Annotated in this window: 60 protein-coding genes and 1 pseudogene (2 of these 61 running past the window's edge); 25 read left to right on the top strand and 36 right to left on the bottom strand. The window is 63.9% G+C overall.

From position 1 onward, the window contains the following. The 3 genes from rnd to JYG36_RS20650 all read left to right on the top strand — a co-directional run. Positions 1–890: the 3' portion of a ribonuclease D gene (rnd, locus tag JYG36_RS20660; protein WP_213602139.1), read on the top strand. Its footprint begins 244 nt before the window's first position; the window shows 890 of its 1134 coding nt (coding positions 245–1134); the start codon falls outside the window, past its left edge; the stop codon is at positions 888–890. After that, a complete protein-coding gene (locus JYG36_RS20655) occupies positions 887–1180 on the top strand; it encodes a YcgL domain-containing protein (protein ID WP_045193483.1) in 294 nt (97 codons plus the stop codon). The genes rnd and JYG36_RS20655 overlap by 4 nt, the downstream gene beginning before the upstream one ends. A 64-nt stretch (positions 1181–1244) precedes the next feature. Beyond that, positions 1245–2177: a D-2-hydroxyacid dehydrogenase gene (locus JYG36_RS20650; protein WP_045193705.1), complete on the top strand. Its 933-nt coding sequence runs from the start codon at positions 1245–1247 to the stop codon at positions 2175–2177. A gap of 27 nt (positions 2178–2204) precedes the next feature. On the opposite strand, the pseudogene JYG36_RS20645 reads toward JYG36_RS20650, so the two are convergent. Continuing rightward, positions 2205–2798 (bottom strand): annotated as a pseudogene (locus JYG36_RS20645) (nitroreductase family protein). Positions 2799–2945: 147 nt separating this feature from the next. On the opposite strand from JYG36_RS20645, the gene JYG36_RS20640 reads away from it, so the two are divergent. Further along, positions 2946–3395 (top strand): YcgN family cysteine cluster protein, encoded by a 450-nt coding sequence (locus tag JYG36_RS20640; protein WP_045193480.1) that lies wholly within the window; start codon positions 2946–2948, stop codon positions 3393–3395. Positions 3396–3453: 58 nt separating this feature from the next. Then, positions 3454–4668 (top strand): hypothetical protein, encoded by a 1215-nt coding sequence (locus tag JYG36_RS20635; RefSeq protein ID WP_045193703.1) that lies wholly within the window; start codon positions 3454–3456, stop codon positions 4666–4668. Here JYG36_RS20635 and JYG36_RS20630 read toward each other — a convergent pair. The 3 genes from JYG36_RS20630 to JYG36_RS20620 all read right to left on the bottom strand — a co-directional run bounded on the left by JYG36_RS20630 (position 4665) and on the right by JYG36_RS20620 (position 6000). After that, entirely contained in the window at positions 4665–5030 is a 366-nt protein-coding gene (locus JYG36_RS20630) for a YgaP family membrane protein (protein WP_093386224.1), read from the bottom strand. The genes JYG36_RS20635 and JYG36_RS20630 overlap by 4 nt on opposite strands. Positions 5031–5096: 66 nt before the next feature. Then, complete coding sequence (locus JYG36_RS20625) at positions 5097–5567, bottom strand: RNA methyltransferase (protein WP_093386219.1); 471 nt, start codon at positions 5565–5567, stop codon at positions 5097–5099. A gap of 61 nt (positions 5568–5628) precedes the next feature. Beyond that, entirely contained in the window at positions 5629–6000 is a 372-nt protein-coding gene (locus JYG36_RS20620) for a YajD family HNH nuclease (RefSeq protein WP_038996595.1), read from the bottom strand. 126 nt (positions 6001–6126) lie between these two features. Here JYG36_RS20620 and JYG36_RS20615 point away from each other — a divergent pair, with 126 nt between their 5' ends. After that, entirely contained in the window at positions 6127–6399 is a 273-nt protein-coding gene (locus JYG36_RS20615; RefSeq protein ID WP_213602137.1) for a hypothetical protein, read from the top strand. On the opposite strand, the gene JYG36_RS20610 is transcribed toward JYG36_RS20615, so the two are convergent. Both JYG36_RS20610 and JYG36_RS20605 read right to left on the bottom strand, forming a co-directional pair. Further along, a complete protein-coding gene (locus JYG36_RS20610) occupies positions 6396–6869 on the bottom strand; it encodes a cyclic nucleotide-binding domain-containing protein (protein WP_045193477.1) in 474 nt (157 codons plus the stop codon). The genes JYG36_RS20615 and JYG36_RS20610 overlap by 4 nt on opposite strands. A gap of 95 nt (positions 6870–6964) precedes the next feature. Then, the gene (locus JYG36_RS20605) at positions 6965–9016 is read right to left on the bottom strand and encodes a S9 family peptidase (RefSeq protein WP_213602135.1); all 2052 of its coding nucleotides are present in this window, start codon (positions 9014–9016) and stop codon (positions 6965–6967) included. Positions 9017–9100: 84 nt separating this feature from the next. On the opposite strand from JYG36_RS20605, the gene JYG36_RS20600 reads away from it, so the two are divergent. Genes JYG36_RS20600 through JYG36_RS20590 form a run of 3 tightly spaced genes read left to right on the top strand, consistent with a single transcriptional unit; the run spans position 9101 to position 10924 of the window. Further along, entirely contained in the window at positions 9101–9592 is a 492-nt protein-coding gene (locus JYG36_RS20600) for an MFS transporter (protein ID WP_213602134.1), read from the top strand. 22 nt (positions 9593–9614) lie between these two features. After that, a complete protein-coding gene (locus tag JYG36_RS20595; protein WP_045193474.1) occupies positions 9615–10391 on the top strand; it encodes a class II glutamine amidotransferase in 777 nt (258 codons plus the stop codon). Between the two features lie 11 nt (positions 10392–10402). Next, positions 10403–10924 carry a DUF2937 family protein gene (locus tag JYG36_RS20590; protein ID WP_093386196.1) on the top strand — a complete coding sequence of 174 codons (522 nt, stop codon included), beginning with the start codon at positions 10403–10405 and terminating at the stop codon, positions 10922–10924. Here the strand turns inward: JYG36_RS20590 and JYG36_RS20585 are convergent. Further along, positions 10921–11832 carry a LysR family transcriptional regulator gene (locus JYG36_RS20585; protein ID WP_213602133.1) on the bottom strand — a complete coding sequence of 304 codons (912 nt, stop codon included), beginning with the start codon at positions 11830–11832 and terminating at the stop codon, positions 10921–10923. The two genes, JYG36_RS20590 and JYG36_RS20585, sit on opposite strands and share 4 nt — an antisense overlap. A 142-nt stretch (positions 11833–11974) precedes the next feature. On the opposite strand from JYG36_RS20585, the gene JYG36_RS20580 reads away from it, so the two are divergent. Genes JYG36_RS20580 through JYG36_RS20565 form a run of 4 tightly spaced genes read left to right on the top strand, consistent with a single transcriptional unit; the run spans position 11975 to position 15657 of the window. Then, positions 11975–13261: an MFS transporter gene (locus tag JYG36_RS20580; RefSeq protein WP_045193471.1), complete on the top strand. Its 1287-nt coding sequence runs from the start codon at positions 11975–11977 to the stop codon at positions 13259–13261. A gap of 52 nt (positions 13262–13313) precedes the next feature. After that, the gene (locus JYG36_RS20575) at positions 13314–14039 is read left to right on the top strand and encodes a 5-oxoprolinase subunit PxpA (RefSeq protein ID WP_249744372.1); all 726 of its coding nucleotides are present in this window, start codon (positions 13314–13316) and stop codon (positions 14037–14039) included. Further along, positions 14036–14740 (top strand): 5-oxoprolinase subunit PxpB, encoded by a 705-nt coding sequence (gene pxpB / locus JYG36_RS20570; RefSeq protein ID WP_093386187.1) that lies wholly within the window; start codon positions 14036–14038, stop codon positions 14738–14740. The genes JYG36_RS20575 and pxpB overlap by 4 nt, the downstream gene beginning before the upstream one ends. Beyond that, positions 14737–15657, top strand: a complete 921-nt coding sequence (locus JYG36_RS20565; protein WP_093386183.1) for a 5-oxoprolinase subunit C family protein — start codon at positions 14737–14739, stop codon at positions 15655–15657. The genes pxpB and JYG36_RS20565 overlap by 4 nt, the downstream gene beginning before the upstream one ends. A 65-nt stretch (positions 15658–15722) precedes the next feature. Here JYG36_RS20565 and JYG36_RS20560 read toward each other — a convergent pair whose 3' ends face one another. The 3 genes from JYG36_RS20560 to JYG36_RS20550 form a co-directional block, all read right to left on the bottom strand. Then, entirely contained in the window at positions 15723–16901 is a 1179-nt protein-coding gene (locus tag JYG36_RS20560; protein ID WP_045193466.1) for a vWA domain-containing protein, read from the bottom strand. Between the two features lie 16 nt (positions 16902–16917). Next, the gene (locus JYG36_RS20555) at positions 16918–17763 is read right to left on the bottom strand and encodes an AAA family ATPase (RefSeq protein ID WP_093386178.1); all 846 of its coding nucleotides are present in this window, start codon (positions 17761–17763) and stop codon (positions 16918–16920) included. Between the two features lie 138 nt (positions 17764–17901). Beyond that, positions 17902–18975: a DUF748 domain-containing protein gene (locus JYG36_RS20550; protein ID WP_213602132.1), complete on the bottom strand. Its 1074-nt coding sequence runs from the start codon at positions 18973–18975 to the stop codon at positions 17902–17904. Between the two features lie 131 nt (positions 18976–19106). On the opposite strand from JYG36_RS20550, the gene cysK reads away from it, so the two are divergent. From cysK to JYG36_RS20535, 3 genes are all read left to right on the top strand, one after another. Beyond that, positions 19107–20081, top strand: coding sequence for a cysteine synthase A (gene cysK, locus JYG36_RS20545; protein ID WP_045193464.1), 975 nt, complete (start codon positions 19107–19109; stop codon positions 20079–20081). A gap of 161 nt (positions 20082–20242) precedes the next feature. After that, positions 20243–21178, top strand: a complete 936-nt coding sequence (locus JYG36_RS20540) for an aspartyl/asparaginyl beta-hydroxylase domain-containing protein (protein ID WP_093386168.1) — start codon at positions 20243–20245, stop codon at positions 21176–21178. Positions 21179–21583: 405 nt separating this feature from the next. Further along, entirely contained in the window at positions 21584–22474 is an 891-nt protein-coding gene (locus tag JYG36_RS20535; protein WP_213602131.1) for a DMT family transporter, read from the top strand. Between the two features lie 39 nt (positions 22475–22513). Here the strand turns inward: JYG36_RS20535 and JYG36_RS20530 are convergent, their stop codons facing one another. From JYG36_RS20530 to JYG36_RS20435, 20 genes are all read right to left on the bottom strand, one after another. Then, positions 22514–23743 (bottom strand): putative porin, encoded by a 1230-nt coding sequence (locus JYG36_RS20530; RefSeq protein ID WP_213602130.1) that lies wholly within the window; start codon positions 23741–23743, stop codon positions 22514–22516. 445 nt (positions 23744–24188) lie between these two features. After that, positions 24189–25148, bottom strand: a complete 960-nt coding sequence (locus JYG36_RS20525; protein ID WP_213602129.1) for a PDR/VanB family oxidoreductase — start codon at positions 25146–25148, stop codon at positions 24189–24191. 3 nt (positions 25149–25151) lie between these two features. Further along, entirely contained in the window at positions 25152–25589 is a 438-nt protein-coding gene (locus tag JYG36_RS20520; RefSeq protein WP_045193459.1) for a Rid family hydrolase, read from the bottom strand. Beyond that, entirely contained in the window at positions 25589–26620 is a 1032-nt protein-coding gene (locus JYG36_RS20515) for a Rieske 2Fe-2S domain-containing protein (RefSeq protein WP_045193457.1), read from the bottom strand. Before JYG36_RS20515 ends, JYG36_RS20520 begins: the two co-directional genes overlap by 1 nt. Before the next feature lie 20 nt (positions 26621–26640). After that, a complete protein-coding gene (locus JYG36_RS20510) occupies positions 26641–26868 on the bottom strand; it encodes a recombinase-like helix-turn-helix domain-containing protein (RefSeq protein ID WP_045193456.1) in 228 nt (75 codons plus the stop codon). A gap of 1 nt (position 26869) precedes the next feature. After that, a complete protein-coding gene (locus JYG36_RS20505) occupies positions 26870–27187 on the bottom strand; it encodes a hypothetical protein (RefSeq protein ID WP_045193455.1) in 318 nt (105 codons plus the stop codon). Positions 27188–27196: 9 nt separating this feature from the next. After that, positions 27197–28339: an FAD-dependent monooxygenase gene (locus JYG36_RS20500; protein ID WP_213602128.1), complete on the bottom strand. Its 1143-nt coding sequence runs from the start codon at positions 28337–28339 to the stop codon at positions 27197–27199. Between the two features lie 13 nt (positions 28340–28352). After that, a complete protein-coding gene (locus JYG36_RS20495) occupies positions 28353–29318 on the bottom strand; it encodes a VOC family protein (protein WP_045193452.1) in 966 nt (321 codons plus the stop codon). After that, on the bottom strand, positions 29315–30805 hold the full coding sequence (locus JYG36_RS20490; RefSeq protein WP_213602126.1) for an aldehyde dehydrogenase: 1491 nt from the start codon (positions 30803–30805) through the stop codon (positions 29315–29317). Before JYG36_RS20490 ends, JYG36_RS20495 begins: the two co-directional genes overlap by 4 nt. 10 nt (positions 30806–30815) lie before the next feature. Beyond that, positions 30816–31619 (bottom strand): aspartate dehydrogenase, encoded by an 804-nt coding sequence (locus JYG36_RS20485; protein ID WP_045193450.1) that lies wholly within the window; start codon positions 31617–31619, stop codon positions 30816–30818. A gap of 10 nt (positions 31620–31629) precedes the next feature. Further along, a complete protein-coding gene (locus JYG36_RS20480; protein ID WP_213602124.1) occupies positions 31630–33312 on the bottom strand; it encodes a thiamine pyrophosphate-binding protein in 1683 nt (560 codons plus the stop codon). Continuing rightward, positions 33305–34105 (bottom strand): SDR family oxidoreductase, encoded by an 801-nt coding sequence (locus JYG36_RS20475; protein WP_213602122.1) that lies wholly within the window; start codon positions 34103–34105, stop codon positions 33305–33307. Before JYG36_RS20475 ends, JYG36_RS20480 begins: the two co-directional genes overlap by 8 nt. Before the next feature lies 1 nt (position 34106). Beyond that, positions 34107–34934 carry an IclR family transcriptional regulator gene (locus tag JYG36_RS20470; RefSeq protein ID WP_045193445.1) on the bottom strand — a complete coding sequence of 276 codons (828 nt, stop codon included), beginning with the start codon at positions 34932–34934 and terminating at the stop codon, positions 34107–34109. Next, positions 34931–35800 carry an alpha/beta fold hydrolase gene (locus JYG36_RS20465; protein WP_213602120.1) on the bottom strand — a complete coding sequence of 290 codons (870 nt, stop codon included), beginning with the start codon at positions 35798–35800 and terminating at the stop codon, positions 34931–34933. Before JYG36_RS20465 ends, JYG36_RS20470 begins: the two co-directional genes overlap by 4 nt. Positions 35801–35804: 4 nt before the next feature. Beyond that, the gene (locus JYG36_RS20460) at positions 35805–36344 is read right to left on the bottom strand and encodes a cupin domain-containing protein (protein ID WP_093386119.1); all 540 of its coding nucleotides are present in this window, start codon (positions 36342–36344) and stop codon (positions 35805–35807) included. A 14-nt stretch (positions 36345–36358) separates the two neighbouring features. Then, entirely contained in the window at positions 36359–37123 is a 765-nt protein-coding gene (locus JYG36_RS20455; protein WP_093387658.1) for an SDR family oxidoreductase, read from the bottom strand. Then, positions 37123–37899 (bottom strand): ABC transporter permease, encoded by a 777-nt coding sequence (locus JYG36_RS20450; protein WP_045193442.1) that lies wholly within the window; start codon positions 37897–37899, stop codon positions 37123–37125. The genes JYG36_RS20455 and JYG36_RS20450 overlap by 1 nt, the downstream gene beginning before the upstream one ends. 29 nt (positions 37900–37928) lie before the next feature. Then, positions 37929–38927, bottom strand: coding sequence for an ABC transporter substrate-binding protein (locus JYG36_RS20445; protein WP_213602118.1), 999 nt, complete (start codon positions 38925–38927; stop codon positions 37929–37931). Between the two features lie 39 nt (positions 38928–38966). Further along, positions 38967–39803 (bottom strand): ABC transporter ATP-binding protein, encoded by an 837-nt coding sequence (locus tag JYG36_RS20440; protein WP_045193440.1) that lies wholly within the window; start codon positions 39801–39803, stop codon positions 38967–38969. Positions 39804–40137: 334 nt separating this feature from the next. Continuing rightward, a complete protein-coding gene (locus JYG36_RS20435) occupies positions 40138–41022 on the bottom strand; it encodes a DMT family transporter (RefSeq protein WP_093386111.1) in 885 nt (294 codons plus the stop codon). A 186-nt stretch (positions 41023–41208) separates the two neighbouring features. Between JYG36_RS20435 and aceK the strand changes: the two genes are divergently transcribed. Next, positions 41209–42930: a bifunctional isocitrate dehydrogenase kinase/phosphatase gene (gene aceK, locus JYG36_RS20430; RefSeq protein WP_045193438.1), complete on the top strand. Its 1722-nt coding sequence runs from the start codon at positions 41209–41211 to the stop codon at positions 42928–42930. Positions 42931–43097: 167 nt separating this feature from the next. On the opposite strand, the gene JYG36_RS20425 is transcribed toward aceK, so the two are convergent. Further along, on the bottom strand, positions 43098–43967 hold the full coding sequence (locus JYG36_RS20425) for a DUF6279 family lipoprotein (protein ID WP_093386102.1): 870 nt from the start codon (positions 43965–43967) through the stop codon (positions 43098–43100). Between the two features lie 145 nt (positions 43968–44112). Here JYG36_RS20425 and JYG36_RS20420 point away from each other — a divergent pair, with 145 nt between their 5' ends. After that, the gene (locus JYG36_RS20420; RefSeq protein WP_045193436.1) at positions 44113–44949 is read left to right on the top strand and encodes a CvfB family protein; all 837 of its coding nucleotides are present in this window, start codon (positions 44113–44115) and stop codon (positions 44947–44949) included. Here JYG36_RS20420 and JYG36_RS20415 read toward each other — a convergent pair whose 3' ends face one another. Further along, the gene (locus tag JYG36_RS20415; RefSeq protein ID WP_038996550.1) at positions 44950–45330 is read right to left on the bottom strand and encodes a hypothetical protein; all 381 of its coding nucleotides are present in this window, start codon (positions 45328–45330) and stop codon (positions 44950–44952) included. A 206-nt stretch (positions 45331–45536) separates the two neighbouring features. On the opposite strand from JYG36_RS20415, the gene JYG36_RS20410 reads away from it, so the two are divergent. From JYG36_RS20410 to def, 3 genes are all read left to right on the top strand, one after another. Then, positions 45537–45716, top strand: coding sequence for a CsbD family protein (locus JYG36_RS20410; protein WP_045193435.1), 180 nt, complete (start codon positions 45537–45539; stop codon positions 45714–45716). Positions 45717–45882: 166 nt separating this feature from the next. After that, complete coding sequence (locus tag JYG36_RS20405; RefSeq protein WP_093386097.1) at positions 45883–46869, top strand: YihY/virulence factor BrkB family protein; 987 nt, start codon at positions 45883–45885, stop codon at positions 46867–46869. Further along, a complete protein-coding gene (gene def / locus JYG36_RS20400) occupies positions 46859–47398 on the top strand; it encodes a peptide deformylase (RefSeq protein WP_093386093.1) in 540 nt (179 codons plus the stop codon). The genes JYG36_RS20405 and def overlap by 11 nt, the downstream gene beginning before the upstream one ends. Here def and JYG36_RS20395 read toward each other — a convergent pair. Next, entirely contained in the window at positions 47350–47691 is a 342-nt protein-coding gene (locus JYG36_RS20395; RefSeq protein WP_349628985.1) for a GNAT family N-acetyltransferase, read from the bottom strand. The two genes, def and JYG36_RS20395, sit on opposite strands and share 49 nt — an antisense overlap. 396 nt (positions 47692–48087) lie before the next feature. Here JYG36_RS20395 and JYG36_RS20390 point away from each other — a divergent pair, with 396 nt between their 5' ends. Both JYG36_RS20390 and JYG36_RS20385 read left to right on the top strand, forming a co-directional pair. Beyond that, positions 48088–48345: a DUF2790 domain-containing protein gene (locus JYG36_RS20390; protein WP_045193430.1), complete on the top strand. Its 258-nt coding sequence runs from the start codon at positions 48088–48090 to the stop codon at positions 48343–48345. A 99-nt stretch (positions 48346–48444) separates the two neighbouring features. Continuing rightward, on the top strand, positions 48445–49074 hold the full coding sequence (locus tag JYG36_RS20385; protein ID WP_213602116.1) for a lytic polysaccharide monooxygenase auxiliary activity family 9 protein: 630 nt from the start codon (positions 48445–48447) through the stop codon (positions 49072–49074). Between the two features lie 6 nt (positions 49075–49080). Here the strand turns inward: JYG36_RS20385 and ada are convergent, their stop codons facing one another. The 3 genes from ada to JYG36_RS20370 all read right to left on the bottom strand — a co-directional run bounded on the left by ada (position 49081) and on the right by JYG36_RS20370 (position 52191). Beyond that, entirely contained in the window at positions 49081–50142 is a 1062-nt protein-coding gene (ada, locus tag JYG36_RS20380; protein WP_213602114.1) for a bifunctional DNA-binding transcriptional regulator/O6-methylguanine-DNA methyltransferase Ada, read from the bottom strand. A gap of 76 nt (positions 50143–50218) precedes the next feature. Next, complete coding sequence (locus JYG36_RS20375; protein WP_213602113.1) at positions 50219–50848, bottom strand: DNA-3-methyladenine glycosylase family protein; 630 nt, start codon at positions 50846–50848, stop codon at positions 50219–50221. After that, entirely contained in the window at positions 50848–52191 is a 1344-nt protein-coding gene (locus JYG36_RS20370) for an aminotransferase-like domain-containing protein (RefSeq protein WP_213602111.1), read from the bottom strand. The genes JYG36_RS20375 and JYG36_RS20370 overlap by 1 nt, the downstream gene beginning before the upstream one ends. 87 nt (positions 52192–52278) lie before the next feature. On the opposite strand from JYG36_RS20370, the gene JYG36_RS20365 reads away from it, so the two are divergent. Both JYG36_RS20365 and JYG36_RS20360 read left to right on the top strand, forming a co-directional pair. Then, the gene (locus tag JYG36_RS20365; RefSeq protein ID WP_195885913.1) at positions 52279–53235 is read left to right on the top strand and encodes a threonine dehydratase; all 957 of its coding nucleotides are present in this window, start codon (positions 52279–52281) and stop codon (positions 53233–53235) included. 57 nt (positions 53236–53292) lie between these two features. Continuing rightward, a protein-coding gene (locus JYG36_RS20360; RefSeq protein ID WP_213602109.1) for a type II toxin-antitoxin system HicA family toxin crosses the window boundary here: on the top strand, positions 53293–53403 show its 5' portion. Its footprint extends 144 nt past the window's final position; 111 of the gene's 255 nt are visible here — the first part of the coding sequence; it begins with the start codon at positions 53293–53295; its stop codon lies beyond the right edge, outside the window.

Genomic DNA, 53403 nt, shown 5'->3' with positions numbered 1-53403 from the left:
ATGCCTGCAGCGAAGACCTCGAAGTGCTGTCGCGCCTGACCGGCAGCCTGCCGGCGCCGTTGTTCGACACCCAGCTGGCCGCCGGTTACCTCAACCTGGGCTTCTCCATGGGCTATTCGCGCCTGGTCCAGGAAGTGCTGGGCATTGACCTGCCCAAGGGTGAAACCCGCTCCGACTGGCTGCAACGCCCGCTGTCGGACACCCAGGTCAGCTACGCCGCCGAAGACGCCGTGCACCTGGCCGAACTGTACGAGCGCCTGCGCCCGCAATTGTCGGATGACAAGAACGCCTGGGTGCTTGAAGACGGCGCCGAACTGGTTGCCCAGCTGCGCCGCGAAACCGATCCCCTTGAGCTATACCGCGAAGCCAAGCTGGCCTGGAAGCTGTCGCGTGCGCAACTGGCGGTACTGCGCGAGCTGTGCGCCTGGCGCGAGCGCGAGGCGCGTGCGCGCGACCTGCCGCGCAACCGCATCGTGCGTGAAAACGCCTTGTGGCCGATGGCCCGCACCCAGCCCGACTCGCTGTCGGCGCTGGCCAAGATCGAAGACATGCACCCGCGCACCATTCGTCAGGATGGCGAGTTTTTGCTCGGCCTGATCAAGCAGGCCGCCAGTCTGCCGCCAGAGCAATGGCCGCCAGCGGTGCCCGAGCCGCTGCCGATCGAAGCCTCGGCGCTGCTCAAGCAACTGCGCGCCATCGGCCAGGCCGAGGCCGAGCGCCTGAACATCGCCCCCGAGCTGATGCTGCGCAAGAAAACCCTGGAACTGCTGCTCAAGAGCGGCTACCCCAACGGACCCTATCAACTCCCCGAGTCGCTGCGCGGCTGGCGCCGTGAGCGCATGGGGCAGGCGCTGCTTGATTGCCTGGCGGGCGCCGGAGACCAACCATGAAACGTATCTGCTCGATCTACAAGAGCCCGCGCAAGAACGAAATGTACCTGTACGTGCTCAAGGCCGACGGCCTGGAGCGCGTGCCCGAAGGCCTGCTGCCGTTCTTTGGCAAGCCCGTGCATGCCTTCGACCTGGTCCTGAGCCCGGAGCGCCAGCTGGCCCGCGAAGATATTGCCAAGGTCCTGGAAAACCTCGAACAGCAGGGTTACCACCTGCAAATGCCACCGGCCGAGGACGAGTACATCGAGCACCTGCCAGAAGAGCTGCTGCGTCGCAACGACCCGGTCTGATCCCCCTCTTTGTCGCGCCGCCAGCCCCTGGCGGCTTGCGCCGTTACCCAAGGTTGCAATGAACATGCGTGTTTTGATCGCTGAACAGGATCATGCCCTCTACGCTCGGCTGTTGCGCGAGATGGCACCGGACCTGGAGGTCCTGAACAGTGGCGATTCGGCCGAGCTTGCGCGGATGGCCGCCGCCAGCCCGGTGTGGCTGGGCCAGCCGGACCTGCTGGCGACCTTGCTGCGCCAGGGTCATCAGCCGCAGTGGCTGCAGTCGACCTGGGCCGGCATCACCCCGCTGCTGGCAGACGGCCTGCAGCGCGACTACCGCCTGACCCGGGCGGTGGGCATCTTTGGCCAGGTCATGGCCGAGTATGTGCTCACCTACATGCTTGGCCACGAGCGCGAGGTACTGGCGCGCCTGGTCAGCCAGGTCGAGCGCAAGTGGGATGACCGCCCCGGACGCAGCCTGCAAGGGCGCCGGGCGCTGATCGTCGGCACCGGTGATATCGGCCAGCAGGTGGCGCAGTTTCTGGTTCCGTTTGGCGTGCAGTTGTACGGCATCGCCAGCCAGCCGCGTGAGCAGGCGCCGTTTATCGAAGTGGCCGGCCTTGACGACCTGGGCCGTCTGGTCGGCGAGGTCGATTATGTCATCAACCTGCTGCCCGATACCCCGGCAACCCATGACCTGTACGACGCCGCGTTGTTTCAGCGCTTCAACCCCGAGGCGCTGTTCATCAATGCCGGGCGCGGTGTGGCGGTGGTCGATGGCGACCTCGTCGAGGCTTTGAAGAAAGGCCATCTGGCCGGTGCGGTGATCGATGTCTGTCGGCAGGAGCCGCTGCCCCAGCGCCATCCGTTCTGGACCGCCTGGGGCTTGCTGCTGACCGGGCACAGCTCGGCACCGACATCGCCTTCGGCGATGGTGCGCTTGTTTGTCGAGAACTTGCGGGCGTATCAGGCGGGTCAAGGGCTGCGCGGGGAAGTGGACTTTCAGCGCGGCTATTAAACGTCTCGACTTGACCCGCGAAACCCATCAAAGGCTGAAATCACCCTCAGCCGCCAACTCGCTCAACGGCCGCCGCGAGCTCGGCACTTCCCGCGCCTGCAAGCCTTCGGCCAGGGTCGACTTGTCGCCCAGCTTGCCGATCGCCACTGCCGCGTGCAGGGCGTAGCCTTCGGGGATCTTCAGCTCCTTGCGGGTCAGTTCCTGGTCGAAACCGGCCATGCCATGGGTGTGCCAGCCGCTCAGGCTCGCCTGCAACGCCAGATGTCCCTAGGCCGAGCCGGTGTCGAAGGTGTGCCACAGGGCCGGGGTTTCTTCGCTGGCGCCCGGCGCGGTGAAGCTGGTTTTGGAAATGATGATCACCAGCGCCGAGGCGTGCTGGGCCCAGCTGCGGTTGAACTCGTTGAGCAGAACAAGGAAGCGTTCCCAGTTCGGCGTATCGCGGCGGGCATAGAGGAAGCGCCAGGGCTGCGAGTTGTAGGCCGAAGGTGCCCAGCGTGCGGCTTCAAGGAAGCTCAGCAGGGTGGTCTGGTCGATCGGCTCGGCGGTGAAGGCGCGCGGCGACCAGCGCTGGATGAACTGTTCGTTGATGGCATGATCGGCAACGCGAGGATTTGCACTCATCAATAGTTCCTGAAGTTGGGTAGGTGACCGCTGGTCAAACTACTGTGTCATATGAGCGCTGACAAGCGGTCTGGCAATGGCCGGTGACAGGCCCTAGACTGGCGCCGCCGCGCCGCCGCATACGAATTGAAACAGGACACCCGCGACATGACTGCCAACGCCAATCCATTCTGGATGCGTAAAACCCTCGAGCAACTCGACCCGCAAGAGTGGGAGTCGCTGTGTGACGGCTGTGGCCTGTGCTGCCTGCAAAAGCTTGAAGATGAAGACGACAACAGCGTCTATTACACGCGTATCGCCTGCAAGTTGCTGGACCTCAAGACCTGCCAGTGCAGCGATTACCCGCAGCGGATGCAGATCGTACCCGACTGCATCCAGCTCACGCCGGGCAAGGCCGACCAGTTCAAATGGCTGCCGACCACCTGCGGTTACCGCCTGGTCAGCGAGGGCAAGGATCTGCCCGACTGGCATCACCTGGTGTGTGGCGACCGCGAGCAGGTGCACAAGCAACGGATTTCACAATCCGGGCGCATGCTCAGCGAAGACAGCGTCGATGAAGACGACTGGGAAGACTATCTGATTTTCCGCGCCGGCTGAGCCTCGCAGAGGGTTGTCGGAGATCGCGTTTGGCGGAACAAGGAGTTTCTGTATGCGTGTGCGTTGCCATGGGTGGCTGGTGCTGGGCCTGCTGGCCAGTTCGCCGGCCTGGGCGAAAAAAGTCGATCTGGATTACCACGTGCGCTTGCTGCCAGAAAGCGAGCAGGCCGAAGTGCGCCTCACCCTGGCCGATGGCGCCAGCGTGCGCAGCCTGGACTTCGACCTGGGCAAGGACGGCGCCTACAGCGAGTTCAAGGCCGACGGTCAGTGGCAACTGCAGGGCGACGATCAGCGTGGCCACTGGCAACCGGCGCCGGGCAAAAGCCAGCTCACCTACAAGGTACGCCTGAGCCAGCGGCTCAAGGGCGGCGCTTATGAAACCCGCATGACCCCGGACTGGGCGCTGTTTCGCGGCGATGACCTGGTGCCGCCGGCACGCCTGGACCAGCACGACGGCACCGAACTGGTGGCACGCCTGAGCTTCGAGCTGCCCAAGGGCTGGAAAAGCGTCGAGACGCCGTGGCCGCGCATCGGCAAGCAGCGTTTTCGCATCGACAACGTTTCGCGCCTGTTCGACCGCCCGACCGGCTGGATGCTCGCCGGCACCGTCGGCACCCGCCGCGCGCGCCTGGGCGAAACCGAAGTCAGTGTCGCCGCACCCCAAGGCCAGGGCATGCGCCGGCTGGACAACCTGACCCTGCTGACCTTCGTCTGGCCACAGCTGCAGGCAGTGTTCCCGCGCAACCCGCCCAAGCTGTTGCTGGTGGGGGCCCGCGATGAACTGTGGCGCGGCGCTCGCGCCGGGCACAACTCCATCTACCTGCACAGCAGCCGTCCGTTGGTCGCTGAGAACGGCTCAAGCCCGGTGCTGCGCGAGCTGGTGCATGTGTTTGCGCAAATCAATGATCGCGAGGCCAGCGACTGGATCAGCGAAAGCCTGGCCGAGTACTACGCCAGCGAACTGCTGCGCCGCGCCGGCGGCATGACCGACGAGCGTTACCAGGCCCTGCAGGCGAGCCTTGAACGCAGTGGCAAGAAGGTCAGCAGCTTGCGCGGCGAGCAGGTCGACAGCGCGGTGATCGCCCGTGGCGTGCTGCTGTTGCGCGCACTTGACCAGGAAATCCGCCTGCACACCCACAACCAGCGCTCACTGGACGATGTCACCCGGGCGATGATGCGCCTGAACAGCGTCAGCACCGCCGAGTTCATCCAGCTCAGCGAAAGCGTGCTGGGCAAGTCGTCCGAGGTGCTGCAGAGCAAGCTGCTGCGTTAAGGCTTGGGGTCATTGAGCGCGTCGTTGCCGGTCACCGTGGTGCCACGGGTAGCGGCTTCGGCGTTGGCCTTGAGCGCTTGCAGCTCGGCGCCGCTGCGTTCGATCTTGCTGCGGATGTTGTCCAGGTCGCTGCGGCCGCGCTCGATCAGGCTTTTCACCGAGCTGTGGCCGGTGATGCCACGGGCCAGGGCAACCCCGCCGATGGCCACCTGAATCAAGCCGAACAGGCCGCCACGGCGCAGGCCCTTGCCGACCATGATCACCCCGGTGGCAACCGAACCTGCGCGCTCCCAGCCGTGGACATTCTGATCGCTGGCCATATGCGCTGAATTGGCCGGGATAAGCGTCTGTTTCTCGGTCATGGTCATTCTCCAGTAGGGACGATGGTCTACAACAGACCGCCGGGCGGGGCGGGCTGTTCAGTCGGCTTACTTGAATTTCGGCCCGGAGCGGGTGTTCAGGCCCTTGGCCAGGCGGTCGTAGAGCACCACGTTGACGGTGGCGGCAAGGTTCATGCAACCGTTGGTCGGGATGTAGATGGTCTCTTCACACCAGGCCCGCACGCTCGGGTCGAGGGAGCCGTCTTCGGGGCCGAAGATATAGATCGCGCGGTCCGGGTGGGTGTACTCGGGCAGCGCCCGGGCGCCGTCGACCAGCTCTACCGCCACCGGCGTGCAGCCCAGGGGGATGATCTTCTGCAGGTCGTCGATACCGATCAGCGGAATGTCGTAGTGCACCCGCTTGGTGTCGGTGACGAAGTCGCGGGCGCGCTCATAGCGCTTGCCGGTGTAGAACACCGAGTTGACGCCGTAGCAACCCGCGGCGCGCATCACCGAACCGACGTTCTCTGCTGACTTGGGGTTGAACAGACCAATGCAGCTGTACCGTTTGTTCGCCACGTGCCGGGGCCCTTCGCAAAAAAGACGCGATTATACGGGCTTGCCGGCGACTGTGGGCGCTTCAGTCCTTTTTCAGCATCCCGGCCAGGGCCGCAAACGGATTGTGGGTGGCCTTGGCGATGCTCGGGCTGCTGGTCGAGCCTTCGCTGAAGTACTGCTGGTCGGTATAGCGCGAGTGCTCGTTGTCGTGACAGTACAGGCACAGCAGCTCCCAGTTGGAACCGTCCTGGGGGTTGTTGTCGTGGTTGTGGTCACGGTGGTGCACGGTCAGCTCGCTCAGGCGCTTGCCGGCGAACTCGCGGGCGCAGCGGCCACACACGTGCGGGTACATGCGCAGGGCCTTGTCACGGTAGCCCATTTCCTTGTCGCGCTTGGCGTCGGCGAGGATGCGGTCTAGCCGTGCGGTGGCGGCGGCAGAGGATGACGAACTCATGGGATTACCTTTTCTCGGGCTTGTTACGGTTATGCCTTGAAGTTTAGCCCGATGGCGGGCAATTCGGACAGGCAAACCGTGCGCGGTGGGAGTAGCCTGTAGCCAGGACCCTCAAGGAGCCTGCGCATGCGTTACGCGATCATTGCCGTACTGATCTGTGCCAGCCTGCAAAGCACCGTGGCCGCCGAGCTGCAACCGCGGCTGGCCACGCCGGTGCCGGGGGCGCCGGGCACCGCCACGCCAACACCCTATCCGCAGGTGACGCCAAGTACGCCGCCGCGGGCCGGTGATGCGCGACCGGGCTCGCCATTGCTGCCGCCGATGCCGCTGCCCGCTCCACCCAAGGACCAGCCGTTGCCCGGCCTGAATCCGGACAACAGCAAGGGCAAGGGCGACTAGACCTGCTGCGCCAGACGCTGGCCGTCCTGCATGCGCAGGCGCCGCGACAAGGCCACGGCCAGGGCGCGGATGATCTTGGCGGCGATCTTCGGGGCGTCGTTGAGCATCTTTTCCAGCGAGTCCTTGCCCAGGTTGAGCAGTTGGCAGTCGCTGGCGGCAATGCAACTGGCCGAGCGCCGTTCACCGTCGAGCACGGCCATTTCGCCGAAGGCACGGCCCTTGCGCAGGGTGGCGATTTCGACCTGGCGCTGCTCGGCGTCGGTCTTGCGTACCGACACCACGCCGTGGTGGATGATGCACATGAAGGTGCCGGCATCGCCTTCGCGGAAAATTTCTTCACCTTCGCTCATGCTGCTGATGCTGAAATAGCCGGCGGCGGCCTGGAAGTCGACAGGCAGCAACTGGTCGAACAGGCCGCAGTCCATGAGCATGTCGCGGATTTCGTTGTTGAGGTGGGTGGGTTCAGGCATTTGCGTCGTTCTTTTAGTTTTGTGGTGTCTGATAATCGCGGGTCAAGCCCGCTCCTACAGGGGCGGGCGGTGACTCAGACAACAAATTTTCCGATTTACACCACGCCCAGCACGTTAAATACGAACGCATACTCCAGCGCCACATCGCGCAGCCCCTGGTAGCGTCCGCTCATGCCGCCGTGGCCGGCGCCCATTTCGGTCTTGAGCAGCAGCAGGTTGTCGTCGGTCTTGGTCACCCGCAGCCGCGCCACCCACTTGGCCGCTTCCCAGTACTGCACGCGGCTGTCGTTGTAACCGGCGATCACCAGCAGGGCAGGGTAGGCCTGGGCGCGGACGTTTTCATAGGGTGCGTAGGCCTTGATCCGCTCGTACACCTCGGGTTCTTCGGGGTTGCCCCACTCGTCGTATTCGGTGACGGTCAGCGGCAGTTCCGGGTCGAGCATGGTATTGAGCACGTCGACGAACGGCACTTCGGCAATCGCCGCCTTGAACAGCTCCGGGCGCTGGTTGAGTACTGCGCCGATCAGCAGGCCACCGGCGCTGCCGCCGCTGATCGCCAGTTGCCCGGCGCAGGTAACGCCCTGGGCGATCAGGTGTTCGGCGCAGGCAATGAAGTCGCCGAAGGTGTTGTGCTTGTGCTCCTGCTTGCCGGCGCGGTACCAGGCTTCACCCAGCTCGCCGCCACCACGCACGTGGGCGATGGCAAAGGCCACGCCGCGTTCGAGCAGGCTCAGGCGGGCGTGGGAGAACCACGGGTCGAGGCTTTCGCCATAGGCGCCATAACCGTACAGGTACAGCGGCACCGGCTTGCCGACGTCGGCGCGGCGCTGCACCAGGCTGATCGGTACCTGGGTGCCGTCGGCGGCAGTGGCCCACAGGCGCTGGCTGACGTAGGCATCCGGGTCGAACGGGCCGAGCACCGGGGTTTGCTTGAGCACTTGCTGGGCGCCGCTGGCCAGCTCCAGTTGGCGTACCTGGGCCGGGCGGTTGAGCGACTGGTAACGCAGGCGGATGCGCGGGCTGACGAACTCCAGGCTGTCCTGCACGTACAAGCTGTAGGCAGCGTCTGGCAGCTCGACGCGGTAGGCCGGCAGGCCTTGTGGGCGCACCTCGATGATCGGCAGGCCGCCTTCGCGCAGGCTCAGGGTCAGGGCGCTGGCGTTGAGGGTCAGGCCTTCGAGCATCACCGTGTCGCGGTGGGCCACCAGCAGTTGCCATTGCTCGCGGCTCGGCACGCTATCGGCTTGGGCCTGGTACAGGGCGAAGTTGATGCCGTCCTGGTTGCTGCGGATGAACCAGCGCCACTGGCCTTCGAGCTGGCCGTGGTCAGGGTAGTACTCGTGGCCCTCGACCCGCGGCGCCAGGCAGGTGAAGGCCTGCTCGGGATGTTCGGCGTCGAGCACCCAGGCTTCGCTGGTGGTCTTGCTGTTGAGCAGCAGGATCAGCTGGCGCTCGGAGCTGGCGCGGTAGCAGTGCAGAAAGAAACGACCGTCGGTTTCTTCATACACGGGTGCAACGCTGCCGCTGCCCAGGCGATGGCGCAACAGCTTGTGCGGGCGATGGGTGTCGTCCAGCTCGGCGAAGAACAGCGTCTGGTTGTCGTTGGCCCAGGTCATGCTGCCGTCGCAGTCCTCGAACGGCAGTTGCTCGATGGCGCCGCTGGCCAGTTCCTTGACGAACAGGGTGTAGATTTCGTCGCCCGTGGTGTCCAGGCTGTAGGCCAGGCGCTGGTGGTCGGGGCTGATGCTGAAGGCACCGAGGGACAGAAAGCCGCCCTGGGCCAGTTCATTGGGGTCGAGCAGCAGCTCTTCGCGGCTTTCATCGACCGTATTGGAGTCGTCGGCCGGGCGCGGGCAGCGGTAGTGGCGGGCGTATTCGTCACCGGCGGTGGTGCGCGTGTAGTACAGGTACGGGCCCCAGGGCGAGGGCAGCGACAGGTCGGTCTCGAGGATGCGCGCCTTGATCTCTTCGAACAGTTGCTCGCGCAGCGGCGCCTGAGCGGCCAGCTGCGCCTCTTGATAGGCGTTCTCGGCGTTCAGGTACGCCAGCACCTCGGGGGTGTCGCGCTGCTGCAGCCAGGCATAGGGGTCGGCACCTTCGGCCTTGCGGGCAATCGGGGCACGGGGAGCGGTGGCGTCTGCGGACATGCGGGGTTCTCTTGGCTGGGGGGCGCCTGCGCGCGGAAAAGTGTTTATCATAAGCGTCTATTTGCCTAGCTTGCCACGGACACCATGACCGAGAACGACTATCTGCTCGCCTGGGGCCTCTACGCCCTTGCCGCCTTGGGATGCCTGCTGGTGGGCTTTCGCCTGACCTCATGGATGTGGCGCTGGTTGCGCGAACCGCTGCGGGTGCTGATGGCGGTGCTGCTGCTGACCCCGACCATTGTCGACCCGGTGAAAGAAAAGTTCGCCCCGGCCATCGCCATTGCCGCTCTCGACACCCTGTTCAAGGTCGGCAACAACGCCCTGCGCGCCGCAGCCGACCTGGCCATGTACGGCATGATTGCCTTTGCCCTGTATGCGCTGTTCGTGCTCATCCGCTGGCCGCTCGAGCGCCGTGCCAGGGCCCGCCGCGAGCAGGCGCAAGCCGCCGCGCAACGTGAAGCGGACGAGCCTGTGAGCGATGAGCCGTTCGCCGCCGAGCGCAGCGACCGCTACCGTAACCCGCCACCTGCAGCGCCGCTGGGCGGCAGTGGCGCGCGGGTCGAGCCGCGCCTGTAGCCTTTGCCCGGAGCAGCCAAGCATGTGTGAATTACTGGGCATGAGCGCCAATGTGCCGACCGACATCGTTTTCAGCTTCACCGGGCTGATGCAGCGCGGCGGGCGCACCGGCCCGCACCGTGACGGCTGGGGCATCGCCTTCTACGAAGGCCGTGGCCTGCGCCTGTTCCAGGACCCGGCGGCGAGCTGCGAGTCGGAAGTCGCCAACCTGGTGCAGCGCTACCCGATCAAGAGCGAGGTGGTGATCGGCCACATTCGCCAGGCCAACGTCGGCAAGGTCTGCCTGTCCAACACCCATCCGTTCGTGCGCGAGCTGTGGGGGCGCAACTGGTGCTTTGCGCACAACGGCCAGCTCGGCGAGTTCAAGGGCCAGGCGACCTTCTATCGGCCGGTTGGCGACACCGACAGCGAAGCGGCGTTTTGCGACCTGCTCAACCGCGTGCGCGAAGCCTTCCCCGAACCGGTCGAGGTCGAGCAATTGCTGCCGGTGCTGGTCGAGGCCTGCGCCGAATACCGTGGCAAGGGCGTGTTCAACTGCCTGTTCAGCGATGGCGACTGGCTGTTCTGCTTCTGTTCGACCAAGCTGGTGCACATCACCCGCCGAGCGCCGTTTGGCCCGGCACGGCTGAAGGACGTCGACATGATCGTCGACTTCCAGGCCGAAACCACCCCTAACGATGTGGTCACGGTGATCGCCACCGAGGCCCTCACCGAGAACGAAACCTGGCACCGCTACGCACCTGGCCAGTGGGCCCTGTGGCGCCGTGGCGAATGCATCGCCGAAGGCCAGGCCAGCTAAGGATCAGCCCCATGTTCAGAAGTTACCTGCGCTTGCTGTTGTTTACCTGCGGTTTGCTGGTCGGGCTGCAGGTGCCGGGCTATATCGTCGATTACAGCCAGCGGGTCGAGGCGCACCTGCTTGAATCGCGCGAAGGCCTCAAGGGTTTTGAAGACACCGCCAAGCGCTTCTTCAACGGCGACCTGCAGGCCTTGGTGCGCCATTACCGCAGCAGCGACGACCCGGTGTTCACCAGCGATGCCAACAGCATCGAGAGCCTGTTGATCCGCAATCGCCAGTTCGAGCAGGAATGGCAGATCGTGCAGGGCCCGTGGCTGGCGAAAACCTGGCATGTGCTGGTTACCGCCAACCCGCAACTGCGCGAAGAAACCCTCAACGCTTACCGCTACCAGATCCTCCTCAACCCCGAGGCCCTGGCCTGGGGCCTGAGCTGCGCGCTGCTGCTGGCGCTGGTGGTCGAAAGCCTGCTGCTGTTGCTCGGCTGGGTGGCCCTCGGCGGGCGGCGCAAGGCGGTGCAGGAGAGCTGGCGCTAAACCAGCACGATGCGCTGCGGCCCGGCATCGCGGGCGTAGCGCTCCAGCACGTTGCGGCACAGTTGCACCACCTCGTCGACCAGCTCGACGCCGGTCTGCCAGGCCACCACCAGCTCCAGGCTCGGTGGCTGCCGGGCCAGCGGCAGCAGGATCAGCTCGCCACGGGCCAGTTCCTCGCTGACCAGCGCCGGTGGCAGGGCGCCAATACCAAAACCATCACGCAACAGCCGGGTGATCGCCGCCACCGAGTTCACGCAGTTCAGCCGTGGCGCGCCGACCCCTTCGACCTGCAGCAGGCTGAGCACTTCCTGGTGCGGGCGGGAATTTTTCGAAAAGGTCACGATGCGCTCGCGGGCCAGGTCCGCCAGCGAGGCGTAGTCGCGGTTGTAGATTGACTGGCTGGCGACGATCCAGCCCATGGGGTAGCGCGCCAGGTCCAGGCTGCGGATGCTTTCCTGGCGCAACAGGTCGGTTTGCAGGATTACATCGAGAAAGCCTTTTTGCAGTTGTTCGCGCAAGTTAAGCGCCGTATCGGCGATCAACTCGATTTCCACCTGCGGGTAGCGCTCCATCAACTCCGCCACCAGCGGGCTCATCCAGGTGTGGATTACCGTGTCCATCACGCCGATGCGAATGCGCCCGACCTTGGCCCGGTCGCTGTCCAGCGATTGCTTGAGGGCCTTGGCGGTGTCGAGCATCTGTTCGGCGTACTCGAGCACCTTGCTGCCTTCCGGGGTCAGGCTCACGCCGCGTGAGTCGCGCAGCAGCAACCTGACCCCGAGATCGGCCTCAAGCGCGGCGATGCGGCTGGAGATCGAGGCCTGGGTGGTGAAGAGTTTTTCGGCGGTCAGGCGAAAACTCTTGAGGCGGGCGACCCAGACGAAGGTTTCGAGGAATTTGAGGTTCATGGCGCGCTCACTGATCAAGTTTTTCTTATGCCAGACAGCTGGTTTTTCTCGTTGGACGACAACCTGCGGGCGTCGAAAAATGATCCTCAAGCCGCGACACATGTTGTCGTCGTTAAAACAATACCAACAAGCTGAGGCAACCATGAACCCATCGGGCGTGCAGCAACAGGTCAAAGCCAGGTCAGTGGCGGGGCCATTCGACTGGTACCGCAACATCAACAAGCAGGAACGCCGGACCTTCTGGAGCTGCAAGATCGGCTACGGCCTCGATGGCATGGACACGCAGATGCTCAGCTTCGTCATCCCCACCCTGATCGCCCTGTGGGGCATCAGCACCGCCGAAGCCGGGTTGATTCACACCAGCACCCTGATCGCCTCGGCCTTGGGCGGCTGGATCGCCGGTATCCTTTCCGACCGCATCGGCCGCGTGCGCACCCTGCAATTGACGGTGCTGTGGTTCGCCTTCTTCACCTTTCTTTGCGGCTTTGCCCAGAACTACGAACAGTTGTTGATCGCCCGCACCCTGATGGGCTTCGGCTTTGGTGGCGAATGGACCGCCGGCGCCGTGCTGATCGGCGAAGTGATCCGCGCCCAGGACCGTGGCAAGGCAGTGGGCATGGTGCAGTCCGGCTGGGCCATCGGCTGGGGCCTGACGGCGATCCTGTATGCCGTGCTGTTTTCGCTGTTGCCGCCGGAAGATGCCTGGCGCGCACTGTTTTTGCTGGGTATTGTGCCAGCGGTGTTCGTGATTTTCGTTCGCCGCCTGGTCAAGGACCCGGAGATCTACCAGCAGGCCAAGGCCGCGGAAAAGACCGCAGCGCCGTCGCATTTTTATGAAATCTTCGCCCCGGGCATGCTCTTCACCACGATCCGCGCCTCGCTGCTGACCACCGGCGCCCTGGGCGGCTACTACGCCATCACCTCGTGGCTGCCGACCTTCCTCAAGAACGAGCGCGGCTTGAGCGTACTGGGTACCGGCGGCTACCTGGCGATGGTGATCTTCGGCTCCTACATCGGCTATGTGATCAGCGCCTACCTCACCGACCTGCTGGGCCGGAAAAAGAACTTCATCCTCTTCGCCGTCGGTTCGTTCATCATTGTCCTGCTCTACACCCAGATGCCGGTCAGCGACGGCGTCATGCTCTGGCTGGGCTTCCCCCTGGGCTTCTTCGCCTCGGGGATCTTCAGCGGCATGGGCGCGTTTCTCACCGAACTCTTCCCCACCCGCATCCGCGGCTCGGGCCAGGGCTTTTGCTACAACATCGGCCGCGCGCTGGCGGCGTTCTTCCCGCTGCTGATCGGCTTGCTGAGCCAGAAGATTCCCCTGGGCCTGGGCATCGGCGGATTTGCCGCAGTGTCCTACGGAGTGGTAATTCTGGCAGCCTTGAGCCTGCCGGAAACCCGCGGCAAACAATTAGAAGCCCATTAAGGCCGAGCCTGAAGGAGTGTCACACGTGAGCCGCCTGTTATTGAATTGCGATATGGGTGAAAGTTTTGGCAGCTGGACCATGGGCCTGGATGCCCAGGTCATGCCTTATGTTGATTGCGCCAACATTGCCTGCGGTTTTCATGCCGGCGACCCCGGGATCATGCGCAAGACCGTGGCCCTGGCCGTGGCCAGCCAGGTGCGCATCGGCGCCCATCCGGCCTACCCGGACCTGGCCGGCTTCGGCCGCCGCTCCATGGCCTGTAGCGCCGAAGAGATTCGCGACCTGCTGCATTACCAGATCGGCGCCCTGGACGGCATTTGCCGTACCCAGGGTACCCGGGTTGCCTACGTCAAACCCCACGGCGCGCTGTACAACGACATGATGGCCGAACCGCTCAAGCTGCGTGCCGTGCTCGAAGCCGTGGCCGCCTATGACCGGCAGTTGCCGCTGATGCTGATGGCCACCGCCGACAACAGCGCGGCCCAGGCCTTGGGCGATGAGTACGGTGTAACCCTGTGGTTCGAAGCCTTTGCCGACCGCGCCTACGACGCCGGCGGCCACTTGCTGTCGCGGCGCTTGCCGGGGGCGGTGCACCATGATCCGGCGATGATTGTCGAGCAGGCCCTGCGCCTGGCTCGCGGCGAGGCGCTGAGCGCCAGCGATGGCAGCGCGTTGCTGCTGCAGGCCGATACCCTGTGCGTGCATGGCGACAACGACAGCTCGATCGCCGCCGTGCGGCAGATTCGCCAGGCCCTCGATGCCCAGGCGGTGCCATGAACTACCGTATTGAAGTAGTGGCCATCGATAGCCTGATGGTGCGCCTGTTCGACCAGATCGATGAAGGCAACATGCCCTGGCTGCTTGCCGCCAGCCAGCGCCTGCGCAGCGCCTTTGCCGGGCGCCTGGTCGACCTGGTGCCGTCCTATACCACGCTGATGGTGCAGTTCGACCTGCTCCAGTTGTCGCCGGCCGAGGCCCAGGCCTGTATTCGGCAAGCGCTCACCGACTTGCAGCCGGACCCTGGCAGCGCAGGCCGCCAGCACGAGATTCCGGTGTGGTATGACCCAAGTGTCGGCCCGGAGCTGCAACTGCTGGCCGAGCGTTGCAACACATCGGTGGCCGACATCATTCGCCGCCACAGCGAGCGTGAGTACCAGGTGTTCGCCCTGGGCTTTGCCCCCGGCTTCGCCTTCATGGGCCTGGTCGAACAAGCCCTGGCCGCGCCGCGCCTGGCCACCCCGCGCAAACGCGTGGCGGCCGGCAGCGTGGGCATTGCCGAGCGCCAGACCGCCGCTTATCCAGCGGTTTCTCCCGGCGGCTGGAACCTGATCGGGCGCACCCCGAGCAAGCTTTTTGACCGTCAACGCGAGGGCTACAGCCTGTTGCAGCCGGGTGACCGGGTGCGCTTCGTGGCGGTTGAGCGCGCCACCTTCATCAACCTGGGCGGCGACGATACCCCGCTGGAGGCACAGGCATGAGCCGCTTGTCGATCGAGGCCAGCACGCCGCTGTGCCTGCTGCAGGATGCCGGGCGCTTTGGTGTGCGCCACCTGGGCGTGACCCAGGGCGGGGCGCTGGACTGGGTGTCGATGCGCTGGGCCAACTGGCTGCTGGGCAACGCGCCCGAGGCCGCGGTGGTCGAGGTCACCCTCGGTGGTTTCAGCCTGATTGCCGAGCAGGACTGTTGCCTGGCCCTGGCCGGCGCCGACCTCGACGCACGCCTCGATGGCCAGCCGCTCAAGCCCTGGCGCAGCTTCAGCATGGGCAAGGGCCAGCGCTTGCGCCTGAATGCGCCGCTGCATGGCGCCCGTGCCTACATCGCCGCGCCGGGCGGCTTCAAGGCGCCGCAGGTACTGGGCAGTTGTGCCAGCGTGGTACGTGAAGCGCTCGGCGGGCTGGATGGTTTGGGCTCGCCGCTGGCCAAGGGGCAAGCGCTGGAATACGCCGGTGTGGCAGCGGCGCTCAAAGAAGTGCCGGAGGCGTTATGGCCGGACTTTACCGACAGGTTGCCGCTTGATCTGTTGCTCGGCGCGCAGATCGGCGATTTTAGCGGCACAAGCCTGTTTGAAGCGTTCAACCGCGACTGGACCCTCGACAGCCGCGCTGATCGCATGGGCATGCGCTTGCTCGGGCCGGTGTTGCACTACCAGGGGCCGGCGATGATTTCCGAGGGGATTGCGTTGGGCGCGGTGCAGGTGCCGCCGGATGGCCAGCCGATCGTGCTGCTCAATGATCGTCAGACCATTGGTGGTTATCCACGCTTGGGCGCGTTGACGCCGTTGGCCCTGGCGAGGATGGCGCAGATGCTGCCGGGGAGGGTGGTGCGCTTTCGGCCGGTGGTGCAGGAGATGGCGTGGCTTGAGCAGCGGGCGTTTCTTGAAAGGTTTGTTGGCTGAGCGGGCCTCATCGCGGGTCAAGCCCGCTCCTACAGGGGGTAGGAGCGGGCTTGACCCGCGATGCTCTACTTGGACAAAAACCGCATGCCTTCTTCCAGCCCGCGCAAAGTCAGCGGGAACATCCGGTCTTCGACCAGCTCGCGCACGATGTTGGTCGAGGCGGTGTAGCCCCAGGTGTCCTTCGGGTAGGGGTTGATCCAGATGAGCTTCTTGTACTTCTCCATGAAGCGCTGCATCCACACGTAGCCGGCTTCCTCGTTCCAGTGCTCGACGCTGCCACCGGGCTGGGTGATCTCGTAGGGCGCCATGGCCGCGTCACCGACGAACACCACCTTGTAGTCGGCGCCGTACTTGTGCAGCAAATCCAGGGTCGAGGTGCGCTCGGAGGTACGGCGCAGGTTGTTCTTCCACACCGACTCGTAGACGAAGTTGTGGAAGTAGTAGTACTCCAGGTGCTTGAACTCGGTCTTGCAGGCCGAGAACAGTTCTTCGCAGATCTTCACGTGGGCGTCCATCGAGCCGCCGATGTCGAACAGCAGCAGCAACTTGACGCTGTTGCGCCGCTCCGGGCGCATCTGGATGTTGAGCAGGCCGGCATCGCGGGCGGTGTGGTCGATGGTGCCGTCGATGTCCAGCTCTTCGGCCGCGCCCTGGCGGGCGAACTTGCGCAGCCGGCGCAGGGCCAGCTTGATGTTGCGCGTGCCCAGTTCGACCTGGTCGTCGAGGTTCTTGTACTCGCGCTGGTCCCAGACCTTGACCGCCTTGCCCTGGCGCTTGCCGGCATCGCCGACGCGGATGCCCTCGGGGTTGAAACCGCCCGAGCCGAACGGGCTGGTGCCGCCGGTGCCGATCCACTTGTTGCCGCCGGCATGGCGTTCCTTTTGCTCTTCGAGGCGCTTCTTGAACTCTTCGATGAGCTTGTCGAGGCCGCCCAGGGACTGGATCTGCGCGCGTTCCTCGTCGCTCAGCGAGCGTTCGAACTCCTTGCGCAGCCAGTCTTCGGGAATCAAGGCTTCCAGGTGCTGGTTGAGGTTCTCAAGGCCCTTGAAATAGGCCGAGAACGCCCGGTCGAACTTGTCGAAATGACGCTCGTCCTTGACCAGGATGGCCCGCGACAAGTAGTAGAACTCGTCCATGTCGGCAAAGGTCACGCGCTGCTTGAGGGCATTGAGCAAATCAAGCAGCTCGCGCACCGACACCGGCACCTTGGCCGCGCGCATTTCATTGAACAGATTGAGCAGCATGGCTATTGCTCCCGGCTCAGCGGTTACCGCGACGGCTCATGAAGGCCAGGCGTTCGAGCAACTGCACGTCCTGTTCGTTCTTGACCAGGGCCCCGGCCAGCGGCGGGATGGCCTTGGTCGGATCACGTTCGCGCAGCACCGCTTCGCCGATGTTGTCGGCCATCAGCAGCTTGAGCCAGTCGACCAGCTCGGAGGTCGACGGTTTTTTCTTCAGGCCCGGCACTTTGCGCACGTCGAAGAACACGTCCAGCGCTTCGCTGACCAGGTCCTTCTTGATGTTCGGGTAGTGCACATCGACGATCTGCTGCAGGGTGCTGCGGTCAGGGAAGGCAATGTAGTGGAAGAAGCAGCGGCGCAAGAAGGCGTCGGGCAGTTCCTTTTCGTTGTTCGAGGTAATGATGATGATCGGGCGCTGCTTGGCCTTGATCGTCTCGTCGGTCTCGTAAACGTAGAACTCCATTTTGTCGAGTTCCTGCAACAGGTCGTTGGGGAACTCGATGTCGGCCTTGTCGATTTCGTCGATCAGCAGAATGACCCGCTCTTCGGACTCGAAGGCCTCCCAGAGCTTGCCCTTCTTCAGGTAGTTGCGCACGTCGTGGACCTTGTCGACGCCCAGTTGCGAGTCACGCAGGCGGCTGACCGCGTCGTACTCGTAGAGGCCCTGGTGGGCCTTGGTGGTCGACTTGATGTGCCAGGTGATCAGCTTGGCGCCAAAGGATTCGGCCAGCTGTTCGGCGAGCATGGTCTTGCCGGTGCCCGGCTCGCCCTTGACCAGCAGCGGTCGCTCCAGGGTGATCGCCGCGTTGACCGCCAGTTTCAGGTCGTCTGTAGCGACATAAGCGCTGGTGCCTTCGAACTTCATGAACCGATCCTCTAACGTAGCGCCGGGGGTACTTGGCCCCTGGCGGAAAAATTGTCATGCACGACTATAACGCGGGCTCCGGGCGAGTGGGAACGCAGACGGCCCATTCAGTCTCTGAATGGACCGTCACTCGGTGACTCAGTCAGCCTTGGGCGGCGTTTGCTCATAACGGGCGTTGAAGGCCTGGACAAAGCCGTTGCGCAATATCTGCAAAAACGCCTCGAAGGCACTGATATCGCTTTTATGCACGCTGCCGCTGAGTTCCACGCGGGTGGCGAACTGGTTCTTGCCCTGGTTCTTCAGCACGGTTTCGCTGCCGCCGACCAGCGCTTCCCAGATCGAGCGGAAAAAGCCCTTGTCCTGGTTCTGAACGTCCTGCTGCCAGTTGAACACATCGACATCACGCAGCAGCGGTTTGATGTAGCCGGTGAGCCGGCCGTTTTGCGCTTGCGCCTCGATCACCAGGTCGCCGTGGCCGGCATTGAAGTCGAACTTGCCATAGGCGCTGGCGAAGTCATTGAGCCGGCGCAGCTCGATGCCGGTGGCGCGCAGGCGGAACTTGAAGTCGTCGAAGTCGCTGAACGGGTCGAAGGTGGCGCTGCTTTCGACACTGGCATCGCCCAGCAGCCGGGCCTTGGCGTCGAACGTGGCATCGCGGCGGCCCTTGCGGTCCTCGACGTTGGTCAGGTTGCGGATGCTGGCATCGAGTTGGGTGGCCTTGAGGTTGACCGGCGGCCTGGAGTTGAAGTTGCGAAAACTCAAGGTGCCGTCTTCGATGCGCACTTCGTTGAGGGTGATCGGCAGCAGTTTTTCCAGCTGCTGGCGCCAGTCGGTGCCCTGGCCGGTCTGTGAACTCTGCTTGCTGGCGCCGTCGACGAAGTTCAACTGTGGCTTGAGGAAGGTTACCTCGGCGACCACCGCCTGGTCGTGCCACAGCGAATGCCAGCTGACCGAGAGGTCGATCAATGGCGCTTCAAGCAGGGGCACCGGCACCTTGCCACTGGTCTTGACGATGTTCAGGCCGTTGATCTTGTAGGCGCCGCGCCACAACGCCAGGTCGACATCGGTGACCTGGCCGCGGTAGTCGCCCATGTCGGCCAGCTTGTCGTTGAGGTAGTTGCGCACCAGCAGCGGCAGGGTCAAGTGCAAGGCCAATAGTAACAATGTGATACCCAGCAGCCCCCACAAGGGCCAGCGATAGCGGCGTTTCATCGGCGGCGGTTCCCGGCAAGGTAGTGATCGGTTGACCCCTGTCAGCCTCAGGGGTTCGCCGGTTGTGGACGCACTGGCGCTGCAGGCTTACCCTTGAAGTTTTCCGCCCGGTGCATAAAAGGACCCCCGCCATGAGCCGTATCTTTGCTGACAACGCGCATTCCATCGGCAATACGCCGCTGGTGCAGATCAACCGCATCGCCCCCCGCGGCGTCACCGTGCTGGCCAAGATCGAGGGGCGCAACCCCGGTTATTCGGTCAAGTGCCGGATCGGCGCGAACATGATCTGGGACGCCGAAAGCAGCGGCAAACTCAAGCCGGGCATGACCATCGTCGAGCCGACCTCGGGCAACACCGGCATCGGCCTGGCCTTTGTCGCTGCCGCCCGTGGCTACAAGTTGCTGCTGACCATGCCGGCGTCGATGAGCATCGAACGGCGCAAGGTGCTCAAGGCCCTGGGCGCCGAGCTTGTGCTCACCGAGCCTGCCAAGGGCATGAAAGGCGCGATCGAAAAGGCCAGCGAAATTGTCGCCAGCGACCCGTCGGCGTACTTTTTGCCCGGCCAGTTCGAGAACCCGGCCAACCCGGCGATCCATGAAAAGACCACCGGCCCGGAGATCTGGAACGACACCGATGGCGCGGTCGATGTGCTGGTGGCGGGCGTCGGCACCGGCGGCACCATTACCGGGGTGTCGCGCTACATCAAGCAGACCCAGGGCAAGGCCATTCTGTCGGTGGCGGTCGAGCCGCTCGGCTCGCCGGTGATCACCCAGGCCCGTGCCGGTGAAGAGATCAAGCCCAGCCCGCACAAGATCCAGGGCATTGGCGCCGGTTTCGTGCCGAAGAACCTTGACCTGTCGATGGTCGACCAGGTCGAGCTGGTCAGCGACGAGGAGTCCAAGGCCATGGCCCTGCGCCTGATGCAGGAGGAGGGCATCCTCTGCGGGATTTCCTCCGGGGCGGCCATGGCCGCAGCGGTGCGCCTGGCGGAAAAACCGGAAATGCAGGGCAAGACCATCGTCGTGATCCTGCCGGACTCGGGCGAGCGCTACCTGTCGAGCATGCTGTTTGCCGACCTGTTCACCGAGCAGGAAAACCAGCAGTAAGTCGCCGCGGCGCTGATCCCGGGCAATAACCGGCGCCGCTGTTTGTTGCACAATCCTTAACACTGAATCCCGGCCCTGCAGGTTTTCAGCAGGGCTGGATCGGTTAATATGTTCGATTAATCCGGCAGCGATGGCCTGATCGAAATTCCAAGGAGTGTTGCATGACCTTTTCCTTTGTCGCCAAGGCAGGTGTACTGCTGCTGTTCTTCGGCAGCACACTGTATGTGCACCTGCGCGGCAAGGCGCGTTTGCCAATGTTGCGCCAGTTCGTCAACCATTCGGCGCTGTTCGCCCCTTATAACGCCCTGATGTACCTGTTTTCCGGTGTGCCGTCCAAGCCGTACCTGGACCGCAGCCGTTTCCCCGAGCTCGATGTGCTCAAAGACAATTGGGAAGTGATCCGCGAAGAGGCCATGCACCTGTTCGACGAGGGTTACATCCGCGCCGCCGAGAAAGACAATGACGCCGGCTTCGGTTCGTTCTTCAAGAAGGGCTGGAAGCGTTTTTACCTGAAGTGGTACGACAAGCCGCTGCCTTCGGCCGAGACGCTGTGCCCGAAGACCGTCGCGCTGGTCAACAGCATTCCCAACGTCAAGGGCGCGATGTTCGCCCTGCTGCCCGGTGGCAGCCACCTGAACCCGCACCGCGACCCGTTCGCCGGTTCCCTGCGCTATCACCTGGGCCTGTCGACGCCCAACTCCGACGACTGCCGGATCTACGTCGATGGCCAGGTGTACGCCTGGCGCGACGGTGAAGACGTGATGTTCGACGAGACCTACGTGCACTGGGTCAAGAACGAAACCGAGACCACCCGGGTGATCCTCTTCTGCGACGTCGAGCGCCCGCTCAACAGCCCGCTGATGACCCGCATCAACCGCAAGGTCAGTGCCTTCCTCGGCCGCGCCACCGCGCCGCAGAACACCGACGACGAGCGCGTGGGCGGGATCAACCAGGCCTATGCCTGGAGCAAGCGCTTCAGCAATGTCATCAGCAGCCGCGTGAAGCAGTTCAAGCGTGCCAATCCCAAGGCCTACCGGGTGTTGCGTCCGGTGCTGGCGGTGGTGGTTGCCTACTTGCTGTATCGCTGGTTGTTCTGAAACAGCATCGCGGGGCAAGTCGGGTCGTCGCACCGCCGCTCCCACCGGTGGGAGCGGCGGTGCGACGACCCGACTTGCCCCGCGATAAACTCACCGCTATAGTCAGACCCACTTCACCCTCACCGAAGACCTGCTCATGCCAGCTTCCTGCCCAGCCACCGTATTCGCTACCGCGCCTGACGCGGTTGTCGTTGTGCGCGCGAGCCAGCAGCCGGCCATGATCAGTCACTACCCACCACCTGTCAGTAGCGTGGTCGTGTGCATCGTTGCACCGCCAGCGGTGGTAGTGCTGGGCTAAGCGGCCAATCGCTGCGTTCCCACACACCTGCACCCTACTGAATACGGTTGGCTGCCCCTCGCGGGTAGCGCCGTTCGGCTTATCTGCCCGAATTACAGGTGGCATTCATGTCTGTTCTATCGAAACAATCTATGGCCTCGGCGGCCACTACCAGCCTGTTCGTCCTGCTCTGGAGTAGCGGGGCGATCGTCTCCAAGCTCGGCCTGGCCCACGCCAGCCCGTTTGCCTTCCTGCTGCTGCGTTCGGCCCTGGCCCTGGCCGGCCTGCTGTTGCTCAGCCCGTTGCTCAAACTGCACTGGCCGCGCAGCCGCCCGGCGCTGCTGCAAGCCCTGGCCACCGGTTGCGTGCTGCTCGGCGCCTACCAGATCTTCTACCTGCTGGCGCTCAACACCCACGTTACCCCCGGGGTCATGGCCACGGTCATGGGCGTGCAACCGATCCTCACCGTGGTGCTGATGGAGCGCCAGCGCTCCTGGAGCCGGTTGTTCGGCCTGGGCCTGGGCTTGAGCGGCTTGATCATGGTGGTTTACCAGGGCATCAACCTCGGTGGCGTGTCGCTGGCCGGGATGCTGTTTGCCTTGCTGGCGCTGATGAGCATGACCTGCGGTTCGATCATGCAAAAGCGCATCACCAGCAACCCCATGGGCACCCTGCCGTTGCAATACATTGCCGGGCTGATGATGTGCGCGGTGTTTGCGCCGTTCCAGCCGCTGCACGTGGAACTGACCGACTGTTTCATCGGCGCGTTATTGTGGATGGGCCTGGTGGTGTCGCTGCTGGCGACCTTGCTGCTGTACCGGCTGATCGCCAAGGGCAACCTGGTCAATGTCACCAGCCTGTTCTACCTGGTGCCCGCAGTGACGGCGGTCATGGACTACCTGATCTTCGGCAACCGCCTGGCGGCGCTCAGCCTGTTGGGCATGGGGCTGATCGTCATCGGCCTGCTGTTCGTGTTCCGCAAGCCCGCAGCCACGCAGGCGCAACTGCAGGCTGACTGACCGTACGGACCGCCCGGCAGCGCGCCGGGCGGTTTGCTGTCAGAAGTAGTAGCCGATGTTGATGTTGGTGCGGTAGTACCAGTCGTTGCTGCCGACCGAGTTGGTGCTGGTCCAGCCCGTGCCGTTCTCGGCGCCGCCAAAGGGGTTGGCGTTCTTCGCCCAGGTGAAGTCGACCCAGGCCATGATCGGCATGGCCAAAAACTGCGCGCCGACGGTAAACATCTGCGAGTCATCCCAGCCGCTTTTGTCTTTCATCATGCGGCTGTAGTCGTTGTAGACCTTGATCTTCTTCAACTGGCCAAGGCCCGGGGTGAAGATGTCGTAGCCGACGTTGATCGAGCCGATGGTGGCCTTGGAGGCGATCAGGTAGGCCGGGGTCAGGCCGTTGCCGCCCATCAGCACCGAGTCGTTGCTGACGCCGTCGGGGTTCTTCGGATCGTATTCGTAGCGAATCGCCTGGCTGGTAACCGTCCAGTTGCCGGCGTTGACGATCGCATGCACGCCGCCGGCCCAGTAGTCGCCATCGTCACGGGTGGTGGCGTTGTACAGCTCGGCTGCGGCCAGCGAGGCGCCGATTTCGGTTTTCCAGCCGTCACCGCTGAAGGTCCGGGCCACCCGGGCGTTGACCTGGTTGCGCTTCTCGTTGTCCTGGCGTGACTGGGTGAAGGCCACGGCGTTGTCGTCAAGATCGCTGTAACGGCCGACTTCTGGCGAGTAGCGGATGCCGCTGGGCAGCATGCGCGGGAAGTACCCCAGTTGCAGGTCCCAGTCCTTGTCCTTGTAGCTGTACTTCAGGCCGCTGCCGGCGCTGACGCCATAGCCCATGAAAAACGGGATGTGGTAACTCCAGCCGAACTGCGGGTAGGGCTCAAGGCCAAAGGGTTTGAACGGTGCGCCCAGTTGCACGTTGGAATTGGCATTGAAGCGATAACCGACGTAGCCGCGGTCGATCGAGCGCTTGCCGTCGTCCTGGAACCAGTAGCCGATGTCGCTGAACAGTTGCTTGTGGGTGGCCTGGACATCCAGGCGAAAGGTGTCGAAGAGAAAGCGCCCGTTGTTTTCGGTGGTGTCCCAGTGCTCATCGCGGTAGTTGACCCGCAGCGCGCCGCCGATATCCAGCGAACTCTGGCCGTCGTCACTGCGCCAGGCAATGTGCGGGAAGGGTTTTTTCAGCGCTGGCGGCTGGTCCGGCGCCGCCGGGCCGGGCTCGGAAGCGAAACTGGTGGCGCTGCCAAGGATCAGGCCCAGGCTTATCACGTACTTGTTCATATCAATGCCCCGCAAGGTTGAGCAGTTTCTCTGGGCAACAGCTGTCCGCCGCCTGGAATCAGGCGTTAAGCGAAAGTCAGCGGTGGCGCATCGGTAGGTTTGTTATTGTTTTATAGGTGGCACGTTGTTTTTATTTGAACTCGAGAGGTAAAGAGCAGGAACTGTGCCAGTGCTGATGAGTGACTGGTGTTTTAATAAATATGATGTAAAACAATTATTTATATCTGAAACACCTTAATTCGTGCCGTGGGTGAAACAGCGTGGTGTTTAAGTAACAGGGGTGGGCAATGGCAGTGCGGTTTAACTGCACAGCGCGCGTTGACAGTGCGTGGGTTGTTTTATCAATGAATAAGTAATTGACTGTTCTGGGGCCGCCGGACCTGCGAAAGCCGCGCAAAAAAAAGCCGGCACACCCGGTGCCGGCCAATTGCGCGTGTTGCAACAGTTACAGATCAAGCACCATGCGCCGGCTCTTGCAGCCCGAGACACAGACCATCATCGATGTGTTCGCCGCCCGTTCGGCCTTGGTCAGCACGCCATCGCGGTGGTCGATGTCACCTTCCAGCACCCGGGTTTCGCACGAGCCGCACACCCCTTCGCGGCAGCTGTACTCGATATCGCAGCCGGCTTCGAGCAGCACGTCGAGCAGGTTCAGCCCAGGCTCGACATTCAGGGTCTTGCCGGACTTTTTCAGCTCGACGCTGTAGCTGTCCTGGGCATCTTCCGAGGGTGGCAGTTCGGCGGCGGTGAAGCGTTCGATATGCGCATGAGGGTAACCGAGGCTTTCGCAGGTGCTCTCGAAGGCATCGAGCATCGGCGTCGGGCCGCAGCAGTAGAAGTGCGTATCGCCGGGCTGCCCGGCCAGGTAATGGGTCAGGTCAGGTGCCGCGTTCTTCTCGTCGTTGAAATGGTAGAGCACCTTGGCATCGACCCCGCTGAGCTCTTCCAGCAGCGCCGCTTCCTTGCGCGAGCGGGCGCAGTAGATCAGCTCGGCGGATTTGCCCAGCGCCAGCAGCTGGCGAAACATGCAGTAGATCGGCGTGATGCCGATGCCGCCGGCCACCAGCACGTTGTGGCTGGCGTGCGGGTCGAGGGCGAAGTTGTTGCGTGGTTGCGAGATGTGCAGTTGCGTGCCAACCCGCAGTTGCTCATGGACGAACGCCGAGCCGCCGCGGCTGTTACGATCGCGCAGAATGCCGACTACATAACGGCCCTGGTCGCTCGGCGAGTTGAGCAGTGAGTAGCTGCGCACCAGGCCATTGGGCAGGTGCAGATCGATGTGCGAGCCGGCTTCGAACGGCGCGAACACGGTGTCGCCCCAGGGGCGCAGTTCGACGCTGATGATGCCTTCGGCTTCGTGGCGCAGGGTGTGCACCAGCGCGGTAATGGTAGAGGAGTTGGACATCGGTCACCTCAAGGGCGCAGTGCGCAAGTCAATGTCGAGCCGGGCGCTGGCTTCGATTTCCACCACCAGTTCGGGGAACACCAGGGCGCTCACCTGAACCAGGGTGGAGGTGGGGTAGCAGGCAAAGCCTTGGAAGAAGTCGCGGCGGGCGCGAGCGACTTCATCCTTGTCGGCAATGTCGGTGAGGTACAGCGTCAAGCGGTAGAGATTGCCGATGTGCCCGCCTGCCGCTTCCACCAGGGCGCGGATCTTGTTCAGTACCACCAGGGTCTGCGCGTAGGCATCCAGCGGCGCGCCGCCCTCGGTGGCCTGGCGGGTGGCGGGATGGCCGGTCATGCCGGACATCACCAGCTCGTTGCCCAGCAGCAGGGCGTTGGACCAGCTGGCAGTGGCCAGCTCGGTCACCGCCTGTGCCTGGATACGGTGCACGGGCAGGTTCATCACAGTTGCTTCGCTTCGATCAGCGCCAGTTGCTCCTTGGCCTTGCCCTTGAGGTAGCGGCGCAGGCGCACCACACCGAGGTCATGCTGATAGAGGTTCTCGCGCTGGTTGGCGTCGTACTCCATGAACTCCAGCAGCACCCGGTCCTGCTCCAGCACTGCCCAGTGGCGGGCTTCCAGGCGGTTCTTGTAGAGGAAGCGCCAGGTGTCGCGCTGCCAGCCGGTCAGGGGCCGGGCGCGCCAGTGGAACACTGCCGAGAGGCTGCGGCTGCTCGGGGTGTAGCTGCCGATGATGGTGAAGTTGCCGCCCGGGCCGCCGGTCTTCGGGTAAGGGATTTCCAGGCGCAGCCAGTGGCAGCCGTTGTCGAGGAATTCGGTCCAGTCGAAGTTGACCCCGCGCTGGCCTTCCTTCTCGAAAAAGAAGCCCTGTTCGGTATCGCGGGTGACGAACTTGGCGGTGGCTTCGCCTTCGCTCATCGAGTGCGACATCTTGTGCAGGTAGGTGCCGTGCATCGGGTCCATGACGTTGTCGAGCACGTAGCGGTAGTCACCTTGCCACTCGGTGTAGCAGAGGAAGCTGCTCCACTCGGGCGAGGTCAGTTGCTCGGGCAGCACCAGCTCTGGCGGGGTGTCCAGGTGCGGGTCGGTGGCGTTGAACAAAAAGATCGCCCCGGCCGCCTCGCGGGTGTGGAACATGCGCGTCGGGCGGCTGCCTTCGAGCTTGCAGCCAGGGCTGCCGGGGACCTTGGTCACGGTGCCGTCGCAGCGCACTTCGACGCCGTGGTACGGGCACTGCAGGCGGTCGCCCAGCACCGGGCCCTGGGACAGCGGCGCGCCGCGATGCGGGCAGTGGTCTTCGAGGGCATGCACGCTGCCATCGTTGTCGCGCCACAGGGCGATCTTGTAGCCCAGGCGGCGCACCGACAGCGGCTTGTCGCCAAGCAGCCCGGAGGGCAATACGGGAAACCAGAGGTCTTTGAGGCCGTTGGCCAGGTGGTTCTCAACAGGATCGACGGTGAATTGCATATTCATCTTGTTTTACCTCCGGCGGGTCATGCGCCCAGCCGCGCCATCAGGGTTTTATAGGAGTCTTCGGTCCACTCGCCGCGGGTCAAGGGGCAAGGCGGCCCGGCCAGGTTCAGGTGCGCCAGCAGCTCGGGCAGCTGGGTGATGCCGTTGCCGTAGGCGCGCTCGATGGAATCGCCGAGCAGTTCCTCGAACGGGGTGTTGGGCCGTTTGCGCGCCTGATGGGGCTCCAGGTAGCGTGGGGTGTTGCTCATGTCATTGACCTCCATTGCGAACCCGTTCGCGGATCATTTCGCGGACCGGGACAAAGTCGTACGTCGGGTAGCATTCGGTGCGGAACACGCCCCAGGCGGCGCGCTCCAGTTCCACATTGACCTTGCCGAGCAGGCTCGGCGGCAGGCGCAGGGTGACGATCTGGCCCAGGCCCATGGCCACGGTCCAGGACACCAGCTCGACGCCGGCCGGCGGGAAGCTGTCCCACCAGCCCATCTGCTTCATGTGCGCCTGGATCTGTTCCAGGTTCTTCGACTGGTCGTGCCTGAGCACCACCGTCAGTTGCATCGTCTCGCTCATGCTTGGGCCTCAGGCAGCGCTGGCGGTAGGCACGGTCCAGGCGTCGTAGCCATAGACCCAGTCGGCATTGCCGCCGGCCTTGAGCCACTGGTTGCCGCGTGAACCGATCTGGATCTGGCTGGTGCGCTCCAGGCGCGACCGTTGGTAACCCTGCAGGGCGCTGGCGATCTGCGCCGGGCTGGTGACACCGTGCAGATGACGGGCCAGCACCACCGCGTCTTCGATGGCCTGGCCGGCGCCCTGGGCCATGAACGGCATCATCGGGTGGCAGGCGTCACCGAGCAGGGTGATCGCGCCTTCGGACCAGTACGGCAGCGGGTCACGCTCGTACAGTGCGGTCTTGAGGACTTCGTCGCAGGCGTCGAGCAGCGCCCGGGCGTCGGCGTGGAAGTCCTGGTAGTGACTGCGCAGCTCGGCGGCGTCGCCAGCAGTGGTCCAGGACTCCAGGTGCCAGCTGTCCTGGGCGGTGGTGGCGAAGATGAAGATGTCGCGGCCCTGGTTCAGCGGGAAGGTGACGATCTGGCTCTGCGGGTTGGGGCCCCACCATTTGGTGAAGGCCTGGATGTTCGGTACATGCGCTACACGCTCGGCCGGGACCACGGCGCGGTAGGCGACCACGCCGGTAAAGCGCGGCTGCTCTTCACCAAACAGGGCATTGCGCACCACCGAGTGAATGCCGTCGGCGCCGACAAGCAGGTCGGCGCGATGGCGGCTGCCATCCTTGAAGCGCAGCTCGACGCCATCGGCATCCTGCAGCACCTGCTCGGCGCGCTTGGCGAACTGCACGTTGTGCAGCGGGAACACATCGGCCAGGGCCGCCAGCAGGTCGGCGCGGTGAATGGTCAATTGCGGTGCGCCGTACTGGCTTTGCGCGGCGTCGGCCATTTCCAAGCGCGAGGTTTCTTCGCCTGTGTCCCACATACGGCTGATGCGGTGGGTCGGGCGCGCGGCCGGAATGCGCACCGCCGGGCCGACGCCGAGGCCATCGAGGGCGCGCACGGCGTTGGGGGTGAGGTTGATGTCGGCACCGACCCGCAAAAACGCCTTGGACTGTTCGAAAACCGTGACCTGGTGACCGGCCTGGCGCAGGGCGATGGCGGCGGTGAGGCCGCCGATGCCGGCACCGTTGATGGCGATGTTCAACGAAGACATGGACAACTCCTGCTCAGGGTTTGGGTTTGTCGGTAAGGAACTTGCCTTGCGGCGCCTCGACATGCTGCTGGCGCCGGGTATTGCCATCGATGCCGCCGGCAATCGCCCATTCGGCAAACACCGTCGGGCCCGGCTCGAACTCGCGCGGTTGCCATTCGCCGGTCAGCTGGTCTTCGTCGGCGTAATACTCGACCAGGGCGCCGGCCGGGTTCTTGAAGTACCAGAAGAACGCCGACGACACCGGGTGGCGGCCCGGGCCGATCTCGGTGGCCCAGCCACTGCGCGAGATGTGCATGCCGCCGCCGAACACTTCGTGCAGGTCGCGCACGGTGAAGGCGACGTGGTTCAGACCGGCGCGGGGGGCCGGCAGCTGGAGCATGAACAAATCGTGGTGGCCACCTTCTTCGGCGGTGCGCAGGAACGCGCCGCGGTTGGGATAGCGGTCCGAGGCCTGGAAGCCGAAGCGCTCGTGGTAGAAGGCTTCGCAGGCATTCACATCCTTGACGAAGAACACCACGTGGCCGACTTCGATCGGCGTGGCGCGCTCATACACCGGCGCCGGCTTGTTGATCCGGCCCTTGGTCTGCCAGGTGTTGTGGCCGCTGCACTCGATGTCCAGTGCGCGCTTGCGGGTCACCTGCAGGCGGATCGCCAGGCCGTTGGGGTCGGTGCAGCCGATGCGCCCGTTGCCTTCGACAAAGCCCGGGTCGTTGGCGATGCGCTGGCTGTACAGGGCGAGGTCCGCTTCGCTTTCCACGCCCCAGACCACTTCACGCACGGTCGAGCCCGGCTCGATCGCCGCTGGCAGGCCGGGCTTGTTGATGTCGGCCAGTACCACCCGGCAGCCGTTGAGGGTTTCGAAGACCACCTCGTCGGCCTGTTCGCTGACCTTGTCCAGGCCCCAGTCGCTGAAGAAGCGCACGCAGGTGTCGAGGTCTTCGACGCCGTAGGTGACTTCATCGATGCCCAATACGCTCATGGCCTTGCCTCCACACCGGCCCAGGCCAGTGGTTGTTCGTTCATGCCCCAGTAGAGGCTTTTCTGTTCCATGTACTGCAGGATCCCCAGGCGGCCTTTTTCACGACCCAGGCCGCTGTCACGCCAGCCGCCGAACGGGGTGGCGATGGAGAACTGCTTGTAGGTGTTGATCCACACCGTGCCGGCCTGGATCTTGCGGCCCAGGGCCCAGGCGCGCTTGTAGTCGCGGCTCCAGATGCCGGCGGCGAGGGCGTAGAGGCTGTCGTTGGCCTGCTCGATCAGCTCTGCCTCGCTGTCGAACGGCAGCGCCACCAGCACCGGGCCGAAGATTTCTTCCTGGCAGGTCTGCTGGCTGTTGCGCAGGCCTTCGAGGATGGTTGGCGGGTAGAAGTAGCCCTGATCAAACAGGCCGCCAGTCGGGCGTTGGCCGCCGAGCAGCAGGCGGCCACCTTCGGCCAGGCCCAGGGCCACGTAGCGCTCCACCGACTCGCGGTGCGCGGCGCTGATCAGCGGGCCCATTTGCGTGGTTTCGTCCGCCGGGTCGCCCAGGCGCAAACGCGCAGCGCCTGCGACCAGGCGCTGCATGAACGGCTCGTACAGGGCGCGGGCAACGAACAGCCGCGAACCGGCAATGCAGGCCTCCCCCGAGGAGCTGAAAATGCCATACAGCACCCCGGCCACGGCGTGATCGAGGTCGGCGTCATCGAGGACGATGGTCGGCGACTTGCCGCCCAGTTCCAGCGACACCGGCATCATCTTGTCGGCGGCGATGTGGGCGATGTGCTTGCCGGTCTTGGTCCCGCCGGTGAACGACACACGCTTGATCAGCGGGTGCTGCGTCAGCGCATCACCGAGCAATGAGCCCTTGCCCGGCAACACGCTGACCAGGCCCTTGGGCAAGCCTGCGTCCTCGCAGATCTGCGCCAGTTGCAGGGCCAGCAGCGGGGTGATTTCTGCCGGCTTGATTACCACCGCATTGCCGGCGGCCAGGGCCGGGGCGACCTTTTGCGCTTCGCTGGCAATCGGCGAGTTCCACGGGGTGATAGCCGCGACCACGCCCATGGGTTCGTAGACGCTCATGCTGACGAAGTCGCCGCGCGACGGGGTGATGGTCTCTTCCAGGGTTTCGCAGGCGGCGGCGAAAAACTGGAAAGTACCGGCGGCGCTGGCCACCAGGGCGCGGGTTTCGTTGATCGGCTTGCCGTTGTCCTGGCGCTGCAATTGCGCCAGTTCTTCGCTGCGCTGGCGGATCAGTTCGCCGATGCGGTACAGCACGGCGGCGCGTTCGTGCGGCTTGCGCTGGGCCCAGCCGCTGTTGAGGAAGGCCTGGTGGGCGCCTTGCACGGCGTCTTCGACATCCTCGAGGCTGGCGGCGTTGAGCCAGGCCACCGGCTCGCCGGTGGCCGGGTAGCGCGTGGCGTAGCGCTCACCGCCGCCCAGGTGCCAGGTGCCGGCAATGCAGATAGGTAGAGTCTGTTCCAGCGTCATCGACGTTCCCCTAGATGGAAATGGCATGGGCGTGGTTGCCCAGGGCACGGACCACGCTGTAGACGGTCAGCGCCGAGGTTTTCGGGTTGGCCTGCAGCGGCTTGCCGCGCAGGCTCATCTCGAAACCGCCGAAGGCACCACGGGCTTCGAAGTGGTGGACGTTCTCTTCGCTGAGCGGGTCGGCAATCAGTGTCACTCGCGTGCGGTCCAGGCCCAGCCCTGCCAGCGACAAGGTGGCGGCGACGTTGGCGTTCTTCGGGTACAGGCGCGCAGCTTCGCGGGCGCTGCCTTCGAAGATCACCGTGGCCTGGTCGATGGCGTCCAGGTTGCAAACCTCTTCGGCCGGGGTGTTCTTCCAGGCCCTGGCCGGTTTGCGCCCGGTGTAGTCGACCGAATCCAGGCCGCCGACCTTGGCCGCCGACAGCGCATCGATGCCGCCGATGGCGCCGGGCAGCAGCTCGATGCGGGTGTTGCCACGGGCGGCGGCGGCCTCCAGGCGCTCGACCAGGCCCAGCTCCGACAGCGCACCGACCGAGACGATCAGGCAGGCGATGCCGCGCTCCAGTGCCGGCAGCACGTGCTCCTCGATTGCCTTGTGCCCGGCGCATTCCACCAGCAAATCCGGGCGGGCGTCGGCGGGCAGGGCGGTGAGCACCTGCGGCGGGCGCTTGAAGCTGGCCAGGCGCTGTTGCACCAGGGCTTCGGAGCCGGCCGAGGCGATCACATGCTCGACGCGCAGCTGCGCATCGTTCTCCAGCAGTTCCAGCACCGCGACGCCAATGGCGCCGCAGCCGATCATGGTGATATTGAGCATGCGCAAGTCCTCAGGCCGTGGCTTTCTGGGCTTTGGTTTCGCTGTTGGGGGGACCGGCGAACTGGGTGGCAAAGCCGCCAACGCTGAGCATGTCGACTTCCAGCAAAAACGGCCCGCCCTGGCTCAGGGCGTTGTTCAGCACCGCGCCGAAGTCCTTCAGGTCGCTGACCAGGCCATGGCGCAGGCCGATCGATTCGGCCAGCTTGGTGTAGTCCGGGGTGTGCAGTTCGACATAGGCGTGGCGGGCGCCGTAGATGGCGTCCTGGATGTTGCGGATCACCCCGTAGCGCTGGTCGTTCATCAGCAGGATCACCACATTGGCTTTCTCCTGCACCAGGGTCGCCAGCTCACCGAGGTTGAGGATGAAGCCGCCGTCCCCAGCCAGGGCGAAGACCTTGCGCTGCGGGTCGGTTTCCGCCGCTGCCACCGCCGCGCCAATGCCCATGGCCAACCCTTGGCCGATGCCGCCACCGAGGGCATGCACGCCGGCCAGCGGGTGGTAGAGGTTGAGCAGGCGGTTGCCCCAGATGCTGTTGGACAGGGTCACGTCGCGCACCCAGGAGAAATTGCGCCCGGTCAGCCCCTGCAGTTGCTCGACCATCGCCGAGTACGGGCCGAGGTCGGCCACCAGCTGCGCGCGCGATTGCGTGCGGACGGCCTTGAGCTCGTCGATGAAGTTCGGGTCGATGTTCAGGCGGCCTTCAAGGCGGTCGGCCAGGCCATCGAGGGCCAGGGCCGAGTCGCCGCAGATGAACAGCTCGCTGGAGTAGCTGCGCCCTTCGATGGCCGGGTTGGCATCGATGCGCAGGGTGGTGCGCGGCAGCTTCAGGGCGTACTTGAAGGTCTCGTTGCTGCGCAGGCGCGAACCGGCCACCACCAGCGCATCGCAGCTTTGCAGGAAACCTTCGACCAGCTTGTTCTGCGAGAAGGCGCCGAGGCAACGCTCGTCGTCTTCGTTGACTACGCCGCGACCCTGGGTCGAGGTGATCACGCCAACGCCCATGTCCAGCAGACGCTTGACCTGCGCGCCGGCGTGGCGGGCACCGCCGCCGAGCCACAGTAGCGGGCGGGTGGCGCTGGCCAGGCGTTCGGCGACCAGGTCGAGGGCTTCCGGCGCTGGCACCGCAACCGGGATCGGCAGCGGCGACAGGTCGCTCGGCATGGGGATGAAGGTCGACTGGATATCGATCGGGATCTCGACGCTGACCGGGCCGGTGGGCGCGGTCAGGGCGGTCTGCACGGCGAGCTTGAGGGTGCTCAGCGCGGTCTCGACACTGCGCACGCGAAAGGCCGCCTTGGACACCGCCTTGAGCATGGTCAACTGGTCGCGGGCTTCGTGGATGTAGGCGAAGTCCTGGTCCAGGTACGGCGTTTCGATCTGCCCGGTGATGTGCAGCAGCGGCGTGCCGGCGGTCAGTGCTTCGACCAGCGCCCCGGCGGCGTTGCCGGCAGCGGTGCCGGTGGACGTCAGGCACACGCCCAGGCCACCGGTGGTGCGGGCATAGGCATCGGCCATGTTGGTCGCGCCGGCTTCGCCACGGGCCATGACGAAGCGGATGTTGCCGCGTACGGCGAAGGCATCGAGGATCGGCATGTTGTGGATCGAGATCACGCCGAAGGCGGCCTTGACCTCGCATTGTTCGAGGAACGCGGTGATGGCAGCGCCAACGGTGACAGTGTTTTCATTACGCATGGCGGGACAGGCCTCCAGAAACATCGATATGGCTGCCAGTGGTGTAGGCCGACAGGGGCGAAGCCAGGAACAGGATCGCTTGGGCTGCTTCTTTGGGCAGGCCCAGGCGCCCCAGGGGAATGTGTTTGCGTTGCGCCAGTTGCGCGGTCCATTGCGACCAGTCCAGATCGCGCTCTTCGCGGGCCTCGAAGCGCCGGCGCCACTGGCCGGATTCGACCAGGCCGATAAGGATGCCGTTGACCCGGATGCCCTGTTCGGCGAACTCGGTGGCCATCGAGCGCACCAGGTTCTTAAGGCCCGCACGTGCTGCCGAGGTGGCGACCATGTGCGGCTCCGGCTGGCTGGCCAGCAGCGAGTTGACGCAGACGATCGAAGCGCCGGCCTGGCCTTGCAGTTGGGGGAGGAAGGCGCGCACCGGGTAGATCACCGAGAAGAACTTCAGCTGCAGCTCTTCGCTCCAGGCCTCATCAGTGGTGTCGGCAAAGGTCGAGACCCGGCCTTGGCCGGCATTGTTGATCAGCACCTGGGCCGGGCCGAGGGCGGCCAGGCTGGCGGCAGCGAATGCGTTGACTGACGCGGCATCCAGCACATCGCAGGCTTGAGCCAACAGACGCGCTTCGGGGAAACGTTCGCGCAGGCGGGCTTCGGCGCTGTTCAAGCGGTCCTGATCGCGACCACAGAAGGCCACTGCCGCACCGGCTTCAAGCAGTTGCTCGACACAGGCCAGGCCAATCCCGGAAGAGCCGCCAGTGACGATGGCGGTGCGCCCGTGCAGTTGATAGAGGTTGCTCATGTCAGTCCCTCATCAGCGCGGTGACGCGGCCGGAGCCAGCGTTTGGCGTGTAGTTGAGCAGGCGCGACAGCTCATCGGCGCTGCCCCGCACATGGCCAAGCAGGCCGTCGAAATTGATGTGCGCAACCTGCACGGTAGGGATGGTCACGCCCATGGCGGCAACCACCCGGCCACTGTGATCACGCACCGGCGCAGCGATGGTCGAGATCGATGATTCGAAAAAACCTTCGCCGCTGACATAGCCGCGCTGACGGTCGCTCTGCACCAGGTCGAACAGCTCCAGTACGGTTTTCGGTGTGCACGGCGAGTGCTGTTCCAGGTGCTCCTCCGGGTACAGCTCACGCAGCTCGGCCAGGCTCAGGTCTTCAAGGAGGATGCGCCCCAGCACCGTGGCGTGGGCCGGCAGGCGGGTGCCGACGTTGACCGCGCTGGAGAACACCGACGGCGGCGAAACCTTGGCCACGTAGACGATCGAGCGACCGTCACGCACCACCAGGTTGCTCGGGTAATTAAGGTGATCGCACAGCCGCGCCAGCAGCGGCTGACCGAGCTCGGTCAGCTCCAGCGATGCCAGGTACTCGAAGCCCAGGCGCAGTACTGACATGCCCAGGCGGTACTCGTTGCCGCTGCGGGTGACGAAGCCCATGGTTTCCAGGGTGGTCAACAGGCGGAAGATGGTCGAGCGCGGCAGCTCCAGGCGCCGCGCCAGTTCCGGCGCGGTGAGGGTGCGGTTTTGCCGGCTGAATTCACAGAGCAGCAACAGGCCGCGCTCAAGGCCGGGGACGATGTACTTGTCCTGGTTGTCTTTCAACAGATCCGAATCATTCATAGCGCAGTACCTGTCAGGGATTCTTCGAGGGCCCGGGCAAGCAGGCTTGCCACGGCCTCGGGTTGTTCGATCGGGCTGGCGTGGCCGGCCTCGGCAATCAACGCGAACGCTGCCCCCAGGGCCTTGGCCAGGGCCTGGCAGTCCTCGGGGAGGGTGATGCTGTCAGCGGCGCCGCAATGCACTTCGCACGGCACGGCCAGGGCGGCGTAGCGCAGCAGGTCATCGCCACACAGCAACTCGATGGCCTGGCGATAGCCCTGGGGCAGCAGCCGCGCCATGTTCCATTGCACCCAGGCGCGGGCTTCGCTGCTGGCCGCTGGCGAGAGCATGTGTGCGCTGCGCTGGTTGGCCATCTGGGCGATGCCCAGTTGCTCAAGGTTGTGCAGGCGCTGGTTGCGCACCTGTTGCGCCTGCTCGGCACGGGCCGGGTCGCCATAGCCGCGAGCCGGGCTGATCAGCACCAGGCGCCGCACCCGTTGCGGCTGCTGCTGGGCCAGGGCCGCGGCGCTGAGGGCACCGAGGGAATGGCCGACCAGCAGGCAGTCGTCAATCTGCAGCGCATCGAGCAAATGCCGCAGGCGCCGGGCATAGTCCGCCGCCTGCGGCGCAGGGTTGGCCAGTGGGCTGGAGTCGCCGTAGCCCGGTGCATCCCAGGCAATCACCCGGGCGTGCTGGCTCAGTTGCAGCGCCACCTGCAGCCAGGACGCGGCGCCCGAGCCAATGCCATGCAACAGCACGATGGCCGGCCCGTGCCCGGCTTCGCGGATCGCCTGGGCGCCGCTTGCCAGTTGCACCAGGCGCTGGGGGAAGCGCTGCTGCAACTGGGCCGCAAGGCCGGCGAGCGAGTGGTCGGTGGCGTGCAACATCGGCTTAACCGCGCTTGATCGAGGCCAGCGGGTGCGCTGGCGGGTAGGTCGGGGTCACCGGCTTTTTCGCGCCGAGCATCACGCACATCAGCGCGTCTTCATCGCCGATGTTGATCTCTTCGCGGTACACGCCCGGCGGTACCGAAATCAGGTCGCGGTCGGTGAGCACGGTTTCGAAGCGCTCGCCGTCTTTCTCGATGATCACCTTGAGCTTGCCGCGCAACACGAAGAACACTTCCTCGACGTCGGTATGGATATGCGGCGGGCCTTCATGACCGGCCGGGATGACCATGGTCGAGAAGGTGAAGTGCTCCGAGGGGATGGTGTTCATGTCGCTGTTGACCCCGGTGCCGCCGGTGCCGACGTAGCGCATTTGCGCGCGGCGGAACTTGGGGTCAAAGTCGGCCTGGAACTTCAGCGCGTCCCAGTCGTACTTGCGGGTTTGGTAGCGGGCGATGCGGGTCTGCATCCAGCCAGCGAGGTCCGAGCCTGCGGGTTGTTCCCAGGTTTTCGCGGTGGCGTTTTGTACGGATAGGTCGGTCATGGGTTTCTCCTTGCTCAAGGCATGACGAACCCGCCGTTGACCGGCAGGGTTTGTCCAGTGATGAAACGCGACAGGTCGGACAGGGCAAACAGCACGGCGCCACTGACGTCTTCTGGCAGTTGCGGGCGCTGAAGCGCCCGTTGTTCGGTGTACAGGCGGTGGCGCGCCTCGGGCACATAGGCGGTGGCCTCGACCAGCACCAGGCCGGGGGCGATGGCATTGACGGTGATGTTGTCAGTGCCAAGTTCACGGGCCAGGCTGCGGGTCATGGCGATGATCGCGCCCTTGCTGGCGACATACGCCAGCAGGTTCGGTGCGCCCCACAGCGGGGTGTCGGAGGCCAGGTTGATCACCGCGCCCTTGGCGCTGGCGCGCAGGGCCGGCAGGCAGGCGCGGGTCATCAGCCAGGTGCCGCGCACGTTTACCTGCATGACCTGGTCCCAGGTGTCGATGTCCAGTTGCTCGCAGGTCTTGCCGCCGGAGTTGGTGATCGAGGCGTTGTTGACCAGGCCGTCGAGGCCGCCGAGCTCGGCAACTGTCTCGGCGACGCAGGCAGTGATCGACTCCGGGTTGCCCAGGTCGAGGGTCACGCCGGTCACCTGCAAGCCTTGCTCGCGCAGCTCGCAGGCGGCCTGCAGCACGCGCTCCTGGAGAATATCGGCGATCACCACGCGGGCACCGGCCTGGCCGATGGCCTGGGCGAAGGCATAGCCCAGGCCACGGGCGCCACCGGTGACCAGCACGCGGCGGCCTTCAAGCATGGTTTTGAATGGGTTCATCATTGGGTACTCAGCATGGCTTTGGGCAGGTAGTGCAGGACGCGTTTCTCGGCCCAGACCACCGCGCCGTAGGCCAGCACGCCGATCAGGGTGAGCATGACGATGGCGACGAAGACCCCGGCGGTGTTGCCCTGGCCTTCAGCGTCGACCAACAGGAAGCCCAGGCCCTGGTTGCCGCCGACCAGTTCGCCGACGGTGACGCCGATCACCGCCAGGGTCGAGGCGATGCGCAGGCCCGAGAACAGCGCGGCCATGGCCGAGGGGAACTCCACCAGGCGGAAGATCTGCCAGCGGCTGGCGTTCATGGTGCGCACCAGGTTGATCATGTCCGGGTCAACGGTACGGATTGCCGAGAGCACGTTGATCATCACCGGGAAGAACACGATGAGGATGGCGATGAGGATCTTCGGGTAGATGGTGTAGCCCAGCCACATCACGAACAGCGGCGCGAAGGCGACTTTCGGGGCGATCTGCAGGGCCAGGATGTACGGCGAGAGCATGGCCTCGGCCGACGGCGACAGGCCCAGCGACACGCCGATGGCCACGCCCAGCAGGGCGCCGAGGCCAAAGCCGACGATGATCTCGAAGGCGGTGATCAGGGTGTGCTGCAGCAGGCCGCTGGACTGCCACATCACCAGGCTTTCCTGGGCCACGCGGCTCAGTTGCGGCATGACGAACTCGGGCATGCCGAGCAGGCCGGGGCCCCACTGCCAGAGCAGCAGGAACAGGATCAGCAGGGCGACGCTGCCGAGCACGGAGGTGTTGAGGTTTCTCATCGGGCTAATACCTTGTTATGCATCCAGGCTTATTGCGCGGCCGTGGTGGTTTCGATGAACTGGTTGCTGTAGAGCTCGTCGAGCTTGGGTTCCTTGGCGACGATGCCTTCGCTGACGTAGAACTTGCGCACTGCGTCCAGGCGCGCCGGGTCGATGCGCCCGAGCACGGTCTGGTTGGCGTAGACGTGCTCGACATACAGGCGCAAGGTTTTCTCCAGCGCCGCTTCCTTGCCGGCGTAGGCCGGCACGGCCTTGGCGAAGGTGGCGGCGGCGGCTTTCGGGTCCTGGATGATGTCGCGCATGCCCTGCAGGGTGGCCTGGACCACGCCGCCGACCACCTGCGGCTGGTTGTTGATGGCGTCGTCCGAGGCGAGGATCGCCTGGGCCATGCTCTCGAAGATTTCGCTCTGCGGAATCAGGCTGATCTTCAGCCCGGCCTCTTCGGCATTCACCACCCAGTCCGGCACCCCGGCCATGGCCTGGGCCTTGTTGGCTGAAAACAGCTGCCACACCCCCGAGGGGCCGGCGGCCTGGATATCGACGTCGGTCTTGTTCAGGCCGGCCTTGCGCAGCGAGGCGAGCAGGGCGTAGTAGGTGGTGTCGGAGTAGGACATCACGGTCAGGGTCTTGCCCTTGAGGTCCTTGATCGACTGGATGTTCTCGCCGGCGTTGGTGGCGATCATGGTCACCCCGCCGGCACCGAGCACCGCCACCGCACGCACCGGAATACCGTTGGCGCGGACCACGATCGGGGTGTCACCGATGGCGCCGCCAAGCATGGCGTTGCCGGCACCGATCTGCTTGGCGACATCGACTCCGCCCTTGGCGGCGATGAAGGTCAGGTCCAGGTCCCTGGCACGGTAGTAGCCCTTTTCCTTGGCGATGATCCACGGCGCAAAAGCCGGCGAGTTGGGCGGCGCGGGCAGCAGGTAGGTGACCTTGGTCGGCTCTGCCTGGGCGCTGAGCGCCAGGCCAAGGCCCAGGGCGATGACTGAAGCCTGTGCCAGGCGTTGCAGGGACTTGAACATGCGTACTCCTGAATCGGTTGATGGGCCGGTGGCCGTTGATCAATGCAGTTCGGTGTCTTCGCCGACTTTCAGCAGTTCCATCAGGCGCCCGGCCAGCGGGCCGATTTCCGGCAGCTTGCGGCGCTCCAGCGGGTTGTCGCGAAACGGCAGGTCGACAGTGATTTCTTCGATGATGGTGCCGGGGCGGGCGCTCATCACCAGCAGGCGGTCGGACATGGCAATCGCCTCGACCAGGTCATGGGTGATGAACAGCGCGGTTTTCTTTTCTTCGAACAGCATCCGCGCCAGGTCCTGTTGCAGGATCATCTTGGTCTGCGCATCGAGGGCCGAGAACGGCTCGTCGAGGAACAGCACCTGCGGGTCGATGGCCAGGGTCCGGGCCAGGGCGGCGCGCTGGCGCATGCCGCCCGACAGCTGGAACGGGTAGTGGTCGGCAAAGCCTTGCAGGTGGCAGCGATTGAGCAGATCTTCGGCAATCGGCTGGCGCTTGGCGGCGGGCATGCCCTGGATTTCCAGGCCCAGCTCGACGTTGCGGCGGATGCTGCGCCAGGGCATCAAAAGATCCTTCTGCAGCATGAAGGCGACCTTGCGCACCGGCCCGACCACCGCTTCGCCACCGACGAAAACTTCGCCTTCGCTGGGGCGGTAGAGGCCCGAGCCCATGTTGAGGATGGTGCTTTTGCCGCAACCGGACGGGCCGATGATCGACACCACCTCGCCGCGGCGGATCTTGAAGTTCACCTCGCGAATGGCAAAGGGCGCCTCGGCCTTGCCCTTGGCCGGGAAGCATTTACCGACATTGCGAAATTCGATTTCGGTCGGCTCCAGGTCTTCCTTGGAGTGCGGCGTATTCCATTGAGAGGGGATTGCGTACATCTCTTTCACAGCCATTGGGGAAGCTCTCTGGTCTGTTTTATAGGTGATACGCGGTTTAGTGCATGAACAATGCCAAATGTGTATTGGCCCTGTTTTATTTGAAAAGTGCTTATTTATTAGTGAGTTATTGGATTAACAGGAAAACTTGTTTGTTTTATATATGAAACAAGGTTTTCTATATGGCACGAAATTGCACAACAACTGCGCGTGGCAATGGCGGGTGCAATGAAAAGAGGCTTTTTTCGGTAACGCGAGTGAAGGGCTGGTTTCAGGGGTGAAACCAGAAACTGTGGAAGCTGGCTTGGCAGCTCCCACAGGAACAAGCATTAACCTGTCAGGCGCGAGCTGGCTTGAGCACCAGCCACAACGCCACGGCAATCAACAGCCCGCCATACAGGTGCGCCATCGACAGTGGCTCGTCCAGCAGCCAGGCGCCCCAGAGCACACCGAAGGCCGGGATCATGAAGGTCACGGTGCTGGATTTGACCGGGCCGATCTCGCTGATCAGGCGGAAATACAGGATGTAGGCAAAGGCGGTGCACACCAGCCCCAGGCCCAGCAACGACGCCCACACCTGCCAGCCACCCCAGCTTGCCGGCGGCTGGGTGAGCACGCTGTAGCCGAACAACGGTAACAGCAGCAAGGTTGCGCCCATCATGCTGCCCAGCGCCGACAGGCGGCTGTCGAGGCCGCCTTGCTGGTCGAGCCAGCGCCGGGCGAGAAAGCCGGCCAGGCCGTAGCAGGCGGTCGCCGCCAGGCACGAGAGGGCGCCTTGCAACAGCTTGGCGTCGAACGCCACCGGCCCCGCGCCACTGAGAATGCCAACCCCGAACAGGCCGAGGAAGATGCCGCTGAGCTTGGCCAGGGTCAGCGGTTCACGGAACAACAACGCGCCAATCAGCACGCCCATCAGCGGCGTGGTGGCATTGAAGATCGCCGAGTAGCCGGCCGGCAGCACCTGGGCGGCCACTGAATAAAGGGTGGCGGGTATCCCCGAGTTGATCATGCCCAGCACCAGGCAGGCCTTGAGCTTGCCATTGAAGTCCCAGCGCACCCGCAGCAGGGCGAGAATCACCAGCAGGCCGAGGCAGGCGATGGAGACGCGGAAAAACGCCGTTGGCAGGGTGCCGAGCACCGGCGCGATGATGCGCATGAACAGAAAGCTCGCCCCCCAGACAGCAGCAAGAATCAACAGGCGGGATATGGCGATGGGGCTCATGGGGCTCTCCGGGTCCTTTGGGGCAGGGCGCGAGTTTACGTTACATCGCAGCCTGCGCTCTCTCCCTTTCTTGCGCTTGAATTCAGCACCCGGCGAGTTTGGCCGATACAGCCGCGCCAACAGGCTTTCCCTGCCCGTGGCGACTGGCTAAGCTCAGGCTTTGACATTCCCGCAGAGGTCTGACGTATGCCCCAGCAATGGCCGGCCGCCGATATCGCCCGGATGATCCTCGATGGCTTCGACGATTACCGCGAGCATTTCCGCCAGATCACCGACGGCGCCCGCGAGCGATTCGAGCAGGCCCAGTGGCAACAGACCCAGAGCGCCTCGGCGGCGCGCATCAATCTGTATGAGGAAAAAGTCAGCGAGGTCAGCGGCTGGCTGCGCCAGGGCTTCGAGGGCGAGGTGCTGCTCGACGTCGCGCTGTGGCCGCTGGTCAAAAGTGCTTATATAGGCCTGATCGACCCGCGCCTGGACGATGAACTGTCCGAGACCTGGTACAACTCGATCTTCTGCAGCCTGTTCAGCCATGACCTGATCAGCGATGGCTGCATGTTCATCCACACCACCCGGCCCTCGCTGCGCAGCCACGAGCGGGCAGCGCAAACCCGCACCTATCGGCCACAAAGCGGCTTGAGCGCATTGCTGGCGCAGGTGTTTGCCGACTACCGCTTCGATGTGCCGTATGCGGACCTTGCCGGCGACTTGGCACGCCTCGAGGGGCAACTGCGCGAGAACCTGCCGGACTGGGTCTGCAAAGACCCGGCCCTGGCCGTCGAGCTGTTTTCCTCGGTGTTGTACCGCAACAAGGGCGCCTACCTGGTCGGGCGCCTGTACACCCAGGACGAGCAATGGCCGCTGGTGATCCCGCTGCTGCACCGCGAGGGCCACGGCATCGAGGTCGACGCGCTGATCACCGACGAAGCCGAGGTGTCGATCATCTTCTCCTTCACCCGCTCCTACTTCATGGTCGATGTACCGGTGCCGGCCGAGTTCGTCGGCTTTCTCAAGCGCATCCTGCCGGGCAAGCACATCGCCGAGCTGTACACCTCGATCGGCTTTTACAAGCACGGCAAGTCGGAGTTCTACCGGGCGCTGATCAACCACCTGGCCGGCACCGATGACCGCTTCATCATGGCCCCGGGCGTGCGTGGCATGGTCATGAGCGTGTTTACCCTGCCGGGCTTCAACACCGTATTCAAGATCATCAAGGACCGCTTCTCGCCGTCGAAGAACGTCGACCGCGCCACGGTGATCGAAAAGTACCGGCTGGTAAAAAGCGTCGACCGCGTCGGGCGCATGGCCGATACCCAGGAGTTCTCCGATTTTCGTTTCCCCTTGAGCAAGTTCGAGCCCGAGTGCCTGGCCGAACTGCTGGAAGTGGCGCCGTCCACCGTCGAAGTGCACGGCGACACCGTGCTGATCCGCCACTGCTGGACCGAGCGGCGCATGACCCCGCTCAACCTCTACCTGGAAAACGCCAACGACGCCCAGGTACGCGAGGCCCTGGAAGACTACGGCCTGGCCATCAAGCAACTGGCGGCGGCGAACATCTTCCCCGGTGACATGCTGCTGAAGAACTTTGGCGTTACCCGGCACGGGCGGGTGGTGTTCTACGACTACGACGAAATCTGCTTTCTGACCGAGGTCAACTTCCGCTATATCCCGCCGCCGCGCACGCCGGAGGATGAAATGGCCTCAGAGCCCTGGTACTCGATCGGCCCGCTGGACGTGTTCCCCGAGGAGTTTCCACCGTTTCTGTTCGCCGATAGCGGCCAGCGCCGGTTGTTCAACCAGCTGCACGGCGAGTTGTACGACGCCGACTACTGGAAGAGCCTGCAGGCGGCGATCCGCGGCGGCAAAGTGATCGATGTGTTCCCGTACCGGCGCAAGTGCCGGGAGGGCTGAACAACATCGCGGGTCAAGCCCGCTCCCACAGGAATGAGGGTGAATCTGTGGGAGCGGGCTTGCCCCGCGATCGAGCGCGTAGCGGTCGTATGCCAGGCAACTCCTGGTTTGCTGGCTGTACTGGCCTCATCGCGGGTCAAGCCCGCTCCTACCGTTGAATGCGGCCGCTACCCCTTCAAGCACTTCAACTCACTGAAACTCTGGCGCACCTGCGCAAGCTTCTGCTCCAGGTGCTGGCGCTGTTGTTCGCTGCTCTGCGCCATCACATCCACCAACAAGCGCCGCGCCTCCTGCTCGGTGCGCTGGAAGGCGATCCGGTACTCCGGGGTCCACAGGCTTTCGCGCTTTTTCAGGAGGATCTCCAGGCGTGGCTCGAAGCTGTCGCTGTGGCGCTGGTCCATGGCTGCGCTGAACTGTGCCTGCCAATGGGCGCGGTTGGCGATCCACTGGCGGTTCTGCTCGCCCAGGCCCTGGGACCAGGTCATGACTCGAAGTTTTTGCTGCGGGCTGAGCTCGCCCAGCCAGGTGCTCAAGCGTTTTTCCATACGCTCGGCACGGCGTTCGATCTGCCGCGCCAGTGGGGTATTGACGTATTTGGCCTGGCGTTCGCGAATGTCGTCGGCAAAGGCTTCGCGCATTTCCCGCACTTGCTCGTCATCCATGCTGCGCAACAGTTCGGCGGCCGACGGAGTGATCTGGTCGGCGACCTTGGCAATCGCCTGCCGGGCTTCTTCAGTGCGTACCTGCAACTGCTGGTCGGTTATCGCATTGCGGGCGACCATCGCCTGAATTTCGTCGATCCAGGTCAGGTAGCCGGGCAGTTGCGTGCGGCAATGCCAGGCCAGTTGCTGTTTGAGCCGTTCATTGAGCCAGGTTTTTTGCTGGCGATTCATGCTCAGGTAGTCGTTGAGCGACCAGGGCACCAGCATGTCGAGGTTGCGGTAGGCCAGGTCGATACGGTTGCAGGCGACCACCAGCAAGGCCGATATCACCAGCAACAGAACGGTGCGCAGGTACTTGGACAGGCAGGCGTACATGAGCGAATCCTTGCGAAGGCTTGCTTGTCTTTATAGAACAGGGCTGGCCTGTGCGGTTCATTTTGCTGACAGGCCGTCATCGGCGACCGGGCGCAATCGCCGCGTGAGGTGTAGAATGCCCCGCTCGCAACGAGGATTTCCGGAAATGGCTTTAGTTGGGCGTTACAACACTTTGCAAGTGGTCAAGCACACAGACTTCGGTCTGTACCTGGACGGCGGGGCGGACGGCGAAATCCTGCTGCCTAACCGTTACATCCCCAAGGACACGCCCACCGAGGTCGAGGACTGGCTGAACGTCTTCATCTACCTCGACAGCGAAGACAAACTGATCGCCACCACGGAAAAGACCAAGTTGCAGGTCGGCGACTTCGCCAGCCTCAAGGTCAAGGAAATCAACAGCATCGGCATCTTCCTCGATTGGGGCCTGCCCAAAGACCTGCTGATGCCGTACTCCGAAGAAAAGCGCCAGATGAAGGCCGGCGAGTACTGCGTGGTGCATGCCTACCTCGACAAGCGCACCCGCCGCATCACTGCAACCGCGCGCCTGGACCGCTACCTGGACAAGGTGCCGGCCAACTATAAGGTCGGCCAGGAGGTTGATTTGCTGGTGGTCGAAGAAACCCCGATGGGCTTCAAGGCGATCATCAACAACAAGCACTGGGGCCTGATTCACAAGAACGAGGTGTTCAAGTTCCTGCGTTCGGGCAAGCAGGAGAAGGGCTATATCAAAGAGCTGCGCAGCGACGGCAAGATTGCCCTGAGCCTGCAGCCCATCGGCCAGGACCTGGCCAACAGCCTGCACGACAAGATCCTCGCCAAGCTCAAGGACGCCAATGGCGTGCTGCCGGTCAGCGACAAGAGCGACCCGCAGTTGATCAGCGATCTGTTCGGGGTCAGCAAGGGCAACTTCAAGAAGGCCATCGGTGCCTTGTACAAGGATGGCCGCATCGTCATCCACGCCGACCGCATCGAACTGGCTTGATCAGACCTGCTTGAAGCCTGCAAAGCTCAGGTTCTCACCGCCTGGGCGCAGGTCTTTGAGCAGCGAGTCGCGATCGGCGCTCAGCGCCAGGCTGATGGTCGAGCGACGCTTGCCTGGGTGGCGCACTTCCATTTTTTCCTGATGGGCCTGCAGGTAGTTCACCGGCACCTTCAAATGCTGCAGCTCGTCGGTTTCGGGGGTGTGCAGCAGCAGGTTGACCCAGTCGGGCTGGCCCTTGCGCAGCAGTTTCACCGGCACATCGAACCACCACAGGCTGCGCTTGGTGTCGAGCACGGCAAACAGGGTGTTGTCGCTGTTGAGCACGGGGCGTTCCAGTTCCTGGTTGCGGCGGGCGATGGCGGTGGGTTTGTCGAGTTTCATGCAGGTTCCTACGGGTGACGCTTGAAAGGTCGCTTATTGTGCTGGCAACGCGATGAAACATAAAGCGACGTTGCTCGCTGGCCTCTCTATTGCCCCTGTGCGCTCGACAGGCGGCCGCCGAAAATAATTGAAACTCTCGCAAGCGGCCACGGGTCCACAGACTGTCGACTCTGACAGCGTGTTATTTCCCCTTCAGGAGAACTCCCATGAGTGGCACTAAAGATAAAGTCAAAGGCATGGCCAATGAGGCTGTTGGTAACATCAAGCAAGGTGTCGGCAAAGTGACCGACAATGATCGTCTGCGCGCCGAAGGCGAACTGCAGGAGCGCAAAGGCGAAGCCCAGCAAGTGGTCGGCAAGGTCAAGGATGCCGTGAAGAAGCCTTGAACCCTGTGAGCAGGGCGGGACGACGGCCATCCTCGGGTGGCCGTTGTGCTATCTGCAGCAATCAATCGCAACTTTGAGGCGATCGTCGATTAGACTTCAGGACGTACCTGTCAGATGAGTGTGTGAGGAGCCCGCCCATGAACCTCGAGCGGCGAAAGGAGACGCTATGATTTTTCCCGACCTGCGCGGCTTGCCGTTGCACCGTGTGCTGGTGCGCACGGTCAAGGAATTTCTTGATGACGAGATGTCCACCTATGCCTCGGCGCTGGCCTACCAGATGCTGTTCTCGCTGTTCCCCTTCCTGCTGTTTTTGATCGCCCTGATCGGTTTCCTGCATTTGCCCGACTTCTTCTCCTGGCTGCGCCTGCAGTCGGAACTGGTGTTGCCGCCCCAGGCGCTGGAGCAGGTCAACCCGGTGATCGACCAATTGCAGCAGTCCAAGGGCGGCTTGCTCTCGGTGGGTATCGTCATTGCCCTGTGGACCGCTTCAGCCGGCGTGCGGCTGATGATGAGCGCCATGAACGCCGCATATGATGTGGTCGAAGGGCGCCCGGTGTGGAAGCGCATTCCGCTGTCGGTGATCTACACCGTCGGTATCGCCGGCATGCTTCTGGCGGCCGCCGCGCTGATGGTGCTGGGGCCGCAGGTGATGGAATGGATTGCCGCGCAGATCGGCATGCAGGAGTTCATCGTCACCTTGTGGACGGTGCTGCGCTGGCCGGCGATCATCATTCTGATGATGGTCGCGGTGGCGCTGATCTATTACGTGATGCCCGATGTGAAGCAGAAGTTTCGCTTCATTACCCCGGGTTCGGTGCTGGCGGTGGTGGTGTGGATCATCGCCTCGTTGGGCTTTGGTTATTACGTCAAGACCTTCGCCGACTACAACGCCATGTACGGCAGTATCGGTGCGATCATTGTCCTGCTGTTGTACTTCTATATTTCTGCTGCCGTACTGCTGCTGGGCGCTGAGATGAACGCGGTGATCGAGCATATGTCCGAGGAAGGCAAGGACCCTGGCGAAAAAGACTTTGATGGCGTGGCCCCTGAGCATGATAAAAAGCATGTATCCGGGCTGGGTCGCGATCATTCCCTCGATCATGAAACCACGCCTGCCAGCGAACCCTTGAGTCGAAGCCAGCATGATTCATGACATCCTGAAAATGGGCGATGAGCGCTTGTTGCGCATCGCCCCGCCGGTGCCGGCGCACATGATCGGCAGCGCCGAGCTTGAGCGGCTGATCGCCGACATGTTCGAAACCATGGAGCATGTCGGCGGCGTTGGCCTGGCCGCGCCGCAGATCGGCATCGACCTGCAACTGGTGATCTTCGGCTTCGAGCGCAGCGAGCGCTACCCGGATGCCGAGGCGGTGCCGCGAACCATTTTGCTCAACCCGCTGATCACGCCCTTGGGCACCGAGGTCGAAGATGGCTGGGAAGGCTGCCTGTCGGTGCCGGGCCTGCGTGGCGTGGTGCCACGCTACCAGCGGATTCGCTACGAAGGCGTCGACCCCCAGGGCCAGCCCATCGTGCGCAACGCCGAAGGCTTTCATGCGCGGGTGGTGCAGCATGAGTGCGATCACCTGATCGGCCGCCTGTACCCCTCGCGCATTCACGACTTCAGCCGCTTCGGCTATACCGAGGTGCTGTTCCCCGGGCTGGACCCGGCCAGCGACGACTGAACCCGCACCATCGCCAGCAGCGGCTTGCTTTGCTGGTAGCGCTGCAGGCGCTCGGCCAGTGGCGCAGGCAGGGCGTCGGTGCTGGTGAAGGCCTGGTGGGCGTAGAAGCTTGCCAGGTCCGGGTGACAGAACAGCCAGATATTGCCTTGCAACTCAGCCAGCGCCGCGTCGATCAAGCGCCCGGCGAGCTGTTGGCCGCGCCAGGCGGGGGCAACGAACAAGCCGGTCAGCCAATGGCCGCCGGGCACTTCACTCAGGCACAAGGCGGCGACGATTTCCTCGGCTCGGGCCACCCAAAGTCGACCCTGGGCCGCTGCGCGCATGGGCGAGCCGTGGTTTCGATAGAATTTATTCAGCAAGGGCCGCTCGGGCGCAAGCAATGGGCAGTAGCGTAAACGGGTCACAGGTTTGATCTGGCAATGGCTCTACCCCGGGCTTTTACACCGCAAGTCAATCAATGTCGAGGGGCGTGCCTCGGGGTTATTGTTGCACAAGTGGTAACAGTGATTGTCCGGCTTCGTGATTTAACGGCCTGAAGTACCTTGTAAACTAACCACATCCCACAGAATAAGTTGTAGTGGGGTCGGGTCTTCGTGTTATGTCCCATCGCTTGATATAACAACTTCTCCGCGCCCTTATTGGCAAATGAAGTCAATCGATTAGTTTGATTGCTTTGCAGGCCTATTATCATGAAACGTTTAATTGCAGTTGCCCTGGTTGCTGTTTCTTCGTTCGCCCTGGCGGATGAAATCAATACCGCCGCGGCGCAACCGGTTGTCGAGCAGTACGACTACAGCACCAACCTGGATATCGCCAAGGTCATCAGCCTGTCGACCATTCCCAATGTCTGTGAAGTGGTACCGGCAACCATGACCTACGAAGACCACCAAGGTCAGCGCCACATCATCGAATACCGCGCCATGGGCGACGGCTGCAGCAACGGCTGATACCGTTCGGCGCCTCTGGGTTGCGCATTGCAGGGCTTGAGCTAGGGTCAAACGGGTCCAGGGTGGACAGGTTTTCTTATCTCACATGGAGTGATTGCAATGAACAGCCCTGAAAAGATTCTGCGTCACGGTCGAGTGATTACCCCTGCCAGTCGCGGTTCCACGGCGATTGAGCTGAAGTTGTTGGGGGTGTCCGAAGTCAATGAAATGGAAGGCGGCAAGAATTTTCCAGACACGGTCGCCGGCCCCGTACCTGCGCCTTATCAAGACGATGTACAAAGTACAGTACCCCCGGCAGACGGCTATATCCTCAGTGGCGGTCGGCAGGATAAGCGCGATTGTGTCAACTTTACCAATGCCGAAATGAGCGCCAAGCTCGGCCATGAATTTAAATGGCCATTGCTGAACGTGACACCAGGGCAAAACTTCAAGGTCGAGTGGACTTACACGGCGCCACACCTCACCCGCGGTTATCGCTGGTTTATTACCAAGGATAGCTGGGACGAGAGTAAACGCATCACCCGCGCGCAACTTGAAACCACGCCCTTTGCCGATGACATTTATCCCTATGTGCCGCGCTGGGCCCATACGGACAAACTCGTGGCCAAGGTCGAGCACGAGGTCAAGCTACCGGCCAACAAAAAAGGCCATCACGTAATCGTGCTGCTGTGGCTGGTCGCTGACACCGGCAACGCCTTTTACCAGGCTTTCGACGTCAACTTCCAGTAACCCGCCTCACTGGCTCTCGCGCGCCAGCAGCTCACGCTTGCGCTCCACGCCCCAGCGGTAACCCGAGAGGTTGCCGTCGCTGCGCACCACCCGGTGACACGGGATGGCCACAGCCAGGGCATTGGCCGCGCAAGCCTGGGCCACCGCGCGCACCGCCCTGGGAGAGCCGATGCGCTGAGCGATCTCGGCATAACTGGCTGTACTGCCAGCCGGGATCGCCCGCAGCGCCTGCCAGACTCGCTCCTGGAACGCCGTGCCGCGCAGGTCCAGCGGCAGGTCCAGGCCGATGCCCGGCGCTTCGATAAAGCCCACGACCCTGGCCACCAGGGTTTCGAACCCGGCGTCGCCGCCGATCAGGTTGGCCTTGGGGAATTTGTCCTGCAGGTCATTGAGCAGCGCCTGCGGATCGTCACCGAGCAGTATTGCGCAAATCCCCCGTTCACTCTGCGCCACCAGAATTGCCCCCAAGGAGCACTGGCCGATGGCAAAGCGGATTTCAGTGTTGGCACCGCCGTCGCGATAGGCCCCCGGGGTCATGCCCAGGCGCGCGTTGCTCGATTCGTAGAAGCGGCTGTTGGAATTGAACCCGGCCTCGTACAGGGCATCGGTCACCGTTGCCGCCCGCTGCAACTGCGTGCGTACCTTGTGCGCGCGGTGGGCCGAGGCATAGGCCTTGGGCGTCAGCCCGGTCACGGCCTTGAACACCCGGTGAAAGTGGAAAGGGCTCAGGTTCAATTGCTCGGCCAGCTGGTTCAGGCTCGGCGCCGGGTCGGCGTTTTCGATCAAAGCGCAGGCGCGGGTGACCTGGGCCCGGTGCTGTTCGGCAACGTGGGTCTGGTCGGCGCCGCGGCGCTTGCTTGGCCGGTACCCGGCGGCTTCAGCCTGTTCGGCGCTGTCGAAAAATTCGACGTTGTCGATGCGCGGCAGGCGCGAGCTACTGCTCGCCCGGCAGTACACGCCGGTGGTGCGCACGGCATAGACGAAGGCCTGGTCAGCGGCCGGGTCGCGGGCCAGAATGGCCTGCCAGCGTGGGTCGGATTCGCTGATCCGTGGTTTGCCTGTACTCATGACGGGGTGCTCCTGGCGTTGATCGATGGGTTCAGGCTACGGCTTTGGCGCTGCGGAAAAACTCCGGGTCTTGCGTTCAAACTCGAGTGGCCGGCACTCGCCACAGGTACCAGGCGGCCACGGTCCGGTAGGGGCTCCAGTGCTTGCCCAGGTCGATCATCTGCCGGCGTGTCGGTTGCCCTTGCAGGCCCTGCAAGCGGCGGTAGCCCTCGCGCACGCCGAAGTCGTCGGCCGGCAGGATGTCCATGCGCTCCAGGGTGTAGATCAGCAACATCTCGACGGTCCAGCGGCCCACGCCACGCAGGCTCACCAGGCGTTCGATCAGTGCCTCGTCTTCAAGCATCAGAGCCTGCTGATAGTCCGGCACCAGGCCGTCGAAGCGCGCCCGGGCGATGCCCTGGATGGTTGCCAGTTTGCTCGCTGAGAAGCCGCAGGCGCGCAACTGCTCCGGGGTGGTCGCCAGCACCTGCTCGGGGCTTGGAAAGGCGCTGCCCGGGTAGAGCGCCAGAAAGCGCGCGAGGATCGCATCGCCGGCCTTGGCATGCAGTTGCTGGTAGGCGATAGCCCGCACCAGTGCCTGATACGGGTCACGGGTGGGTTTGGGCTGGTGCAGGCACGGGCCAATCGCCTCGATGTGCGCAGCCCACTGTGGGTTGAGTGCGGCGAGGCAGGTTTGTGCCTCGGTATAGAATGCGTGCGTGCTCATCAGGCCTCCAGTGCCTTGGCCACTTGTTCCAGTGCCTGCTTGAGTTCGGCGCGGCTGCCAGCGGCCGACAGGCTGATACGGATTGCCGCCAGCTCATGCTGTTTTACCGCGAACACCTCGCCTGGCACCACCGCCACGCCATGGGCCCGGCAGGCCTCGGCCAAGCGCGCGGCGCTGAGCCCGGCCTTGACCCAGATGTGCGGCGACGGCTGGCGGGTGTTAAGCAGGTGGCCACCGAGCACCTTGCACGCCAGGCGCCAGCGCTGGGTGATTTCCTCGCGCTGCCAGGCCAGGCGCCTTTGTGCGGTGCCATCGGCGATCCAGCGGCAGGCGATCTGCAGGTTCAGCGGCGACACCTGCCAGTGAGTGGCCTGGGCATGCGGATCAATCTGTTCCAACACTAGCGGGTCAGCCACAATCCAGCCCAGGCGCAGGCCGGCGCCCACGGTTTTCGACAGGCTGCTGATCAACAGGCCGCGCTCACCGAGCATTCGCCATAGCGGCGGCTGGTCGGTGAGTGCGCCGTAGACATCATCTTCGATTACCAGCAGGTCATGGCGCGCGACCACCTCGGCAATCGCCTGCTGGCGGGCGCTACTCATGCACGCACCCGTTGGATTGTGCAGGCTCGGGGTCAGGACCATGACCCGTGCACCGGTGGCCCTGGCGACCCGGTCGAGGTCGTCGGCAACAATGCCCTGATCGTCCAGGGCGATGCCATGCAAGGGAAGGCGCAATTGCCGGCAGGCGGCCTTGATGCCGGGGGCGGTAAGGGCCTCGACCAGCACTGTTTCACCCGGCTGGCACAGCGACAGCAACACCGTGAACAAACCCTGCTGGGCGCCGCCGCACAGCAGCAATTGCCGCTCGTTCAATTGCAAACCGCGGTTGGCCAGCCAGGCGGCGCCGTGCACGCGAGCGCGCAGCAACTCTTCGGCGCTCAGGTAGTGATCCAGGCAAGCCGCCAGCCCCTCCTCAAGCAGCGCCTGCAAAGTGTTTTCGCTGTCGCGGTTGGCCGGCTCGATCACCGGCACGTTGGTCGACAGGTCGATCAGGCTCGATTGCACGTCGCGTTGCTTGAGGCGAAACAGCGTGGCCTCCTTGCTGCCAGCCAGCACATAGGTGCCACGGCCGACTTCACCGGAAACCAAATGGCGTGCCGCCGCCTCACGGTAGGCCTGCTGGGTGGTGCTCGGGTTGAGCCCCAGGTTCCAGGCCAGGCGCCGTTGTGGCGGCAGGCGTTCGCCGACTTTCAGCTCGCCGCGTTCGATGGCAATGGCTATTGCATCGACCAGGGCCAGGTAGCGCGGTTGGGCATCGTCGCAGAGGGTAGGGGTCCACATTTATTGTTGGCCATGCAATATAGGAATTTACCCATACAATGCGCGGCGACTAGGATCAGGTCAAATCCGATCCTGCCGAGGTGTTCCATGTTCGACCTGCCAGCCCTGCGCGAAGCTGCCCGCCTGGTTCATGCCAGCGTACCCGCCACCCCTCAGTACGCCTGGCCGCGCCTGGCCGAGCGGCTGGGCTGCGAAGTCTGGGTCAAGCATGAAAACCATGCCCCGACCGGCGCCTTCAAGGTGCGCGGCGGGTTGATGTATGTGCAGTGGCTGCGGGCACAAAAGCCGGCGGTGCGTGGCCTGGTCACCGCCACCCGCGGCAACCACGGCCAGAGCATGGCCCTGGCTGCGGGCAATGCCGGGCTGCCGATTATCATCGTTGTGCCCGAGGGCAACTCGCTGGAAAAGAACGCGGCGATGCGCGCATTGGGCGCCCAACTGATCGAGCACGGCGCCGACTTTGACCAGGCCCGCGAAGAGGCCGCACGCCTGGCCCAGTTGCATGGTTACGAGAGCGTGCCACCGTTTCACCCCGAGTTGATCCGTGGCGTCGCCACCTACGCGCTGGAGCTGCTGGAAGCCGTGCGCGAGCTGGATTGCATCTACGTGCCGATCGGCATGGGCTCGGGCATCTGCGGGTTGATCCAGGCGCGCAACCTGCTGGGCCTGCGCACCGAGATCGTCGGCGTGGTCTCCAGCGCCGCCGACGCCTTTGCCCAGAGCCTGGAGCAGGGCCGCATCGTCACCACCGCCACGGCCAACACCTTCGCCGATGGCATGGCCTGCCGCATGCCGTTGCCCGAAGCCTTTGAAATCATCCGCCAGCATGCCGCACGCATCGTGCGCGTCAGCGACGAAGAAGTGGCCCGGGCCATGCGCATCTACCACGAAGACACTCACAACACCGCCGAAGGCGCAGGCGCCGCCGGGCTTGCCGCACTGATCCAGGAGCGCGAGCGCCAGCAGGGGCGCAAGGTGGCGGTGATCCTCAGCGGGGCGAACATTGACCGGCAGCGGTATGCGCAGGTGCTGGCGGGCGATTGAAAAATCCTGAATTGAAGCATTGGAAAAAGTGCTATCTTATTTTGATAGCATTTTCCGATGAACAATCGATATCGAAAGATCCTCGACAGCGTCTTCCGCACCCCGACCAGCGCCAGCCTGGTGTTTACCGACATCGAGGCGCTGGTGCTGTACCTGGGCGGGCAAGTG

This window comes from Pseudomonas sp. SORT22 (genome assembly GCF_018417635.1).
In the GTDB taxonomy this organism is placed as follows: domain Bacteria; phylum Pseudomonadota; class Gammaproteobacteria; order Pseudomonadales; family Pseudomonadaceae; genus Aquipseudomonas.
Note: the sequence above shows the minus strand (reverse complement) of the source record. Positions and strands in the feature narration are given on the sequence as shown.

Excerpts from the sequence above, each read along its gene's own strand:
- JYG36_RS20655 (WP_045193483.1), top strand. The coding sequence starts at position 887 with ATGAAACGTATCTGCTCGATCTACAAGAGCCCGCGCAAGAACGAAATG.
- JYG36_RS20650 (WP_045193705.1), top strand. The coding sequence starts at position 1,245 with ATGCGTGTTTTGATCGCTGAACAGGATCATGCCCTCTACGCTCGGCTG.
- JYG36_RS20640 (WP_045193480.1), top strand. The coding sequence starts at position 2,946 with ATGACTGCCAACGCCAATCCATTCTGGATGCGTAAAACCCTCGAGCAA.
- JYG36_RS20630 (WP_093386224.1), bottom strand. The coding sequence starts at position 5,030 with ATGACCGAGAAACAGACGCTTATCCCGGCCAATTCAGCGCATATGGCC.
- JYG36_RS20620 (WP_038996595.1), bottom strand. The coding sequence starts at position 6,000 with ATGAGTTCGTCATCCTCTGCCGCCGCCACCGCACGGCTAGACCGCATC.
- JYG36_RS20615 (WP_213602137.1), top strand. The coding sequence starts at position 6,127 with ATGCGTTACGCGATCATTGCCGTACTGATCTGTGCCAGCCTGCAAAGC.
- JYG36_RS20610 (WP_045193477.1), bottom strand. The coding sequence starts at position 6,869 with ATGCCTGAACCCACCCACCTCAACAACGAAATCCGCGACATGCTCATG.
- JYG36_RS20605 (WP_213602135.1), bottom strand. The coding sequence starts at position 9,016 with ATGTCCGCAGACGCCACCGCTCCCCGTGCCCCGATTGCCCGCAAGGCC.
- JYG36_RS20600 (WP_213602134.1), top strand. The coding sequence starts at position 9,101 with ATGACCGAGAACGACTATCTGCTCGCCTGGGGCCTCTACGCCCTTGCC.
- JYG36_RS20595 (WP_045193474.1), top strand. The coding sequence starts at position 9,615 with ATGTGTGAATTACTGGGCATGAGCGCCAATGTGCCGACCGACATCGTT.
- JYG36_RS20590 (WP_093386196.1), top strand. The coding sequence starts at position 10,403 with ATGTTCAGAAGTTACCTGCGCTTGCTGTTGTTTACCTGCGGTTTGCTG.
- JYG36_RS20585 (WP_213602133.1), bottom strand. The coding sequence starts at position 11,832 with ATGAACCTCAAATTCCTCGAAACCTTCGTCTGGGTCGCCCGCCTCAAG.
- JYG36_RS20580 (WP_045193471.1), top strand. The coding sequence starts at position 11,975 with ATGAACCCATCGGGCGTGCAGCAACAGGTCAAAGCCAGGTCAGTGGCG.
- JYG36_RS20575 (WP_249744372.1), top strand. The coding sequence starts at position 13,314 with ATGGGTGAAAGTTTTGGCAGCTGGACCATGGGCCTGGATGCCCAGGTC.
- pxpB (WP_093386187.1), top strand. The coding sequence starts at position 14,036 with ATGAACTACCGTATTGAAGTAGTGGCCATCGATAGCCTGATGGTGCGC.
- JYG36_RS20565 (WP_093386183.1), top strand. The coding sequence starts at position 14,737 with ATGAGCCGCTTGTCGATCGAGGCCAGCACGCCGCTGTGCCTGCTGCAG.
- JYG36_RS20560 (WP_045193466.1), bottom strand. The coding sequence starts at position 16,901 with ATGCTGCTCAATCTGTTCAATGAAATGCGCGCGGCCAAGGTGCCGGTG.
- JYG36_RS20555 (WP_093386178.1), bottom strand. The coding sequence starts at position 17,763 with ATGAAGTTCGAAGGCACCAGCGCTTATGTCGCTACAGACGACCTGAAA.
- JYG36_RS20550 (WP_213602132.1), bottom strand. The coding sequence starts at position 18,975 with ATGAAACGCCGCTATCGCTGGCCCTTGTGGGGGCTGCTGGGTATCACA.
- cysK (WP_045193464.1), top strand. The coding sequence starts at position 19,107 with ATGAGCCGTATCTTTGCTGACAACGCGCATTCCATCGGCAATACGCCG.
- JYG36_RS20540 (WP_093386168.1), top strand. The coding sequence starts at position 20,243 with ATGACCTTTTCCTTTGTCGCCAAGGCAGGTGTACTGCTGCTGTTCTTC.
- JYG36_RS20535 (WP_213602131.1), top strand. The coding sequence starts at position 21,584 with ATGTCTGTTCTATCGAAACAATCTATGGCCTCGGCGGCCACTACCAGC.
- JYG36_RS20530 (WP_213602130.1), bottom strand. The coding sequence starts at position 23,743 with ATGAACAAGTACGTGATAAGCCTGGGCCTGATCCTTGGCAGCGCCACC.
- JYG36_RS20525 (WP_213602129.1), bottom strand. The coding sequence starts at position 25,148 with ATGTCCAACTCCTCTACCATTACCGCGCTGGTGCACACCCTGCGCCAC.
- JYG36_RS20520 (WP_045193459.1), bottom strand. The coding sequence starts at position 25,589 with ATGAACCTGCCCGTGCACCGTATCCAGGCACAGGCGGTGACCGAGCTG.
- JYG36_RS20515 (WP_045193457.1), bottom strand. The coding sequence starts at position 26,620 with ATGAATATGCAATTCACCGTCGATCCTGTTGAGAACCACCTGGCCAAC.
- JYG36_RS20510 (WP_045193456.1), bottom strand. The coding sequence starts at position 26,868 with ATGAGCAACACCCCACGCTACCTGGAGCCCCATCAGGCGCGCAAACGG.
- JYG36_RS20505 (WP_045193455.1), bottom strand. The coding sequence starts at position 27,187 with ATGAGCGAGACGATGCAACTGACGGTGGTGCTCAGGCACGACCAGTCG.
- JYG36_RS20500 (WP_213602128.1), bottom strand. The coding sequence starts at position 28,339 with ATGTCTTCGTTGAACATCGCCATCAACGGTGCCGGCATCGGCGGCCTC.
- JYG36_RS20495 (WP_045193452.1), bottom strand. The coding sequence starts at position 29,318 with ATGAGCGTATTGGGCATCGATGAAGTCACCTACGGCGTCGAAGACCTC.
- JYG36_RS20490 (WP_213602126.1), bottom strand. The coding sequence starts at position 30,805 with ATGACGCTGGAACAGACTCTACCTATCTGCATTGCCGGCACCTGGCAC.
- JYG36_RS20485 (WP_045193450.1), bottom strand. The coding sequence starts at position 31,619 with ATGCTCAATATCACCATGATCGGCTGCGGCGCCATTGGCGTCGCGGTG.
- JYG36_RS20480 (WP_213602124.1), bottom strand. The coding sequence starts at position 33,312 with ATGCGTAATGAAAACACTGTCACCGTTGGCGCTGCCATCACCGCGTTC.
- JYG36_RS20475 (WP_213602122.1), bottom strand. The coding sequence starts at position 34,105 with ATGAGCAACCTCTATCAACTGCACGGGCGCACCGCCATCGTCACTGGC.
- JYG36_RS20470 (WP_045193445.1), bottom strand. The coding sequence starts at position 34,934 with ATGAATGATTCGGATCTGTTGAAAGACAACCAGGACAAGTACATCGTC.
- JYG36_RS20465 (WP_213602120.1), bottom strand. The coding sequence starts at position 35,800 with ATGTTGCACGCCACCGACCACTCGCTCGCCGGCCTTGCGGCCCAGTTG.
- JYG36_RS20460 (WP_093386119.1), bottom strand. The coding sequence starts at position 36,344 with ATGACCGACCTATCCGTACAAAACGCCACCGCGAAAACCTGGGAACAA.
- JYG36_RS20455 (WP_093387658.1), bottom strand. The coding sequence starts at position 37,123 with ATGAACCCATTCAAAACCATGCTTGAAGGCCGCCGCGTGCTGGTCACC.
- JYG36_RS20450 (WP_045193442.1), bottom strand. The coding sequence starts at position 37,899 with ATGAGAAACCTCAACACCTCCGTGCTCGGCAGCGTCGCCCTGCTGATC.
- JYG36_RS20445 (WP_213602118.1), bottom strand. The coding sequence starts at position 38,927 with ATGTTCAAGTCCCTGCAACGCCTGGCACAGGCTTCAGTCATCGCCCTG.
- JYG36_RS20440 (WP_045193440.1), bottom strand. The coding sequence starts at position 39,803 with ATGTACGCAATCCCCTCTCAATGGAATACGCCGCACTCCAAGGAAGAC.
- JYG36_RS20435 (WP_093386111.1), bottom strand. The coding sequence starts at position 41,022 with ATGAGCCCCATCGCCATATCCCGCCTGTTGATTCTTGCTGCTGTCTGG.
- aceK (WP_045193438.1), top strand. The coding sequence starts at position 41,209 with ATGCCCCAGCAATGGCCGGCCGCCGATATCGCCCGGATGATCCTCGAT.
- JYG36_RS20425 (WP_093386102.1), bottom strand. The coding sequence starts at position 43,967 with ATGTACGCCTGCCTGTCCAAGTACCTGCGCACCGTTCTGTTGCTGGTG.
- JYG36_RS20420 (WP_045193436.1), top strand. The coding sequence starts at position 44,113 with ATGGCTTTAGTTGGGCGTTACAACACTTTGCAAGTGGTCAAGCACACA.
- JYG36_RS20415 (WP_038996550.1), bottom strand. The coding sequence starts at position 45,330 with ATGAAACTCGACAAACCCACCGCCATCGCCCGCCGCAACCAGGAACTG.
- JYG36_RS20410 (WP_045193435.1), top strand. The coding sequence starts at position 45,537 with ATGAGTGGCACTAAAGATAAAGTCAAAGGCATGGCCAATGAGGCTGTT.
- JYG36_RS20405 (WP_093386097.1), top strand. The coding sequence starts at position 45,883 with ATGATTTTTCCCGACCTGCGCGGCTTGCCGTTGCACCGTGTGCTGGTG.
- def (WP_093386093.1), top strand. The coding sequence starts at position 46,859 with ATGATTCATGACATCCTGAAAATGGGCGATGAGCGCTTGTTGCGCATC.
- JYG36_RS20390 (WP_045193430.1), top strand. The coding sequence starts at position 48,088 with ATGAAACGTTTAATTGCAGTTGCCCTGGTTGCTGTTTCTTCGTTCGCC.
- JYG36_RS20385 (WP_213602116.1), top strand. The coding sequence starts at position 48,445 with ATGAACAGCCCTGAAAAGATTCTGCGTCACGGTCGAGTGATTACCCCT.
- ada (WP_213602114.1), bottom strand. The coding sequence starts at position 50,142 with ATGAGTACAGGCAAACCACGGATCAGCGAATCCGACCCACGCTGGCAG.
- JYG36_RS20375 (WP_213602113.1), bottom strand. The coding sequence starts at position 50,848 with ATGAGCACGCACGCATTCTATACCGAGGCACAAACCTGCCTCGCCGCA.
- JYG36_RS20370 (WP_213602111.1), bottom strand. The coding sequence starts at position 52,191 with ATGTGGACCCCTACCCTCTGCGACGATGCCCAACCGCGCTACCTGGCC.
- JYG36_RS20365 (WP_195885913.1), top strand. The coding sequence starts at position 52,279 with ATGTTCGACCTGCCAGCCCTGCGCGAAGCTGCCCGCCTGGTTCATGCC.